The organism is Actinomadura sp. NTSP31 (assembly GCF_041951385.1).
Lineage (GTDB): Bacteria > Actinomycetota > Actinomycetes > Streptosporangiales > Streptosporangiaceae > Spirillospora > Spirillospora napierensis.
In genome coordinates, this window is the sequence record NZ_JBGNUT010000002.1 from 111364 (window position 1) to 168260 (window position 56897).

The window sequence follows — 56897 nt, forward strand, 5'->3', positions numbered from 1 at the left end:
CGTCGCGGACGGCCGCGTCGCCGAGGACCTCGCCCCGACCGGCCGCTGAGGACGGTCAGAGGGCGTCGACGGCGTCGGGGGACAGGATGTTGGCCAGGACCATGGCGGCGCAGCCGGTGAGACCGGCGGTCTCACCGAGGCGGCTCGGCTCGATCCGCAGGCTGCGGGTCGCGAGGACGGTCGAGCGCTGGTAGACGGCCTCGCGCAGGCCGGCGATGAGGGGCTCGTCGGCGCCGACGAGGTCGCCGCCGAGGACGACGACGGCGGGGTTCAGCAGGTTGACGGCGGTGGCGACGACCTCGCCGATGCGGCGGCCCGCCTCGCGCAGCAGCGCGACGGTGGCGGGGTCGCCGGAGCGGGCGAGGGCGGCCAGGGCGGGCAGGTCGGCCGCGGCGGAGCGGGCGAGCAGGGCGGTGCCGCCCGCGACGGCCTCGACGCAGCCGGTGTTGCCGCAGCGGCACGGCGCGCCGGCGCCGGACGGGACGGGCACGTGGCCGATCTCGCCCGCGGCGCCGAGCGCGCCGCGCTGGATGGCGCCGCCCGCGATCACGCCCGCGCCGATCCCGGTGGACACCTTGACGAACAGCAGGTCGCGGACGCCGGGGTGGGCCTGGTGCTCGCCGAGCGCGGCGGTGTTGACCTCGTTGTCGAGGTAGGCGGGGACGCCGAAGCGGTCCCGGACCGGGGGGCCGACCTCGACGCCGTCCCAGCGTCCGGGAAGGTGCTCGACGGCGTCGGGGACGCCGAGGCCGACGCCGCGCACCGCGGCCGGGTCGACGCCGGACCCGGCGAGCAGGTCGGCCCAGTGGTCGAGGAGGCGGGGCAGGGTCTTGCCCGCGGTGGTGTCGGCGGGCGGCGCGTCGACCTGGGCGAGGATGCGGCCGCCGAGGTCGCAGACGGCGAGCTGGCCGCGGGACTGGCCGAGGTTGGCGACCAGCACGGCGCCGCCGGCGGCGTTGAACTCCAGCCGGGCCGGGGGCCGCCCGCCGGTGGACGGCCCGTCGGCGCGCTCGACGACCAGGCCGCGGCCGACCAGGTCGGCGACCCGGGACGCCACGGCGGGGCGGGACAGGCCGGTGACGCGGCCCAGCTCGGCGCGGGTGGCGACGCCGTCCTCGCGGATGAGGCGCAGCACGTCGCCGCTCGTGGACGGGCGAGTGGCGGGACGCGGCATCCGGTCAGTCAAGCACGCGCCTGTTCGGTACGTCCAGTTAGACGAACAGACGGGCTTTTGTCAGTTGAAGTTCATAAGTCGGCTTGTATGCGTGACCTATGTCTCGATAGTTTGTCGATCAACTGATCCCCCTGGTCTGGAGCTTGCGATGGCCCTGCAACCCGCCCGCCGACCCGTGTTGCACCCCGCGCTGGAACGCGTCACCCAGCGCATCGCCGAGCGGAGCGCCGCCCGGCGCACCGCCTACCTCGACCGCATCGCCGCCGCCCGCACGCAGGGCCCGGCGCGCGGCGGCATGGGGTGCGCGAACCTCGCGCACGGGTTCGCGGCCTGCGGCGTCCAGGACAAGCTGTGGCTGCGCGGGAACGTGACACCGAACATCGCGATCGTTTCCGCCTACAACGACATGCTCTCCGCGCACCAGCCGTTGAAGGACTACCCGGACATCCTGAAGGCCGCGATCCGCCAGGCCGGCGGCACCGCGCAGTTCGCGGGCGGCGTCCCGGCGATGTGCGACGGCATCACGCAGGGCCGTGCCGGCATGGAGCTGTCGCTGTTCAGCCGGGACGTGGTGGCGATGGCGACGGCGGTGGCGCTGTCGCACGACATGTTCGACGGCGCGCTGCTGCTCGGGGTGTGCGACAAGATCGTCCCCGGGCTGGTGATCGGTGCGCTGGCGTTCGGGCACCTGCCGGTGATCCTCGTGCCGGCCGGGCCGATGGCGTCCGGGCTGCCGAACGCGCAGAAGGCGAAGGTCCGCAAGCGGTACGCGGCGGGCGAGATCGGGCGGGACGAGCTGCTCGCCGCCGAGTCCGCGTCCTACCACTCGCCCGGCACCTGCACCTTCTACGGGACGGCCAACTCCAACCAGCTGCTGATGGAGGTCATGGGCCTGCACCTGCCGGGCGCCAGCTTCATCCCGCCGGGCACCCCGCTGCGCGACGGCCTGACCGAGGCGGCCGGGCGCCGGGTCCTGAAGATCACCGACCTCGCCGACGAGTACACCCCGATCGGCGAGCTGCTGGACGAGCGGGCGTTCGCCAACGCGATCGTCGCGCTGCTGGCGACCGGCGGCTCCACCAACCACACGCTGCACCTGGTCGCGATGGCCGCCGCCGCGGGCATCGAGCTGACCTGGGACGACTTCGACGAGCTGTCCAAGGTGACGCCGCTGCTCACCCGGCTCTACCCGAACGGGACCGCCGATGTGAACCACTTCCACGCGGCGGGCGGCACCGCGTTCCTGATCGGCGAGCTGATCGACGCCGGGCTGCTGCACGAGGACGCCCGGACCGTCGGCGGCGCCACCCTCGCCGCGTACCGCAGGACGCCGCAGTTGGAAGGCGGCAAGGTGGTGTGGCGCGACGCGCCCGCCGAGTCCGGGGACACCGGCGTCCTGCGCCCCGCGGCCGAGCCGTTCGACACCCACGGCGGCCTGCACACCGTGTCCGGCAACCTCGGCCGCGCGGTGATCAAGGTGTCGGCGGTGCGGCCCGAGCACCGCACCGTCGAGGCGCCCGCCCGGGTGTTCGAGTCGCAGGAGGCGATGCAGGAGGCGTTCGCCGCCGGCGAGCTGGACCGGGACGTCGTCGCGGTCGTCCGGCACCAGGGCCCGCGCGCCAACGGCATGCCGGAGCTGCACCGCCTCACCCCGCCGCTGTCGGTGCTCCAGGACCGCGGGTTCCGCGTCGCGCTGGTCACCGACGGACGCATGTCGGGCGCCTCGGGGGCGGTGCCCGCCGCGATCCACGTGTCGCCGGAGGCGGCGGCGGGCGGGCCGCTCGCCCGCGTCCGCGACGGCGACATCGTCCGGCTGGACGCCGACAAGGGACTGCTCGAAGTGCTCGTCCCGGACGAGGAGTTCGACGCGCGCATCCCGGCCGGGGCGGCGCCGTCCGCTGAGGAGTGGACGGGCACCGGACGCGAGCTGTTCAACACGTTCCGCCGCTCCGTCGGCGCCGCCGAGCTGGGCGCCGGAGTGTTCGCATGAGCGGAGCGAACCGGGGGGCGTGGGGGGTCGCCCCCTCACACGAGGCACGCGTGAGCGGGGTGTGGCTGGTCGCGGACGTCGGCGGCACCAACGCCCGCTTCGCCCTGGTGGACGGCCCCGACGGCGCCCCCTACCGGGTCGAGTCGCTGCCGACCCGCGAGCACGCCGGGCTGGCGGAGGCGGCGGCCGCCTACCTCGACCGGTACGCCCCTGGCGTCCGCCCGTCGGCGGCGTGCCTGGCCGTGGCGGGTCCCGTCGCGAACGGGACCTACCACCTGACCAACGCCGGCTGGCCGAAGGGCACCCCGCGGGAGGTGGGGGACCGCCTCGGCATCCCGCACCTGGAGATCATCAACGACTTCGAGGCGCTCGCGCTGGCGCTGCCGCGCCTCGGCCCGGACGACGTGGTCCCCATCGGCCCGGCGTCGCCGCGCACGGAGGCGGCCCCGCTCGCCGTGGTCGGCCCGGGGACCGGGCTCGGCGTCGCCGGGCTCGTCCCGACGCCCGCCGGCTGGGTGCCGCTGCCCGGCGAGGGCGGCCAGGTCGACGTACCCGCCGCGACCGACCGGGAATTGGAGGTCGTCCGGCTGCTGCGCGCCGAGTACGGCGCGTCCCGCGCCGAGTCGCTGCTGTCGGGCAGCGGTCTCGCCGCGATCCACCGCTACCTGGCGCTCCTCGACGGCGTGCGGGCCGAGCCCCTCGACCCCGCGCGGATCTGCGCGCACGACGGCGACCCGCGCTGCGCGGAGACCCTCGGGATGTTCTGCGCGCTCCTCGGCTCCCTCGCCGGGAACGTCGCCCTGACGCTCGGCGCGCGCGGCGGCGTCTACCTCGGCGGCGGTATCCTCCCGCGCATCGCCGGCGCCCTCGCGGCCAGCGACTTCCGCGCCCGGTTCGAGGCGAAGCCGCCCGTCGAGGACTACATGCGGCCCATCCCGACCGCGCTGATCGTCCACCCCCGCCCGGCGCTCGCCGGCGCGGCCGCCCGGCTGGCGCAGAACCCCGCCGTCCCGGAGATGCTGGAGACCTCATGAACACCGAAGAGCTGCTCGGGCTGGCGCCCGTCGTCCCGGTCGTCGTCCTGGAGGACGCCGGCGCCGCGGTGCCACTGGCCCGCGCCCTGGTCGAGGGCGGGCTGCCCGCCATCGAGGTGACGCTGCGCACGCCCGCCGCCGTCGAGTCGATCGAGCGGATCGCCGCCGAGGTGCCCGGCGCCGTCGTCGGCGCCGGGACGGTCGTCACCGCGCAGGACGCCGAGCGGTCGCTGAAGGCGGGCGCGCGGTTCCTCGTCAGCCCCGGCTGCACGCCCCGGCTGCGCGCCGCGATGGCGGACACGGGCCTGCCGTTCCTGCCGGGCGTCTCCAGCGCGTCCGAGGCGATCGCGCTGCTGGAGGAGGGCGTCACCGCGATGAAGTTCTTCCCCGCCGAGGCGGCGGGCGGCGTCCCCTACCTGAAGGCGCTCGGCGGGCCGCTGCCGCAGATCCGGTTCTGCCCCACCGGCGGGATCCGGCCCGGCACCGCCGCCGACTACCTCGCGCTGCCGAACGTCGGCTGCGTCGGCGGCACCTGGCTCACCCCGTCCGACGCCGTCGGCGCCGGCGACTGGGACCGCGTCCGCGCCCTCGCCGCCGAGGCCGCGGGCCTGCGCCGGAGCTGATGTCACATCCGCGGGTCTCCCTCCCGTCTCCTGGGCAGGAGCAAGAACAAGGGAGGCCCGCAATGCAGAGCGCGAAGATCCGCGAGATCCTGGACGGCCTGGCCGGGCAGCGCACCGTCCTGCTGACCACCTACCGCAAGGACGGCACGCCGGTCGGGACGCCGGTGAACATCGTCGTCCGCGGCGACCACGCCTACTTCCGTACCTACGACAAGGCGTACAAGGCCAAGCGGCTGGCCCGCAACCCCGAGGTCGAGGTCGCCCCGAGCACCTACAGCGGCAAGGTCACCGGCCCCGCGGTGCACGGCCGCGTGCGGCTGCTCACCGAGGAGGAGGCGAAGCCGATCCGCCGGATGCTGGCGCGCAAGCACCGCCTCCAGCAGGGCATCGCGGTGCCGCTGCTTCACCGGATGAAGCACTACAGGACGCTGCACTACGAACTGACCCTCGACGCCTGACCCCGCCCGGCGGTCCCCGCCCGTGGTCAGGCGGCGGGGTCAGGCGCCCGGGGTGAGGTGGCGGCGGGCGCGGCGGGCGCCGGTGAGCAGCATGGCCGCGCGGACCAGCCAGATCACCAGCGCGACGTGCAGGACCGCCAGCGCCGCCGTGCCCACGCCCACGCTGAACGTGACCACGAAGAACACGGCGATCAACAGCGGGAACACCTTGAAGTGCGGACCGTGCCGGTGAGCCATGTGCCGGTGGTGCCGCCGCATCGGATGTCCCGGGCCGCCGAACATGAGCGCGGGGCCGAGGTCCCAGGGGACCTCGGCGAAGGCCGCCGCGGGCCGTTCCGGTTCGGGCAGGCCGGTCGGCGCGGGCAGGTCGCGGACGAGGGTGCGCAGGTCGCCGTGCGTCCTGGCGGACAGCGCGGCGTCCAGGCGCTCGTCGAGTTCACCGCGGTCGAGCCGCCCCGCCGCGAAGTGGTCGTGCAGGGCGACCATCACGGCGTCCCGCTCGGCGTCGCCGACGCGGATGTCGTCCGGGCGAGTCATCGGTCTACTCCTCGTCGTCGGTGGCGGTCGGGCCCGCGTCGGCGCCGGGCGCGTCGTCGGCCAGGATGCGGTACAGGTTCCGGCGGGCCTCCGACAGGACGTCCGTGGCCCGGCCGACCTGCTCGGGCGTGCCGGAGTGGACGATCTGCATCACCGCGGCCCCCGTCTGCGCGGCCTGCTTGAACAGCTCGGGGACGCCCTCGCCGAACTCGGGCGTCATCTCCGCCCACGGCTCGGCGAGCCGCTCGGCGTTCTCCTCGACGTGGGCGCGGCCCTCGTCGGTGAGGTGGAAGGTGCGGCGGCCGCCGCCCTCCTCGCCCGCGATCAGGCCCTCGTCGGCGAGCTGCTGCAGCGCCGGGTAGACCGCGCCGGGGCTCGGCTTCCAGGCGCCTTCGCTGCGCTCGTTGATCTCCTGGATGATCTGGTAGCCGTTGCGGGGCTCCTCGGCGAGCAGGACGAGGATCGCCGCGCGGACGTTGCCCTTGCGGGCCTTCGGTCCCCGGCCCCACGGGCCGCGCCCGCGCGCCCAGGGCGCCCGGCCGGGGCCGAACCCGCCGGGCGGCCCGAAGGGGGCGCCGGGCCCGCCGCCGAACATCGGGCCGAAGCCGGGGAACTCGCCGCGGGGCCCGGGGCCGTGGTGTCCGGGGCCGTGGTGCCGGGACGCCGCGTGCGCGGCCTTCGCCCCGAGCGCCGCCGCCGCGAACGCCCAGCGCCAGTCGGGTCCGCCGTGCGCGTGTGCCGTTCCCATGTTCTGCACCTTCCTTCTGAGATCTCTCTTTGATCCTTCGCGATACGACAACGATATATCGAAGACGGGTCGGAGCGCCAGATGGTTCCCGGACCGGCCGCGGCCCGCGCCGACATCCCGGACAAGATCCTTTATTCCGGTCATGGCCGTCTGACCGGCGGAAATGCTGGGTAAACAGCCGTGCGGGGGGACCATGGGGACTCAGGAAGCGGTGACCGCGCAGGACGCCGTCCTCGCCCGGGACGGCTCCGGGACGCGCGGGCGGGCGAGCGGCGAGGTTCTGCTCGGGCTGGCGCTGTTCGGGCTGTACTCCCTGGTGGCGATGCTGCCGGAGCAGGTCAGGGAGCACGCGGCCCGCCGGCACGGCGAGCTGGTGTACGGCCTGGAGCGCGCCCTGCGCGCCGACGTGGAACCGGCGCTCAACGGCTGGCTGGCCGGACGGCCCGTCTGGCGGCTGCTCGCCGACTACGAGTACGCCACCACCTACGCCGTGGCGACGCTCGCGCTGCTGGTCTGGCTGTACGTGCGGCATCCCGAGCGGTACCGGACGGCGCGCAACGCGTTCGTCATCCTCAACGTCGTCGCGATCGCGTGCTTCGCGCTGTTCCCGGTCATGCCGCCCCGGCTGCTGGGCGATCCCGGCTTCGTCGACACGGTCCGGGGCGGCCGGACCTGGGGGTCGTGGGGGTCGCCGCTGATCGACCGCGCGGACCGGCTCGCGGCCGTCCCGTCCCTGCACATGGCCTGGACGCTGTGGGCCGGCGTCGAGCTGGCCCGCGTGCAGGCGCTGCGCTGGGTCCGGGCCCTGAACGGCGCGCACATCGCGGTGACCGCGTACGTCATCGTCGCCACGGCCAACCACTACGTCCTGGACGCGGTCGCGGCGGTCCCGCTGGTGGCGCTGTCGGTGCTCACCGCCGAACGGCTGGCGGCCCGGCCGCCCGCGGCCGAACGCGTCCCGGCGCAGGACGCGTTCTTCCTGGCGGTGGAGACCGGCGCCGCCCCGCAGCACACGGGCGGCGTCATCATGCTCGACACCTCGCGCCGCGCGCTCGGCCGCTACGACCTGGTCCGGCTGATCGGCGACCGGCTCGACCGGCTGCCGCGGTTCCGGCAGCGGCTCGCCGACCGGGGCCGGTGGCGCCGCCCGGTCTGGCTCGACCACCCCGCCGTCGACTGGTCCTGGCACGTCACCGAGCGCGACGTGGACGGCATGGGCGGCCTGCGCGCGATGATCGCCGAGATCCAGGCCGAGCCGCTGCCCCGCGACCGGCCGCTGTGGCGGATGATCCTGGTCAACGGGGCCGCGCCCGGCCGCACCACGCTGGTGTTCCTGATGCACCATGTCGTCGCGGACGGCGTCGGCGTGGTCGCGCAGGCCATCTCGCTGATGGAGCCGGCCGCGCCCGCCGCGTCCGGCGGCGGGGCGACGGCGCCGCCGCGCCGCCGCGTCCGGGAGGCGCTCGCCGGCGCCGTCGGGCTGGCGCAGCTCGCCGCGGACAGCGGGGTCGGCGCGGCGCCACCCGCGCGGCTGCCCGCCGCCGGGACGGCCGAGCGCCGCTTCGGCACCCTGCGGATCCCGCTGGACGACCCGCGGCGGATCGCCAGGCGGCACGGCACCCGGGTCTCCGACGTGGTGATGTGCGCGGTCGCCGGCGGCCTCGCGCGGACCGTCCACCGTCCGGAGGCGGGCGCGGCGCCGCGGGAGTGCCGCGTCGCGGTGCCGCTGATGATGCGGGCGCCCGGCCAGGGCATGGAGGGCAACCACACCACCGCCGTCATGGTCGACCTGCCGATCGGCGCGATGCCGGAGACCGAGCGGCTCGCCGAGATCGCCCGGCGCAGCCGCGTCCTGCGGTCCGGCACCCGCGCGCTGGCGGCGTGGTTCGTGATGCGGCAGGTCGGGCGGCTCATGCCCGCGCCGCTGCACGCCCGGTTCGCGCGGGCCGTCTACGGCGGCCGGTTCCTGCAGGGGATCGTGTCGAGCCTGCCGGCCAGCGGCGAGCGGCTGCTGCTGACGGGTGTCCCGGTGACCGGGGTGTACCCGGTCGTCCCGCTCGCGCCCGGGGCGCCGCTCGCGGTCGCCGCGCTCGGCGTCGACCGCGAGCTGTGCTTCGGGATCTGCGCGGACACCGGGCTGGTGGACGACGCCGACGCGCTGGCCGGCGCCGTCCGCGACGTCGTCCGCGAACTGCGGGACGAGTGATCACACGCCGGTGATCACACGCCGGTGGTCACACGCCGGTGATCACACGCTCCGCACGGCGCGGAGCGACTCCTTCAGCGAGCCCATCGTGGCGAACACGGCGGTGGGCTCGTAGCCGCAGTGCGCCATGCAGTTGGCGCAGCGGTCGTCGCGCCCCCGGCCGTAGGAGTCCCAGTCGGTCTCCTCCAGCAGCTCCTTGTAGGACTCGGCGTAGCCGTCGTCCATCAGGTAGCAGGGGCGCTGCCAGCCCTTCAGCGAGTAGGACGGGATCGCCCACGCCGTGCACGGGAAGTCCGCCTTGCCTTCGAGGAAGTCCAGGAACAGCGGCGAGTGGTTGAACCGCCAGCGCTTGCGGTTGCCCGCGAACGCCTTCTGGAACAGCGCCCGCGTCTCCTGCACGCCCAGGAAGTGGTCCTGGTCGGGCGCCTTCTCGTAGGCGTACGCGGGGGAGATCATCATCTGGTCCACGCGCAGGTCGTCGTTGAGGTAGTCGAGCACGTCGATGACGGTCTGCGGAGTGTCGGTGTTGAACACGGTGGTGTTCGTGGTGACCCGGAACCCGCGCTCCTTGCACATCCGGATCGCCGCGACCGCCTCGTCGAACACGCCCTCCTTGCACACGGACGCGTCGTGCCGCTCACGCAGCCCGTCGACGTGCACCGCCCACGCGAAGTACCGCGACGGCTCGAAGTCGTCGATCTTCTTCGGGATCAGCGCGGCGTTCGTGCACAGGAACACGTACCGCTTCATCCGGACCAGCTCGCGGACCAGCTCGCCGATCTGCGGGTGCATCAGCGGCTCGCCGCCCGCGATCGACACCATCGGCGCCCCGCACTCGCGGATCGCGGCGACGGCCTGCTCGACCGGCATGCGCTGCTTGAGGACGCTCGCCGGATGCTGGATCTTCCCGCACCCGGCGCACGCCAGGTTGCAGGCGAACAGCGGCTCGAGCTCGACGATCAGCGGGAACTTCTTCCGCCCCGCCAGCTTGTTCCGCAGGACGTACCCGCCGACGCGCAGGCTCTGGCGCAGTGGCATGGCCATTCAGGATCCCGTCTCCTTCACATAGCGGCCCAGCGCCGACAGCGGGAACACCAGGCGGTACAGGTGGTAGTTGATGTAGAAGTCGCCGGGGAACCCGGTGCCGGTGAAGTGGTCCTCGTCCCACGTCCCGTCCGGGCGCTGGTGCTCGACGAGCCACCGCACGCCCCGTTCCACGGCCGGGCCGCGCTCCCCGGCCGCCAGCAGCGCCAGCAGCGCCCACGCGGTCTGCGACGCGGTGGAGACGCCGTGCCCGATCCATTCCGGGTCGCGGTAGGAGCGCAGGTCCTCGCCCCAGCCGCCGTCGTCGCGCTGGTGGCGCTCCAGCCACGTGACGGCCCGCCGGATCGCGGGCCCGTCCGGCCGGACGCCCGCCGCGATCAGCGCGGGCACCACGCTGCCCGTCCCGTAGACGTGGTTGGCGCCCCACCGGCCGAACCAGGACCCGTCGTCCTCCTGCGCCTTCAGCAGCCACACGACGGCCCGCTTCACCAGGGTCGAGTCGGCCATGCCGCGATGGCTGAGCGCCTCCACGACGTGCGCGGTGACGTCGGCGGACGGCGGGTCGATGACCTCGCCGAAGTCGCAGAACGGCAGCCGGCGGCACAGCGCGCGGGTGTTGTCGGCGTCGAACGCGCCGAACCCGCCGTCCCTGGACACCATCCCGGCCATCCACCGCACGCCGCGCTCGATCGCCGGCTCGGCCCTCGGATGGGCGACGCGGCTCAGCGCGAGGACGGCCTCCGCGGTGTCGTCGGTGTCGGGGTAGTAGTCGTTGTCGAACTCGAACGACCAGCCGCCCGGCGGCAGGTCGGGGCGGCGCACCGACCAGTCGCCCGGCCCCTGCACCTCCTCGCCGACCACCCACTCGGCCGCCGCCTCCAGGGCCTGGTGGTCCGCGGGCAGGCCCGCGTCGACCAGCGCGTTCATCGCCAGGACGGTGTCCCAGACGGGGGACTGGCAGGCCTCCAGCCGGCGCCCCTTCGCGTCCCGGACGGTGAAGCGCTCCAGCCCTTCGAGGCCGCGCCGCACCACCGGATGGTCCAGGCCGTGGCCGAGCAGGTGCAGCGCGAGCAGCGAGTACACCCACGGCGGCTGGATGCCGCCCCACGACCCGTCCGGCTCCTGCCGCGCGATGATCCACTCGCCGGCGCGGCGCAGCGCCGCCTTCCGCAGCCCGCGCAGCGGCCGCCGCTCGTAGGCGTGCAGCACCCGGTCGAGCGCGCCGAACGCCTCGTCCCAGCCCGGGACCACCCGCCGCCCGCGCCGCACGGCCCGCCCCGACCGCAGCTCCTCCAGCTCGAACGGCAGCGGCCGGACGGGGCGCTTCGCCGCGACCACCGTCAGCGGGACGATCGTCTGCCGCGCCCAGCACGCGAAGTCGTAGACGTTCAGCGGGAACCAGCGCGGCAGGAACACCATCTCCGGCGGCACCACCGGTAGGTCGTCCCACGGCCACTGCCCGAACATCGCCAGCCAGAACCGGGTGAAGACGCGGGTGGCCGGGATGCCGCCCTCGCCCCGGACGAACGCGGCGGCGCGGCGCATGTGCGGGGCGTCCGGCTCGTCGCCCGCCAGCCGCAGCGCCACGTACGCCTCGACGGTCGTGGACAGGTCCGGCGGCCCGTCGTGGAAGTTGGCCCAGGTGCCGTCCGGCGCCTGCTGCGAGCGGATCCAGCGGGCCGCCTCGCGGGTGTCGGCGTCGGTGCGGATGCCGAGGAACTCGCGCAGCAGCAGGTCCTCGGCGTCCATCGTCACGTTGGTCTGGAGCTCGCCCTTCCACCAGCCCTCCGGCGCCTGCAGGGCGAGCAGGTGGTCGCGGGCGGCCGCCATCGCCTCGGCGGGCGTGCGGGTCGCGGTGGTTCCGGTGGCGGGCCCGGCGGTGGGCCCGGCGGCGGGTTCGGTCGCTGTCATCAGTGGTCCCGGCGGGTGACGAAGTCGGCGATGTGCAGGAACTCGGCGCGGACCGGCTCGGGCAGCCCGGCGGACGCCAGCTGCGCGGTCGCGCTCGCGATGCGCCGGTCCGCCTCGTCCTCCGCCCACGCCCGGCCGCCCGCCGCCTCGACCAGCGCGGCCGCCTCGGCCGACTCTTCCTCGTCCGGCCCCTCGGGGTCCGGCGGCACCGCGTACAGCTCGGCGAGCCGCGCGCCCTCCGGCGTGCCGGAGTTCAGCGCGGCCACCACCGGCAGCGACATCTTCCGGGACCGCAGGTCCGACAGCGCCGGCTTGCCGGTCGTCGCCGGGTCGCCCCAGATGCCGAGCAGGTCGTCCACCAGCTGGAACGCCAGCCCGAGGTCCTCCCCGAACGCCTCCAGCGCGGCCGACAGCGGCTCCGGCGCGCCGTCCAGCACCGCCCCGATCGCGCAGGAGCAGGCCAGCAGCGCGGCGGTCTTGTCCGCCGCCATCGAGGCGCACTCCTCCAGCCCGACCTGCCGGCGGGTCTCGAACTCCAGGTCCAGCGACTGGCCCGCGATCAGCCGCCGCGTCGCGACCGTCAGCGAGCGCGCCGCCCGCGCCGACCCCTGCCCGGGCGCCTCCAGCAGCACCTCCAGCGCGAGGGCGAGCAGCGCGTCGCCCGCCAGGATCGCGGCGGGCTCCCCGAACACCGTCCACGCCGCCGGCCGGTGCCGGCGGGTCCGGTCGCCGTCCATGATGTCGTCGTGCAGCAGCGAGAACGCGTGCGTCAGCTCCACCGCGACCGCGCCGGGCAGCGCGCTCTCCGGCGGCGCCCCCGCCGCCCGCGCCGACAGCAGCGCCAGCGCCGGGCGCAGCGCCTTCCCGGCGGGCGCCGTCAGCGGGCGGCCCTCCTCGTCGGCCCAGCCGAGATGGTAGGCCGCGACCCGGTAGGTACGCGGATCGAGCCGGCCCACCGCGGCGCGCAGCGCCCCGTCGACCAGCCCGCGGACATCGGTCATCGAGACCGGTACGGCCGTCATCGATCACACCTCTCCGAATGGTTCGCCTCGGACTCCCGGGCCGGGCGGGCGGTGGCGGACGCGGCCGTCACCGGTCCCGCACCCCCTCCAGGTGGCGGCGGACCAGGCGGGCGGCGGTCAGGCCGCTGCGCACCGCGCCCTCCATCGTGTCCGGCCACCCCGTGTCGGTCCACGCGCCCGCCAGGAACAGGCCCCTGGCCCGGGTCGCCGCGCCCGGACGCGGCGACCGGCTGCCCGGCGCCTGCCGGAACGTCGCCCGCCGCTCCCGCGTCACGAACAGCTCCCGGACGTGCGCCCCGCGCGCCCCCGGCAGCAACCGCGCCAGCTCCGGCACGAACCGCTCGCGCAGCGCGGCGGTGGGCCGGTCGATCCAGCGGTCCGCCGCCGACAGGGAGATCGCCAGGTACTGGCCGTCGCGCAGCCCGCCCACCCCGGTCCGGTCGAAGATCCACTGGACGGGCGAGCCGACCGCCGCGGCGAACGGCTCGTCCAGCACCCGCCGGTCGTACACGACGTGCACGTTCACGATCGGGCTGGCGTCCAGCTCGTGCCAGCGCAGCGGCCGCGGCAGCGCCTCCGCGGGCAGCAGCCGCGCCGCCGCCTCGTGCGGGACGGCCAGCACCACCGCGTCCGCCGCGATCGGCATCCCGTCCACCACCACCTTCGGGTCGGTGGTCACCGCCTCGACCTTCGCCTTCAGCCGGACCGTCCCGCCCATCTCGGCGATCCGGCGCAGCGCCGGGCCGCCGTGCAGCTCCTCCAGCGGAACGATCGGGACGCCGATGTCGGCCGCGTCCGGGCGCCCGAACAGCGCCCGCCGGCACACCATCGCCGACAGGCCGAGCGCCGCGTCGTCCACCTCCGCGTTCAGCGCCGCGGTGATGAACAGCCCCCACAGCGCCTCCCGCGCCCACGGCCGCTGCCCGTGCTCGGCCAGCCACCGGCCCGCCGACCGCAGGTCCAGCGCCGGGTCGTCGGGGTCGAGCCGCTGCAGCGCCGCCGACGCGCGCACCGCCCGCAGCCGGTCGGCGACCGGCAGATGCGAGTACCGCGCCAGCGACGGCAGCATGTGCAGCGGGCTCGGCAGCGGCGACCTGCGCAACCGCGCCGGCCGCGCGCCCGGCCGCAGCACCGGGACGTCGAACCGGTCCTGCATCCGCACCAGGTGCTCGGCGCCGAGCCGCCGCAGCAGCCCCTGATAGGCGGTGCAGCACCGCAGATACACGTGCTGGCCGTTGTCGACGCTCAGCTCGTCGCGCCGGAACGAATGCGTCGCGCCGCCCAGCCACGGACGCGCCTCCAGCAGTGTGACCGCGATCCCCGACTCCTGCAGCGCGATCGCGGTGCTGATGCCGGCGAGCCCGCCGCCCACCACCACGACGCTCACCGCTCCACCCCCGTCAGCGCCCGCGCCGCCACCACGGCCTTCTGCCACGTCGGCAGCGACACCCGCGAGTTCAGCGCCGCCGCCGGGTCCGCCGCGATGCACTCCAGCAGCCGCCGGTAGATCCCCGCCATCGCCGCCGTGCACGCCGCGCTGCGCCGGTCCAGCAGCGGCAGCAGCCGCAGCCCCTCGGCGTACCAGGCGCGGGCCCGCTCGGCCTGGAAGACGACCAGCTTGTGCAGCCGCCACGGCGGGTCGATGAACACCCCCGACTCGTCCAGCTCCAGCGTGCAGCCGAACTGCTCCAGATCCTCGGCCGGCAGGTACACCCGCCCCGCCGCCCGGTCCTCCCGCAGGTCCCGCAGGATGTTGGTGAGCTGCAGCGCGACGCCGAGCGAGTCCGCGAGCCCCTCGGCGCGCTGCCGGCCGTCCGACCCGAACACCCCGAGCGACAGCCGGCCCACCGAGCCCGCGACCTGCTGGCAGTAGCGCAGCAGGTCGTCGAACGTCTCGTAGCGCGCCCCCCGCACGTCGCTCTCGCAGCCGTCGATCAGCTCGTCGAACGCGGCGAGCGGGATCGGGAAGCGGCCCGCCGCGTCCGCCAGCGCCGTCAGCACCGGATGGCCCTCCAGCGTCCGCACGTCGGCGCGCCGCCGCAGCACCTCCTGGACGGTCAGCAGCCGCTGCCGCGACCGGTCCAGCAGGTCCAGCCGCACGCACGCCGGCTCCGGCCCGTCCCCGATGTCGTCGATGCCGCGCGCGAACGCGTAGATCGCGCTCATCGCGCGGCGCTTCGGCGGCGGCATCAGCCGTATCCCGTAGGAGAAGTTGCGGGCCTCCTCGCGCACCACCCGCTCGCAGTGCCGGTACGCCCCGGCGACCTGGTCGGTGCGCTCGCACGCCTCTGAAACCGTCATCGCTCAGCCCCTTCCAAGTGCGCGCGCCCACCCGGCCAGCACGGCGGCCCGGCGGGGGCGCGGCGGATGCGCGAGCACGTCGTAACCGGCGCCGGCCAGCGCCGCCAGCGCCGCCCGCCCGCCGGCGACATAGCCGCCCACGGCGACCCGGGCCCAGCCGGTCAGCCCCTTCATCAGCGCCGCCGCGCCCTCGTCCAGCAGGCCGGCGGCGCGCCCGGCCTCCAGCGCCAGCACCCCGCGCAGCCGCGTCGGCGTCACCGCCCGGGTCAGGTCGCCGTCCGCGCAGCCGAACCGGCGCAGATCCTCGGCCGGCAGGTACACGCGCCCGTCGCGGTGGTCCTCCGCGACGTCCTGGCAGTGCTCGATGATCTGCAGCGCCGTGCAGACCTTGTCCGACGCCCGCTCCAGCCCGGCGTCGTGGGCGCCGAACACGTGCAGCACGATCCGGCCCACCGGGTCGGCCGACAGCGCGCAGTACTCCACCAGCTGGTCGAACGTCTCGTAGCGGTGGACGACCTGGTCCTGCCGGTTGGCCTCGACCAGCCGCCGGAACGGCTCGGCCGGGATCCGGTGCGCGTGCACCGTGCCGGCCAGCCGGCGCAGCTGCGGCAGCTTCGGCGTCCCGCCCTTGTAGACCCGGTCCAGGTCGTCGTCGACCAGGGCCAGCAGGTCCGCGCGCTGCGCGGGCGGCGCCTCGTCCCCGATGTCGTCGACGAGGCGCGCGTAACCGTAGACGGCCCGCAGGTCGTCGCGGTGCCGCGCGGGCAGCAGCCGGGCCGCGACGGGAAAGTTCTCCCGCGCCGCCAGCGCGTCCAGCATGCGATCGTGGTCGAACGCGCTCCAGGGTGAATCGGTGATCACCTTTGTGAGATTGGCCGGTCCGGCACTAAAGAAACTCTGGCCAAGGTATGGACTTATTGAAGCGCCGCGTGTCCCGGGCTGAACCGTTCCAGAGTTCCCGGCGTCTGGGCCATTGAACAGCCCATCATCCGCGTAAAGCCCCTTCCGGGAGGAAGTCCGGATATGCGGGGAACCGGCATGTGGTGGGGGTGATGGTCGGGCTCATGGCGATGACGGCTACGGGGGTGGGGGCTGCGGAGGATTTGGGATGCATGGGGGTATTTCGGTTGTTGTGGTTCTCGTATTGGGGAACGCGGCGGTCACCATGAACATGGGCTATCTCGCCGTGGAAAAGATGGCGCTGCTGAGGCGGGTTCAGGGCGCGTGCGGTGGCTGTGGCGCGATCATCAACGGGCCGCAGCGGCGAGGGCGAGGTGGCCGGGCGGGGCCGGGCAGGGCGGGGGGAGAGGCGAGCGGCATCCGGCAGCGCTGGTGGGCGTCCTCGGTGTCGGGTCGCGGCGGTGTGCCCTCTCGTCAGAGGCGTAGGCCCTCGAAGAGGATGCCCAGGTGGTGGTCGTACAGGGCTATCAGGTCTTCGGCGCCGCCGCCGTCCACCCAGTGCCGCATCACCGTCATCGAGACCGCGATGAGCGCCGCCGCCGCGCACCTCACCTCCAGGTCCGCGGCGTCGCGGCCGGTCCGCTCGGCGATCGCCGCCGCCACCGCGTCCTGGTTGCGCAGCTGCTCGTCCATCGCGCGCGCCCGGATGCCGGGATCGGTGAAGGTGAGCCGGATCCGGGTGAACAGCTCCTCGCGGTCGGCCTCCAGCACCCGGCCGAACGACTCGGTCATCGAGCGCCGGACGGCCTGCACGACCGGCTCGTCCGCCGGCCGCGCCGCGAGCGCCTCGGCGAGCGCCCCGTCGTACTCGTCCGAGAGGATCACGTCCTCCTTCGCCGGGAAGTAGCGGAAGAACGTGCTGGGGGAGACCTCGGCCGCCTCGGCGATCTGGTCGACGGTCGTCGCCTCGTAGCCCCGCTCGGCGAACAGCCGGTACGCGGCCTGGCGGATCGCCACCCGGGTCTTCGCCTTCTTGCGCTCGCGCAGCCCGCACGTGTTGGCCGGGGTCTCCCTGGTGCTCATGCCGGCAATTCTCCCGCGCGCGCGGGAGTCTCCGGTTGCGCGGTGGCGGTGCGGGCTTGCCGTGCGGTGTTCGGGGAGGCGGGCTGCGCGGTCTTCGAGCGGCCGGGCAGGAAGGCGAGCGCGAGACCGGCGGCGAGGACGGCCGCCGCGGCGCAGACCAGCAGGGTCAGGTCCATCCCGTGGACGAACGCGCCGTGCGCCGAGGCGAGCAGCGCACGGTCGTGGAGCCGCTCCGCCACCGCGTCCGCGCCGGTCACCGAGCCGCGCGCCGCCTTCGCCGCCGCGTCCGGGAGGCCCGGCAGGGACAGCCGTGCGAGGTAGCCGGCGTTGAGGACGCTGCCGAGCGCCGCGACGCCCAGCACCCCGCCGAGCTGCTGGATCGTCTCCAGCAGGCTCGTCCCGGTGCCGGGGCCGTCCTCCGGAAGCGACCCGATCACCATGCTCGTCGCCGGGACGACCGCCAGCCCGAACCCGAGGCCCGCCATCGAGAGCCACCCGGCGGCCAGGGCGTAACCGTCGCCGGGGCCCGTGGTGGCGCCGAGGAGGGCGCCGCCGGCCAGCAGCAGCAGTCCCGCCGGGATCACGACGCGGGCGCCGAGCCGCGGGACGAGCGGTTCCGCCAGCGTCGCCGCCGCCATCAGCCCGCCGATCAGCGGCAGCAGCCGCAGCCCGCTGCCGAACGCGTCGTTGCCCAGCACGGCCTGCAGGTACTGCGGGACGACGAACAGCAGCCCCATCACCGCGAAATTGACGAAGACGGTGATCACCGACCCCCAGCGGAACGTCCCGTCCGCGAACAGGCCGAGATCGACCAGCGGCGCGGGCGTCCGCCGCTGCCGCCGCACGAACAGCACGAGCAGGACGGTGCCGGCGGCGAGCGGTGCCAGCACGGACGGGCTGCCCCAGCCGTGCCCGGGCACCTGGATGGTCCCGTAGACGAGCACGGTGATGCCGAGCGTGCCGAGCAAGGTTCCGAGGTAGTCGAACCGCTTGGTGTTGCGGGCGCGCGGGCCGTCCGCCGGGAGCAGCCGCAGGCACGCGGCCGCGGCGAGCACCGTCACGGGGACGTTGAACAGGAACACCGAACCCCACCAGAAGTGGTCGAGCAGCCATCCGCCGACGAGGGGGCCGATCGGCATCCCGACCGCCGTCGCCGCCGTCCACACGCCGATCGCGCGCGGCAGCTCGTCCTTGCCGAACACGCGCGGCAGGATCGCCATCGACAGCGGAGTGATCATCGCCGCGCCGAGGCCGAGGACCGCGCGCGCCGCGATCACCTGCCCGGCCGTCCCCGCCAGCGCCCCGGCCGCCGACGCCAGCCCGAACAGCGCGATCCCGCCCAGCAGCAGGCGCCGGTGGCCGAACCGGTCGCCGAGCAGCCCCGCCGGGAGCATCCCGACGGACAGCGCCAGCAGGTAGCCGCCGCCGATCCATTGCAGCTGCGCGCTGGTCGCGCCCAGCTCGTCCGACAGCGTGGGCAGCGCGACGTTGATGATCGTCCCGTCCAGGCCCACGATCAGCACGCTCAGCGTGAGCGCCGCCAGCGCCCACCACCGGCGGGCGGAGCGGTCCGGTTCCCGGCTCGTCATGATGGCTTCTCCTCAAAGTGACAGTGGACTTGCAAGTGATAGTGCACTGTCAGATTCTGGTCGTCAAGGGGGCGAGGCCGTCGGAACGGGCGGTGCGGGTCCTCGCCGGTTGGCCAAGATCGGCGGTATGAGTGATGCTGTGCCGTCAGGGGCTTCGGGGTCCGGGGCGTCGCCTGTGGAACTGGTTCGTGCTGGTGAGGCGGCTCGGCGGGGGACGTTGCGGGGTTCGGGCATCTCTTCGCGTCCGGACGAGGGGTTCCGTGCTACCCGGGATCTCCGAGGTCGGCGCGCTGCGGGGCAACATGCTCACCGAGGTGGACCGAGATGAAGAGGGCATGGCGTGGTACGTCCATGCGGCCAAGGGCGGTCATGTGCCGGCCATGTTCGCCGTCGCGAACTGGTACCGGGATGGGCTGGGCGGACCCGTCGACCGCGGTCCAGGTCGTCCGGTGGTTCATCGCGATGCCGGCCATGGGCGACGGCGACGGCGTCTACGAGGCCGCGGACGCGTTGATCACTACGGTCCGGCCCAGCGGTGGGGGCTTCCATTCGGTGGACAGGGGACCGGGTGGTTGCGCACGCGTACGTGGGGGTTGTGTTGGTGGCCGCCGTTCCGTATCTCCGCTGCGTGGATCGTCCGTTTCGAGCGCGGTCTGCGAGTAGCGTGCGGATCTGCTCGCCCCTCGCTCTGGCTTCGTTTGTGGCGCGCCTTTTTTTATCGGATAAGTGTGGTTGCGGTGGTCGCGTGGCTGAGGTGGCTCCTGCGGGTTGGCTTGCTTGTTTCTGTTAGTTGGTGGTTGCTGGGCCCGGGGTTGCGGTGGTCGGCTTCGGGTTGGTGTTCACGCTCTGGTTGCTGCGGGGTGCGGCTTACTGCACGCGCAGCGCTTCGCGCTGCGCGAAAAAGACGGTCTACTGGGGGTGGGGCTGATCTTTTGTTGGGGCGGAATTGTTTTGGAAAAATGTTGTGGCTTTAATGTGGCTTGTCTGGATTGTCTGTCGCCTTGTTTTGAGGTGGGCATTATAATTTGAGGGAGCGTTGTGATGGGGGGTGAGTTGCCGTGGGGTTGCCTGTCGGAGTTGTGGGTGAAGTGCGTGAGTGGGAGGGGCGGAGTTGGTTTCCGCCGGGCCCGCAATTGGCCGTTTGCCTTTCGGGTGGCAAAGAGCGGCTGGCGGATCTGACCGACGGGGAGTTGTTGGAGGTCGCCGCCGCCGCGCGGCGTCAGACGTCGTGGGCGCAGGCTCGTGAGCTGGCCGCGATCGCCGAGTTGGCGGGACGGCGTGCCGATGGTGCTTCCGAGGACGATCCACGGGTTCTGTCGGCGCACGAATCGGTCACCGACGAGGTGGCGGCGGCGCTGGCCGTCACCGGTAACGCCGCCGCCGCACTCGTCCACCTGGCCGAGCGGCTCGCGGACGGGCTGCCCGGCACCCGGCAAGCGCTGGAGGCCGGGCGCATCGATCTCGCAAAGGCCCGGGTCATCTGCGATGTCACCGAGAGCCTTTCCGGGGACGTCGCCGGACGGCTCGAAGCCGTGGCCCTGGAGAAGGCGTCCGGTCAGACGTCGGGGCAGTTGCGTCGTCGCATCACCCGGATGGCCCGTCGGCTCGCTCCCGAAGCGGTTGAGGAGCGCAAGCGTGACGCGGTGCGGGGGCGGCGGCTGGAGGTGTGGGAGAACCCGTCCGGTACGGCGAACCTGGCCCTGTGCGACCTTCCGCCGGAAGAGGTCCACGCCATCTACAACAAGCTCAGCGCGGCGGCGCGCGGCCTCAAGGCGGACGGGGACGCGCGGTCTCTCGGTGTCCTGCGTGTCGATCTGGCCAAGCGGCTTCTCGGTGGCGCCGAGTTCTCGGATTCCGTTCGCGTATTACTTGCCGAGGCCGTCGAGGAGCCCCCGGAGTCGCAAGCGGCAGAGGATGTGGCGGTTCCCGCGTTGGCGGCCATGGTCGAGCGGCGGCTTGCTGAGGTGCGTGCCCACGTATCGCTGGAGGCACTGCCCGCTGCCGTCCGGCAGGCGGCGCAGCGGATCCATGACGACCTCGCGGAACGGCGGGACGCGGTCTGCCGGGGCGACGGGGAGGAGCACGGGCGGCCCGGTTACCGGCCCTCGGCGGCTCTGCGGCGTGAGATCGAGACCCGGCATGCCACGTGTGCGTTCCCGAGCTGCAACCGGTCTTCGCGCAGGTGCGACCTCGACCACACGATCCCGTGGCGGCCCGGATCGACCTGCCGGTGCAACCTCGCGCCGCTCTGCCGGAGGCATCACCGGCTCAAGCAGAGCCCGGGGTGGACGCTCCACCAGATCTGGCCCGGCCTCCTCGTCTGGACGACCCCCGCCGGTGCCTGGTACATCGTCCGCCCCGACCGGACCTGAAGAGCCTCGGAGGCGCCGGCCCGCCCGGGGGCGGGGCTGCCGTAGGGTGGTAAGTAGCTCGATGTCGAGATAAATTGGATGTATCTTGACATCAAGAAAAATCCTGCGAGAGTTAGGCGGACCCGGTTCCCGGTCAGGGGCTTGACTAGGGCAGGATCAAGGTAGACGAGCACACCCGCCTCGTCGCGCGCCGCGCCGCCCGACCCGCGCCGGCCGCGCGGGCGGGCGCACATTGAAGATCACGATGAGCGTGCGCCGCGCGGTCATGTCCCGGACCGGACGCGCGGCGTGTGACGGAGGAGGAGTCCGTGTCCGCGAACAGCTTCGGCAGCCTGAGCAGGCTTCAGGTGGGCGGCAAGTCGTACGACATCTACCGGCTGGACGCGGTCGAGGGCTCGGCCCGTCTCCCGTACAGCCTGAAGGTGCTGCTGGAGAACCTGCTGCGCACCGAGGACGGCGCGAACGTCACCGCCGAGCACATCCGCGCGCTGGCCCAGTGGGATGCCAAGGCGCAGCCCAGCAAGGAGATCCAGTTCACCCCGGCCCGGGTGATCATGCAGGACTTCACCGGCGTGCCGTGCGTGGTGGACCTGGCGACGATGCGCGAGGCCGTGCGGGACCTGGGCGGCGACCCGACGAAGATCAACCCGCTGGCGCCGGCCGAGATGGTCATCGACCACTCGGTCATCGTCGAGTACTTCGGCTCGCCGCAGGCCTTCGAGCGCAACGTGCAGGTCGAGTACGAGCGCAACAAGGAGCGCTACCAGTTCCTGCGCTGGGGGCAGACGGCGTTCGACGAGTTCAAGGTCGTCCCGCCGGGGACGGGCATCGTGCACCAGGTGAACATCGAGCACCTGGCCCGCGTGGTGTTCGACCGGGACGGCGTCGCCTACCCGGACACCTGTGTCGGCACCGACTCGCACACGACGATGGAGAACGGCATCGGCGTGCTCGGCTGGGGCGTCGGCGGCATCGAGGCGGAGGCCGCGATGCTCGGCCAGCCGATCTCCATGCTGATCCCGCGGGTGGTGGGCTTCAAGCTGACCGGTGAGCTGCCCGCCGGCACCACCGCGACGGACCTGGTGCTGACCATCACCGAGATGCTGCGCGAGCACGGCGTGGTGGGCAAGTTCGTGGAGTTCTACGGCGAGGGCGTGCACGCGCTGCCGCTGGCCAACCGCGCCACGATCGGCAACATGAGCCCCGAGTTCGGCTCCACCTGCGCGATCTTCCCGATCGACGACGAGACGCTGAAGTACCTGCGGCTCACCGGCCGCAGCGAGGAGCAGATCGCGCTCGTCGAGTCGTACGCCAAGGAGCAGGGCATGTGGCTCGACCCGTCGGTCGAGCCGGACTTCTCCGAGTACCTCGAGCTGGACCTCGGCACGGTCGTCCCGTCGCTGGCCGGCCCGAAGCGCCCGCAGGACCGCATCTCGCTGTCGGCCGCCAAGCAGACGTGGCGCCGCGACGTGCAGAACTACGTGAAGAGCGTGCTGGGCCCGGCGGACGAGGCGTCCGACGAGTCGTTCCCCGCGTCCGACTCCCCGGCCATCGAGCACGGCGGCAACGGCGACAAGCCGCGCCACGTCGACGCCGACGGCTCGGGCCGGCCGCACAACCGGGTGCCGGTCACGCTGGACGACGGCACGAGCTTCGAGCTCGACCACGGCCACGTCGCCGTCGCCGCCATCACGTCCTGCACCAACACCTCCAACCCGTACGTGATGATCGCCGCGGCGCTGCTGGCCAAGAACGCCGTCGAGCGGGGCCTGACCCGCAAGCCGTGGGTGAAGACCTCGCTGGCGCCGGGCTCCCAGGTCGTCACCGACTACTACGAGCGCGCCGGCCTCACCCCGTACCTCGACAAGATCGGCTTCAACCTGGTCGGGTACGGCTGCACCACCTGCATCGGCAACACCGGCCCGCTGCAGCCGGAGATCTCCAAGGCCGTCAACGACAACGACCTGGCGGTCACCGCGGTGCTGTCCGGCAACCGCAACTTCGAGGGCCGCATCAGCCCCGACGTGAAGATGAACTACCTGGCGTCCCCGCCGCTGGTCATCGCCTACGCGCTGGCCGGCACGATGGACATCGACATCCTCAACGACCCGATCGCCGAGGGCACCGACGGCCCGGTGTACCTGCGCGACCTCTGGCCCGCGCCGGAGGAGGTCGCCGAGATCGTCGAGTCGTCCATCGGCCAGGAGATGTTCACCAAGGACTACGCCGACGTCTTCAAGGGCGACGAGCGCTGGCGCGGCCTGGAGATCCCGACCGGCGACATCTTCGAGTGGGACGAGGCGTCCACCTACGTCCGCAAGGCGCCGTACTTCGACGGCATGGGCGCCGACCCGGAGCCGGTCACCGACATCCACGGCGCGCGGGTGCTCGCCAAGCTCGGCGACTCGGTCACCACCGACCACATCTCGCCCGCCGGGTCCATCAAGGTCGGCACGCCCGCCGCGCAGTACCTGCAGGACAACGGCGTCGCGGTGAAGGACTTCAACTCCTACGGCTCGCGCCGCGGCAACCACGAGGTGATGATCCGCGGCACGTTCGCCAACATCCGGCTGCGCAACCAGCTGCTGGACGACGTGGAGGGCGGCTACACCCGCGACTTCACCCAGGACGGCGCGCCGCAGTCGTTCATCTACGACGCCGCGCAGAACTACGCCGCGCAGGGCACCCCGCTGGTGGTCCTCGCCGGCAAGGAGTACGGCTCCGGCTCGTCCCGCGACTGGGCCGCCAAGGGCACCGCGCTGCTCGGCGTCCGCGCCGTCATCGCGCAGTCGTACGAGCGCATCCACCGCTCGAACCTGATCGGCCTCGGCGTCCTCCCGCTGCAGTTCAAGGAGGGCGACTCGGCGGAGTCCCTCGGCCTGACCGGCACCGAGACGTTCGACATCACCGGCGTCACGGCCCTCAACGAGGGCGGCATCCCGGACGAGGTGACGGTGAAGGCGGACGGCAAGGAGTTCAAGGCCGACGTCCGCATCGACACCCCCGGTGAGGCGGACTACTACCGCAACGGCGGCATCCTCCAGTACGTCCTGCGGAACCTGATCCGCAAGTAGGACCGGCGTGAAGGCGGGCCGCCTCCCCCGAGCGGGGAGGCGGCCCGTTCTCATTCGCCGGAGGCGGCGGGGATGCGGGTCGGGACGTACCGGCGAGCAGCGCGGCGTCCGGGACGCGGTCAGCGCCCGGTCGGCAGGCTGAGCCCCCCGTTGCACTCGATGACCTGGCCGGTGACGAAGCCGTTGGCCGCGGTGAGCAGGATCGCCTGCGCGACGTCCTCGGGACGCCCGACGCGACCGACCGGCAGCGCGGCGGCGTGGTCGGCGAACATCGCGTCCCGCTGCTCGGCGGGCATCGCGTCCCACCACGGCGTCTCGATGACGCCGGGGGAGACGGCGTTGATCCGCCGCGGCGCCAGCTCGGTCGCCAGCGGCCGCACCATCGCCTCCAGGGCGCCGTTGATCGCGGCGAGCCCGGACGTTCCGGGCAGTGCGGCGCGGGCCGACGAGGCGGTGATGAAGGTGACCGAGCCGTCCTCGGCGAGGCGGGGCAGCGCCGCCTGGACGATCCGCAGGTGCAGCCAGAACTTCGCCTCGAAGCCGTGCCGCAGGTCGGCCAGGTCCAGGGTGGCGAACGGGCCGGCGCCGGAGCCTCCGCTCAGCGCGAGGACGAGGTGGTCGTAGCGGGTGTCCTCGGCGAAGAACGCGGTCACCTCGTCCTGCGAGGAGGCGTCGACGCGGCGGGCGGTGAGGCCGCCGGCCGCGGCCTTGGCGAGCCGCTCCTCGTCCCGGCCGGTGATCACGACGTCGGCGCCCTGCGCGGCGAACAGCGCGGCGGTGGCCGCGCCGATGCCCGAGGTGCCGCCGAACACGAGCGTGCGCTTTCCGGTGAGCGACATGGCCGGCTCCTTATTGTCGAGACCTTGTGTCTCGACAAGTATTCATCGAGACTCGCGGTCTCGTCAAATGGGTAGGGTGGTGCCATGAGTGACAGGCGACGCCCGCACACCGGGCGGCGGCGCAACGAGGCGGCGCGGCGCGCGATCCTCGACGTCGCCGTCGACCTGCTGGCCCGCGACGACGGCGCCCCGGTCACGATCGACTCGCTCGCCGCCGCCGCCGGCGTCGGCAAGCAGACGATCTACCGCTGGTGGCCGTCCAAGGGCGCGGTGCTGCTGGAGGCGATGGCCGAGCGCGCGGGCGCCGACATCCCCGTGCCCGACACCGGAACGCTCCGCGGCGACCTCGAGGCGTTCCTGACCGCGACGTTCCGGGGCGCGGGCCAGCGGCTCACCGCGTCCGTGCTGCGCAACACGATGGCCGAGGCGCAGCGCGACCCGCACGCCCGCGAGCACATGCGGACGTTCGTCGAGTCGCGGCGCCGCGTCCTGTCCGGGCTGCTGGAACGGGCCCGCGACCGGGGCGAGATCGCGGACGGCGCCGACCTCGCCCTCATGGTCGACCAGGTCTACGGAGTGCTGTGGTACCGCGTCCTCGTCGGGCACGAACCGCTCGGTGACGCGCAGGCCGCCGACCTGGCCCGCGCCCTCTCCGACCAGGCGGCGGCCCGCCTTGGCGGCGGGGGCCGCTGACCCGCGTTCCCGATTCCCCTCTTGACAGAACGGGGCTCGGCCATCGAAGGTGTGTGAACGATCACGTGAACGTTAATGTGACTCAGCCGACACCGGAAGGCCCCCTCCAGCATGAGGACCCCCCGTCTCCCCGCCCGCCCGGCCGCGGCGCTCGCCGCGGCGGCCTGCGCGGCCGCGGTGCTCGTCCCCGCGTCCGCCGCGCAGGCCGCCGCGCCGGGCCGGCACGCCCGCGGCTTCGACCTGCGGATCGCCACCTACAACACGTGCGGGCACGGCTGCCTGCCGACCGAGCAGGCCTGCGTCGACACCATCGGCCGCGACTGCGCGACCAAGCTGGCCCCCTGGGCGGACGGCCGCGCCGCGAAGGTCGCCGACGACGTCGTCCGCGCCCGCGCCGGGGTCGTCGTCACCCAGGAGATCGGCAACAACCCCACGCCGACCCAGCCGGGCGTGGACGTCGAGTCGTTCCGCGCGCCGCTGACCGCGGCGATGCGGGCGCGCGGCTACGCCGAGGCGCCCGCGGACTACGCGGGAACCCGCAACCCCTGGTACGGCTACCCGCTCAAGTCGGGCGCCGGCCGGTTCACCTACTACGACGCCCGCCGGTTCTCCGCCGAGGACGAGCGCGGCAAGGCCCTCCCGCACGACCTGCTGTGGCTGCCGGACTCCACCGAGATCTACGGCAAGACGATGACGTGGAACGTCCTGCGCGAGCGCCGCACCGGCACCCGGTTCGTCGTCGTCGACATGCACCTGGAGTACCGCAAGAACGGGGCGACCGACCCCAACGGCTGGACGAAGAACTGGGACCAGGTCCGCTACGCCGACGCGACCCGCACCGTCGAGTACCTCACCCGCGACAACCCGTCCACGCGGCGGCTGCCGATCGTGTTCGCGGGCGACATGAACTCCGCGTCCAAGGAGGACGGCGCCAGCGCCTATGACGCGTTCGCCGACCTCGGCTACGCGGACTCCTTCGAGGCCGCCCCGGCGAACCGGCGCACCAACGCCGAGTACGCCTCGTTCAACGGCGGGAAGATCCCGCTGCCGAAGTCGGAGGACAAGATCGACCACATCTTCGTCAAGGCCGGCACGCCCGTCCGGCAGTGGACGCTCGTGCCGCAGACCACCGCGCAGGCGGGCGAGGCGCGCGACCTGCTGCGCTCGGACCACAACCTGGTGGACGCCACCGTGAGGATCGAGGGACCCGCCCGATGACCACCCCCGTGAGCGGACGCTCCCTGGCCGCCGAGCTCCGCAAGGCCGACCCCGCGCTGTCCCGGTTCGACCCGCTGGACCGGATCCTCGTCCACGACGACTTCAACACCGGCACGCACGGCTGGATCGAGCTGCTCGGCAACTACGACGGGCACGGGAACCTCGACACCGTCGACGACCACATGCGCGACTTCCGGCCCCCGCAGCTCAGCTCGTGCAACTTCTTCGACGTCGGCACGCACGGCGCGATGTCGGGGACCTACGCGCTGAAGGTCGCCACCCGGCCGGTCGCCGGCCACACCGGCGTCGCGATCCGCCGCCTGACGATGGCGGGACGCGGCCGCGTGCAGTTCGAGGCGTACCTGACCTTCAAGACCGAGGCGGCGTCGGAGGAGAACCAGGCGGCGACCAAGGCGGGCGCGGGGGAGTGGGACGCGAACCTGCACCCGTCCGAGCAGCAGTTCGGCGCGTTCACCATCGCGACCGACATCTGCGACGGCGTCCGCTACCACTGCGTCGCCCGGTACCTGAACACCGACCTGGACAACGACCTGCGCCGCGAGTGGGTCTACCCGACGGTGCCCGAGCCGACGCCGCGCGAGCACTTCGAGGGCAAGCTGAAGCTGCCGCCGACCGCGGACTTCACCGCCCCCGACCCGGACGACTGGAAGGCGTTCGGCGGGCCGCAGGAGCTCTGCTACAACGAGGTGCCGACCAAGGTCAACTGGCACTACGTGCGGTGGGTGATCGACACGAGCACCCGCTCGAACATCGAGCTGCAGGTCAACGACACCGTGTACGACATGCGCGACGTGCCCGTCCCGCCGTACGCCGAGGAGTACGGGTCGTTGCAGAATCTGCTCAACTTCTACGTCTCGGTCAGGACGCACACCGACGTGCGCAACTTCCTGTACCTGGACTCGGTACTGATCTCGGCGGACTGGTGAGGAGCCCCGGCAGCATGCGCGAGTCGTTCACGGCCGTCCTGGAGCGCAACCGCACTTTGGCGGGCGAGTTCGCGACGGAACCCTACGAGGCGGCCTGGGCCGCGGAGGCGCGCTGGTTCGTCCGGACGCTGAAGCGGACCGGCGCCGGCACCCGGCTGCGGGTGACGACCCAGATCTCGCCCGACGGCCTGCACTGGTGCGACCTCGACGCCGGACGCGAGATCACCGGCGACCTGGTCAGCTGGGAGTCGGCCGGCTTCGGCGGCTGGCTGCGGCTGAAGGGCACCGTCGTGGCCGACGGGCCCGAGGCGGACGGCCCCGTGCCGGAGACGGGCCCCGCCGCCACCGTGATGATCTATCTCGCGCTGAAGAGCTGAGGGAGCGCCGTCATGGACCTGCGAAGGCGCGAGTTCCTCGCGCTGGCCGGCCTCGGCGCCTCGGCCGTGGCGCTCGGCGGCTGCGGCGGCGCGGGCGCGGGCGCGGCCGCGCCGCGCGGGTCGCTGCGCGCCGCGTTCGGGCAGCCGGTCACCGACCTCGACCCGTACAACGCGGGCACCGCGGTGGACGAGGCGTCGCTGATCGTCAAGCGGCTGGTCTTCGACACCCTCGTCCGCCGCGACGCGGCCGGCCGGCTCGTGCCGGGCCTGGCCGCGTCGTGGCGGCGCGAGAACGACACCACCTGGGTGTTCCGGCTGCGGTCCGGGGTGCGGTTCCATGACGGCAGCCCGCTGACGGCCCGCGACGTCGTCGCCTGCCTCGAACGGACCAAGGCGGTCAAGTCGGCGCAGAGCGCGCTGTGGGCGACCGTGAAGTCCGCGCGGGCCGACGACGACACCACGGTCACGTTCGTCACGGACGGGCCGATGGGGACGCTGCCGGTGAACCTCACCCTGCTGTTCATCGTGCCGGCGAAGCTGGTCGCGGACCCGGCGCAGAAGCGCCGCCCCGTCGGCTCCGGGCCGTTCCGGGTCACCGGGTTCACCCCGTCCACCGAAGTCGAGCTGGCCCGCTTCGACGGGTACTGGGCGGGGGCCGCCGGGCTCCCGGGCATCTCGATGCCGTTCATCGCCGAGACGTCCAGCGCGATCACGGCGCTGCGCAACGGCGACGTCGACCTGCTGTGGCCCGTCCCGTCCGACCAGCTCGGCGAGGTGAAGGGCAAGCACGGCGTGCGGGTCGCGTCGGTGCCGAGCTGGACGTACTACCTGACCTGGTTCAACTGCGGGCGCAAGCCGTTCACCGACCCGCGCGTCCGGCGGGCCATGGTGCAGGCCCTCGACATGGACGAGATCGTCGGGAACCTGTTCGGGGCGGGCGCGCAGCGGATGGACGCGCCGATCCCGTCCACGGTGTTCGGCCACGCCGCGCAGCGGCCCTACGCCCACGACCCCGGTGCCGCCCGCAAGGCGCTGCGGGACGCGGGGCTCGGCGACGGGTTCGAGACCACGATGATGTGGTTCGACGCCACCGGCCCGCTCGCCCGCGAACTCGCCCAGTCGATGATCTCGGCGTGGAAGGACGTCGGGGTGACCGTCCGGCCGCAGAGCATCGAGAAGGCCCAGTGGCTGCAGCGCCTCAACACCCTCGACTGGGACATGGAGCTGCAGACCAACACCGTGACGACCGGGGACGCGGCCTTCACCCTCGGCCGGCTCTACACCTCCAAGGCGAACCGGATGGGCTACAAGAACCCCGGCCTCGACAAGATCCTCGCCGCGGCCGGGCAGGCCGCCGAATCCGACGACCGGGCCCGGCTGTACGCCGACGCGTGCCGGATCGTCTGGGACGACGCCGTCGGGATCTTCCCCGCCGCGCTCACCACCGCCTACGGCCTCGGCACCGGGATCACCGGGTTCACCCCGGCCGCGAACAACCAGCCCGACCTGTCCACGGTCACGAGGAGGACGCCATGACGCCGCGCCGCCGGGCCACCCTGCGCGACATCGCCGCCGCGCTCGACCTGTCGGTCAACACCGTCTCCCGCGCCCTCGCCGGCAAGGACGCGGTGAGCGCCGAGACCCGGGAACGGGTCCGGGCCGAGGCCGACCGGCTCGGCTACGTGCCGAACACGATGGCGCGATCGCTGGTGCTCCAGAACGCCATGACGATCGGCCTGGTCATCACCAACCCCTCCAACCCGTTCTACGCCCGGCTCATCAGCGCGATCGAGGAGCGCGGCCGGGTGCACGGCTACTCGCTGATGCTCATGGTCACCGAGGACAGCGCCGAGAACGAGCGGCGCGTCGCCGAGGAGCTGATGCGCTGGGGCGTCGACGGCGTCCTCGCCGTCCCCGTGCAGCACGGCATCGACCACTGGGAGCGGCTCGGCAAGTCCGGCACGCCCGTCCTGCTGCTGAACCGCGACCTGCCCGGCCTGGACGCCGACCTGGTCGGCGTCGACTACTACGACAGCGCCCGCCGCGCCACCGAGCACCTGGTGGACGGCGGCGCCCGCGAGTTGTACCTGGTCGAGGAGGACCTGGACATCTCCCCGGTCGCCGAGCGGATCCGCGGCTTCCGCGCCGTGCTGGACGAGCGCGGCATAACCGTCAGCGACGACCACGTCCTGCGGGTGCCGACCCGCCGCCGGGAGGCCAGCTCGCAGCCCTGGGACCCGATCGACTCCTACGCGATCGGCCGCCGGCTCGCCGCCCGGATCGAGCCCGGCTCCGCCGTGCTGGCCGGCAACGACTACTTCGCGCTCGGCCTGTACCGGGCGTTCACCGAGCACGGCCTGTCCATCCCCGGGGACGTCGCCGTCGCCGGGCACGGCGACCACCCGTTCGCCGCCTACCTCGCGCCGCCGCTGACCACCGTCCGGCTGCCCGCCGCGCGCGTCGGCACGACCGCCGTCGACCTGCTGCTGGAGCGGATGGCGGGCGCCCCTCCCGCGGGGGCGCCGCCCGCGGAGGCGCCGAGCCGCACGCTGCTGGAGGCCGACCTCGTCGTCCGCGCCTCGACCGCGGGGCCCGCGCCCTCCGGCGCCCGGACCGGGAGGACGTCCTGATGGGCCGCTTCCTGCTCCGCCGCGCCGGCCAGGCCGTCCTCGTCGCCTGGGGCGCCGTCACGCTGGTGTTCGTGGTCGTGCGGATCGTCCCCGGCGACCCCGCCACCCTCATCCTCGGTCCGGACGCGAGCGCCGACCAGCTCGCCTCCGTCCGCGCCGACTTCGGCCTCGACAAGCCCCTGTGGCGGCAGTACCTCACGCACATGGGCGAGGTGCTGCACGGCGACTTCGGTGACTCGTGGCGGCTCGGCGGCAGCGCCATGAGCGCCACCCTCGACCGCTTCCCCGCGACCCTCGCGCTCGCCGCGCTCGCCCTCGTCATCACCCTCGCGGTCGGCTTCCCGCTCGGCATGGCGTGCGCACGGCGGCCCGGCCGGATCCTCGACGCCCTCGTCTCCGCCGGGTCCCTCGTCGGGCAGGCGCTGCCGTCGTTCTGGCTCGGCATCGTGCTGATCCTGCTGTTCGCGCGGCAGCTGCACTGGCTGCCCAGCACCGCGGGCGGCGGCCCCGAGGCGGTGATCCTGCCGTCGGTGACGCTCGCGCTGCCGTTCGTCGGCTGGCTCGCCCGGCTCGTCCGCAACGGCGCCCTGGAGGAGATCGGCAAGGACTACGTCCGCACCGCGCGCGCCAAGGGCACCGGCGAGGGCGCCGTGCTGTACGTGCACGTCGCCCGCAACATCGCGCTGCCCGTCGTGACCGTCCTCGGCCTGCTGATGGGCAACTTCATCGCCAACGCCGTCATCGTCGAGGTGGTGTTCTCCTGGCCCGGCCTCGGCTCGCTGATGGTCGACGCCATCACCAACCGCGACTACGCCGTGGTCGAGGCCGCCATCGTGACGATCACGGTCTGCTACATCGCGCTGAACCTCGTCGTCGACGTCCTGTGCGTCGCCCTCGACCCGCGCCTCACCCCGCAGAACGCATGAACGGGAGCACACCATGAGCGCCATCGCCCCCGCGCCCGCGCCCGCCCCCGCGTCCGCGCCGGCCGCCGCCGAGCCCCGCCGGCGCAGGCTGCCGGCGCGGGCGTGGATCGGGCTCGCCGTCGTCGGGCTGTTCGTCCTGGCCGCGCTCCTCGGACCGGTCCTGATGCCCTACGACCCGGTCGCGACCGACCTGCCGCACCGGCTCCTGCCGCCCGGATCCCGGCTCGGGGACGGGTCGGTCGCCTGGCTCGGCACCGACCAGGTCGGGCGCGACATGCTCACCAGCCTGCTCGCCGGCAGCCGCGTGTCCCTGCTGGTCGGCGCCGCGACCGTGCTCGCCGGCGGCGCCGTCGGGCTCGTCGCCGGGCTCGTGTCCGGCTACTTCGGCGGCTGGGTCGACGCCGTCCTGTCCCGCGTCGGGGACGTCCAGCTGGCGTTCCCGTCGATCCTGCTGGCGATCCTCATCGCCGGGGTCCTCGGCCCGAGCGTCACCAACGTCGTCATCACCCTCGCCGTGACCCGGTGGGTCGTGTTCGCCCGGGTCGTGCGGGCCTCCGCGCTCGCGACGCGGGACCTGGAGTTCGTCGACTCCGCCCGCGTCCTCGGCGCCGGCCACCTGCGGATCCTCGTGCGGCACGTGCTGCCGTCGTGCTGGCAGCCGCTGCTGGTCGCCGCGACCGTCCAGATCGGCCTGGTGATGGTCGCGGAGGCGTCGCTGAGCTTCCTCGGCCTCGGCATCCCGCCCGACCAGGCCTCCTGGGGCGCCACCGTCTCGGCGGGCCGCGACTACCTCGGCTCCGCCTGGTGGATCTCCACCATGCCCGCGATCGCGCTGGCCGCCGTGGTCACCGGCGTCGGCCTCGTCGGCGACGCCTTCCGCGACCTGACGGACCCCCGGGCCCAGCTCTGAGAGGCGAGACCACCCCATGACCATGTCAGCCGTCCACCCCGTCCCCACCCCACCCGGCGAGGACGCCGCCGCGGAGATGCGCGACGTCCACATCGGGTTCCGTTCCGGCCGGCACGTCACCCCCGTCGTCCGGGGCGTCACGCTGCGGCTGCGCCCCGGACGGGTGCTGGCCCTCGTCGGCGAGTCCGGCAGCGGCAAGAGCCTCACGTCCCTCGCCCTCATCGGGCTCCTGCCGCCCGGCGCCGAGATCACCGCTGGAAGCGTCGTCCTCGGCGGCGACGACACCGCCGGCTTCTCCGCGCGGCAGTGGCGCGAGGCGCGCGGCAGCCGCATCGCCATGGTCTTCCAGGACCCGATGGCCGCGCTCAACCCCGGCTTCGCCGTCGGCCGCCAGATCGCCGAGCCGTTCCGCCGGCGCCTCGGCCTGGGCCGCCGGGAGGCGCGCGAGCGGGCCGTCGCGCTGATGCGCGAGGTCGGCATCGCCGACGCCGAGACGCGCTACGGCGACCATCCGCACGAGTTCTCCGGCGGCATGCGGCAGCGCGCCGTGATCGCGATGGCGCTGGCGCTCGGCCCGTCCGTGCTGCTCGCCGACGAGCCCACCACCGCCCTCGACGTGACCGTCCAGGCGCAGATCCTGCGCCTGCTGGCCCGCCGCCAGGAGGAGGCCGGGCTCGCCACGCTGCTGGTCTCGCACGACCTCGGCGTGGTGGCGCGGATGGCCCACGAGGTCGCGGTGATGTACGCGGGACGGATCGTGGAGCAGGGCCCGCTGGACGCCGTCTACACGCGGCCCGCCCACCCGTACACGCTGGGCCTGCTCCAGGCCATCCCGGACGGGGCGGACGGCGACCGGCTGACGCCCGTCCCCGGCCTGCCACCGGATCCGCGGCGCCCGCCCGGCGGCTGCGCCTTCCATCCCCGCTGCCCGTTCGCGACGGACGTGTGCCGGGACGAGGACCCGCCGCTCGCCGAAAGCGGCGGCCGGTCCGTCGCCTGCCACCACGCCGACGAGGTGAGCGCCGCCCACAGCGCCGCTCCCAATGCCGGCCACAGTGCCGCCCCCAGTGTCGAGGAGGACCGATGACGGCGACCGCGCACGACACCGCGGCACCGGCCGGGAACGCCGAGGTCGTCCTGCGGGTCGGCGGCCTGGAGGCCGGCTACCAGCGGCCCGGCCGGCACGGGTTCGGCCGGCGGCGGGTGCCCGTCGTCGCCGGGCTCGACCTGACCGTCCGGGCGGGCCGGACGCTCGGCGTCGTCGGCGAGTCCGGCTGCGGCAAGTCCACGCTCGCGCGCGCGATCGTGGGGCTGATCCCCGCGTTCGCCGGGACCATCGAGTTCGCGGGGACGGACCTCGCGTCGCTGTCGCCCCGGCGGCGCCGCCGCGTGGCCCGCGACGTCCAGATGGTGTTCCAGGACCCCTACACCTCGCTGAACCCCCGCATGACCGTCGCCGCGGTCATCGCGGAGGGGTGGCGGGTCCATTCCGGCATCGTGCCGCGCGACCGCGAGGACGCCGAGGTCGCCCGCCTGCTGGATCTGGTCGGCCTGCGGCCAGAGCACGCCGCGCGGCGGCTGCACGAACTGTCCGGCGGGCAGTGCCAGCGCGTCGCCATCGCCCGCGCGCTCGCGCTGCGGCCCCGGCTGATCGTGTGCGACGAGGCGGTGTCGGCGCTGGACGTGTCGGTCCGCGCGCAGATCCTGAACCTGCTGGCGGACCTTCAGGCCGAACTCGGCGTGGCGTACCTGTTCATCTCCCACGACCTGGACGTCGTCCGGCACATCGCGGACGAGGTCGCGGTGATGTACCTCGGCACCGTCGTCGAGCAGGGCACCGCCGCCCAGGTGTTCGGCGACCCCCGGCACCCGTACACGCGGGCGCTGCTGTCGGCGGTCCCGTCGGTGCGCGACCGGCCGGGCGACGCCGCCCGGGAGATCGTCCTGGAGGGTGAGGTGCCGTCGCCGGCGTCGCCGCCGACCGGATGCCGGTTCCGCACCCGCTGCCCCATGGCCGCCGAAACGTGCGCCGAGAACGTGCCGGAGCTGATCGTCCGCGCGGGGACGTCCCACCCGGCCGCCTGCCACTTCGCGGCCGCCGACACCGGAACGGCGGTCTAGCGCCCGGCGGCCGGGCGCGGGCCGGAGCCGAGACCGCGGACCCGTTTGATTGGATCGGAGCATGGCTGACACCAAGAAGATCGGCGACCTGGCCGTCCACCCGCTCTCGCTCGGCGGCAACGTGTTCGGCTGGACGGCGGACCGCGACATCTCCTTCGAGATCCTCGACGCCTACGCGGCGGCCGGCGGCAACTTCGTCGACACCGCCGACTCCTACATGGCCTCGGCGCCGGGCAACGTGGGCGGCGAGTCGGAGACGATCATCGGCGACTGGATGGCGGAGCGCCGCAACCGCGACGACATCGTGGTCGCCACGAAGGTCGGGCGGCATCCCGACCGGCGCGGCCTCGCGCCCGCGAACATCCGGGCCGCCGCCGACGACTCGCTGAGGCGGCTGCGCACCGACCGGATCGACCTCTACTACACCCACTTCGACGACCCGTCCGTCCCCGTCGAGGAGATCATGGGGACGCTGGACGAGCTGGTGCGCGCGGGCAAGGTCCGCCACATCGCGGTGTCCAACATCGAGCCGGACCGGCTCCAGGCGTCGCTGGAGTTCAGCGAGCGCGAGGGCACCGCCCGGTACGTGGCGATCCAGCCGCACTACAACCTGGTGTCCCGCGACACCTACGAGGGGCCGCGCCGCGACCTCGCCGAGCGGTACGGCCTGGCCTGCGTCCCGTACTACGGCCTGGCGTCGGGGTTCCTGACCGGCAAGTACCGCCCGGGGTCGGAGGTGGACAGCCCGCGCGCCGGCCGGGCGGGGGAGTACCTGGAGACCGAGCGCGGGCGCCGGGTGCTGGCCGCCCTCGACCTGGTCGCCGAGGAGCAGGGGGCGCCCGTCGCGACGGTGGCGCTCGCCTGGCTCGCCGCGCAGCCGACCGTGGCCGCGCCGATCGCGAGCGCCCGCACGCTGGAGCAGCTCCAGCCGCTGCTGCGGGTGGCGCGGACGGCCCTGACCGGCGACCAGCTGAAGGCCCTCACGGACGCCTCCGCCTGATACTCCATCGCAGGTCGGAAAAGTCGGGATGTACCGTTCCATCCCGTGCCCCCACCCGACTTCCTGCTGATCGGCGGCCTGGCCGCGCTGCTCGGCGCCATCGTGCAGGGCAGCGTCGGCCTCGGCGTCGGCCTGGTCGCCACCCCGATCGTGACGATGCTGTTCCCCGACCTCATGCCGGGCGCGATCCTCGTCACCGCGCTCGCCCTGCCGGTCGCGACGCTCGCCCAGGAGGTCCGGCACGCCGAACTGCGGGGGCTCGGCTGGGCGTTCGGCGGGCGCCTCGTCGGGACCCCGGCCGGCGTGTGGCTGGTGGCCGCCGCCCCGGACCGCGTCCTCGGCGTCGCGATCGGCGTCACCGTCCTCGCCGCGCTCGCCGTGACGACGTGGGCCCGCGAGGTGCCGCGCAACCGCCGCACCCTCGCCGTCGCCGGCGTCATCTCCGGCACCACCGGCACCGCCTCCGGCATCGGCGGCCCGCCGATCGCGCTGCTGTACCAGCGGGAGAGCGGCCCCCGCGTCCGCGCGACCCTGGCGGTCTTCTTCATCGCCGGCGCGCTGCTGTCCCTGGCCACCCTCGCCGCCGCCGGGCGGCTGCCCGCCCGGCAGGTCACGGCCGGGCTGGAGCTCCTGCCGTTCGTCCTCGCCGGGTTCCTCGCCGCCGGCCCGCTGCGCCGCTACCTCGACGCCGGCCGGCTCCGGCTCGCGCTGCTCATCGTCGTCGGCGCGTCCGCGACCGTCCTGATCGTCCGTAACCTGGTCTGATGCGCCCCACCAAGGCCGACCTGGAGGCCGCCCGCGACCGCCTGATCCCCGACGTCCTGCCCCCGGACGGCGAGCCGCTGAGCGTGCTGTTCAGCGGCATCAACCCCGGCCTGTACTCCGCCGCCACCGGCCACCACTTCGCCCGCCCGGGCAACCGCTTCTGGCCCGCGCTGCACCGCTCCGGCTTCACCGACCGGCTGCTCCACCCGTCCGAGCAGGACCTGCTGCCCGGCTACGGCCTCGGCATCACCAACCTCGCGCCGCGCGCCACCGCCCGCGCCGACGAGCTGACCGGCGAGGAGCTGCGCGACGGCGGGCGCCGCCTCACCGCCCTGGTCGAGCGGCACCGCCCCGCCTACCTCGCCGTCTGCGGCGTCACCGCCTACCGCACCGCGTTCGGCCGCGCCGACGCGCGGATCGGCCCGCAGGAGGAGGCCTTCGGCCCCGCGCGCCTGTGGATCCTGCCCAACCCGAGCGGCCTCAACGCGAGCTGGCAGCTCGACCGCCTCGCCGCCGAGTTCGCCCGCCTGAGGTCCGCGGCGACCGGGTGAGGCGGCCGACGGCTTCAGGACGAGTGGTCGAGTGCGGCGGTGGCCGCGAACATCGAGTTGATCTCGTTCACGAGCGTCGGCTTCGGCTCCCACAGGCCCGGGCTGCGGCCGAGGGCCACGATGGGCCGGGGGAGGGCGCGGACGCCGCCGAGATGCCAGTGGTGGGACCCCGGGTCGGCCCACGGGCCGCAGTCGCACGAGCCGCCCCGCACGGCGGCCGAGCAGACGCCGTCGAGTTCGGCGACGGCGATGACGGCGCCGATGGTGGCGAGCGGGTCGCGCGGGTCCCAGCCGGCGGCCTGGATCAGCGGCGAGTCGCACGCCTTGAGGTCGACCCGCATGGAGGCGTGCACGAGGAGCGGGCCGCGGTAGGCGGTCGGCGCGCTCTCGTTCGAGACGCTCTTCCCGCCACGCGCGATCGCGAACGCCCACGGCTGCTGAACGCTTAGCGCCTGCACGCGGTCACCTCCTGTCGGCCCGAAGCGTGATCGCGCGGGCCGGGCGGGACGGTCGCCGCCGGGATGCCGCGCGATGATGCCCGAGAGGCTAGGCGCATCGTCGCCCGATTGCCAATGCGGCAGGCGAGCGGCTCGTGCGAGGCCATCGGATCTCCTTTGATCACCCATGTGACGCGCGAGACCGGTGCGCGGTTGACGGGCGGCCGGGACGGGCGGGGCGCTCCGGCCCGCCCGTCCCGCCGGCCCATGTCAGCCCTTCAGGGCCCCCGCCATCAGCCCGCGCATGAAGAACCGCCCGAGCAGCAGGTAGACCAGCAGGGTCGGCAGCGACGCCAGCAGCGCCTCCGCCATCTGCTGGTTGTACTGGACGGCGGTCGCGCCGGACCCGGCGGTGTTGTTCAGCATCACCGTGACCGGCCAGCTGTCGGGCGCGCCGAGGAAGACGGCGAACAGGAAGTCGTTCCACATCGAGGTGAACTGCCAGATCACCGTCACCGCGAACGCGGGCCCGGACACCGGCACGATGATCGACCAGTACGTGCGGATGATGCCCGCGCCGTCGACCCGGGCCGCCTCGATCAGCTCGTCCGGGACCGTCACGTAGTAGTTCCGGAAGATCAGCGTGCAGATCGGGATGCCGTAGACGACGTGCGCGAGGACCAGCCCCCGGATCGTCCCGACGAGGCCCATGTTCGTCAGCAGCCCGGCCAGCGGGATCATCACCGCCTGGTACGGGATGAACATCCCGAACAGGAACAGCGTGAAGACGGCGTCGGAACCGGGGAAGCGCCACTTCGACAGCACGTAGCCGTTCAGCGAGCCGAGCGCCGCGGAGATCAGCGAGCCGGACACCGCGATCTTGACGCTGTTCTCCAGGCCCGGCTTGAGGGCGTCCCACGCCGAGCTCCAGCCGGTGGTGGACCAGTGGTGCGGCAGGTTCCACGCGCTGCTCGGGTCGGCCTCCTGCAGCGACTTGAAGCTGGTGACGAGCAGCACGTACACCGGGATGAGGAACAGGATCACGAACGCCAGCAGGACCGCCGGCCGGACGATCCGCAGCGTGCGGGCCGCCGCGCCGGCGCCCGCCTGTCGCCGCGCCGTGCTCGCCGCGGTCACCGGTTCCGCTCCGTCCGCACCGACCACACCAGGTACGGGATCACCAGCAGCGCCACCGCGAGGAGCAGGTAGGTGGCGATGGTGGCGCCGTTGGCCGGGTCGTGCCGGTCGAAGATCTCCACGTACGTCGCGATGGCGGGGACGTAGGTGATGATCTGCTTGCCGGCGATCGCCATGATCAGGTCGAACACCTTCAGCGAGATGTGCCCGAGGATGATCAGCGCCGACAGCGTCACCGGGCGCAGCTGCGGGAAGACCACGTACCGGTACACCTTCCATTCGGACGCGCCGTCGACGCGCGCGGCCTCGCGCAGCTCCTCCGGGACGCTGCGGAACCCGGCCAGGTACAGGGCCATGACGTAGCCGGACATCTGCCAGATCGCGGGGAGCGCCATCGCGGCCATGCCCCAGCTCGGGTCCTGCCACCAGTCGTTGGCCAGCCCGCTCAGATGGAGCTTGTCGAACAGCTGGTTGAACCCGACGGCGCGCTGCGCCGGCGCCGGGTTCATCAGCCACCGCCACACCACGCCGCTGGCGATGAACGACACCGCCATCGGGAACAGGTAGATGACCCGGAACGACGCCTCGCCCCGGATCCCCTTGTCCATCAGGAACGCCAGGAACGCGCCGAGGACGAGGGCGCCGAGCACGAACACCGCGGTGAACAGCAGCGCGTGCTTGACCGCGCCGGGCCAGCTCGGCTGGTGCCACAGGTCGACGAAGTTCTTGCCCTTGTCGAACCCGTACGGCGTCACCTCGTCGTGCTTGCCGCTCACCGCCACCCGCGTGTTCCAGAAGATCAGCCCGTAGACGAACAGGCCGATCGCCACGATGGACGGGGAGACCAGCAGCAGCCCCGGCAGCCATTTGCGGCTGCGCCGCAGGGCCGGGCGGCGGCCGCTGCGCGGCCCCCGCGCCGGGGACCCCGCGGCCGGCGTCTCGGCCGTCACTGACCGCTGTTCTTGGCCGCGGCGACGAGCTGCGACTGCAGCTTGCCGACGTCCTTGCTCTGCAGGAACAGGCCGACCGCCGTGTCGATGTCGGTGTGCTGCTTCTTGCTGGCGTTGACGCCGTGCCAGAAGGAGCCGGCGAGCTTGGTGGCCGGGTTGTTCCACTGCTCGAACGCGTACTTCAGGTAGCCGGAGCTGTAGAGGCTCTTGTCGGCGTCCTTACGGGCGGGCACGGAGCCCTTCTTCGGGTTGAACAGGTCCTGTCCCTCACGGCTGGACACCTCCTTCAGCCATGCCTCCGCGCCGGCGTGGTGCGGCGCGCCCTTCGGCAGGGTGAAGCTGTCAGACAGCCACAGGTAGGTGCCGTCGGTGCCGGGCGTCGGCGCGTACTTGAAGTCGGTGTCGAGCTTCTTGCTCAGGCCGTTCGGCGCCGGGTTGACGAAGTAGCCGTAGGCCCAGTCGCCCATGATGTTGAACGCGGCCTTGCCGTCCACCACGGCCTTCGCGGCGCCCTGCCAGTCGGTGGACGCGGCCTCGACCGTCGTGTACTTGATGATCTCGGCGTAGTCGTTCAGCGCCTTCGTCACCGCCGGGGTGCTCCAGTCGGCGCCCGGCTTCCACAGCGCGTTGTAGGCGTCGGTGCCGAGGTCGCCGAGCAGGACGTTCTCCAGCAGGTGGTCCGCCGTCCATTGCGCTCCGAGCGACAGCGGCACCTTCTTCGTCTTCTCCTTCACCGCCTTCAGGTCGGCGATGAACTCCGGGATCGATTTGGGCGCGTCCGCAATTCCGGCGTCCTTGAGGATGCCCGGGTTGTACCAGAGCATGTTCGACCGGTGGATGTTGACGGGGACCGAGTAGATGTGTCCCTTGTAGCTGATCTGCTGGAGGAGCTGCTGCGGGTAGACCGACTTCAGGTTGTTCTGGTCGTAGAAGGTGTCCAGCGGCTCGATCTGCCCGGCCTTGATGTAGTCGAGCAGTTCCGCGCCCGCGTGCCCCTGGAAGGAGTCCGGCGGCTTGCGGTTCTGCAGCCGGCTGGCCAGCACCGCCTGCGCCTGCGTGCCCGACCCGCCGGCGATCGCCGCGTTGACGAACTTGGTCCCGGGGTTCTTCTTCTCGAAGTCGGCCTTCAGCGCGGCGAGCCCGTCCGCCTCTCCTGGACCGGTCCACCAGGAAAAGACCTCGACCTGGGACTTGTCGTTGTTGCCCTTGCCTCCGCTGTTACCGCCGCACGCCGACAAGGCGAGAGCACCGGTCATCGCGACGGCCGCGAACGCCGTCCAGCGACGCCGGGGAGCACGTCCTAGCATCGTCCGTCCCTTCGGTTACCCCCGGGGTAAGCAAGCGTCCGTTCGGGACGTGACCGGGTCAACACCGGGGACGGAAAAGTGATCTCTCGGTTATCGGGCCGGGCCGGGCGCGCGGGCGCGCACCCGGCCCTTTGCGAACGGCTTTCCGGCGGTGCCCGCCGCGCCGGCCGGAGGCCCTACCAGGTGAGGGCGGGCGGGAGCGTCGCGGTGCCGGCGTCGGGCCAGTCGAGCGGCGCGCCCAGCGGGGCCAGCTCGGCCAGTTGCAGCCGGTACCAGGGCGAGGCCTCCGGGCGCGCGGCGAGGTCGAGGCACTGCCGCCACGTCCACCACTCGGCGTCCTCGACCTCGTCGGGGTTGCGCGCGACGGGCGTGCCCGCGGGGACGCCGGCGCGCACCACCGGGCAGCGCTCGTTCTCGAGGGTGCCGTCCTCGGCGACCGCCCGGTACTGGAACGCCGGGAGGACGGATGTCAGGGACACGCCCGAGATGCCGAGTTCGTCCCGCAATCGCCGCAGCACGGCGTCGCGCAGCCCCTCGCCCGGGCCCGGATGGCCGCAGCAGCTGCCCGTCCAGACACCGGGGAAGGTCCGCTTCGACAGGGCGCGGCGAGTGATCAGAACGCGACCCTCCGTGTCCACCACATAGCAGGAAAAGGCCAGGTGGTACGGCGTGTCTCTATGGTGGCTCGCGGCCTTGGGGGCGGTTCCGACCGCCTCGTCATCCGCGTTGAGCAGTACGATCTCTTCGACGGCCATGCTCTTTTCCTACCCCATCGGCCCCGCCGGGGTCAGTCGTTTCACACCCGGCGGGCAGGTCCCCTCCGGCGCGTCGCGGGCGAACCGGGATTAAACTCGGAACGGCCCGAGCCAGGGGAACCGGTCCCCGACGGAGGAGTTGACACGCGTGAGCCTGCTGGAGTCGATCAAGGGTCCCGACGACCTCAAACGACTGGACGCCGCGCACCTGCCGGGCCTCGCGGCGGAGATCCGCGACTTCCTGATCGACGCGGTCGCCAAGACCGGCGGCCACCTCGGCCCCAACCTCGGCGTGGTGGAGCTCACCATCGCGCTGCACCGGGTCTTCGACTCGCCCCGCGACAAGATCCTTTGGGACACCGGGCACCAGTCCTACGTGCACAAGCTGCTCACCGGCCGGCACGACTTCACCCTGCTCAAGCGGCGCGGCGGCATCTCCGGCTACCCGAGCCGGGCCGAGTCCGAGCACGACGTGATCGAGAACTCGCACGCCTCCACCGCGCTGTCCTACGCCGACGGGCTGGCCAAGGCGTTCGAACTGCGCGGCGAGGGCGACCGGGTGGTCGTGCCCGTCGTCGGCGACGGCGCGCTCACCGGCGGCATGTGCTGGGAGGCCCTCAACAACATCGCCGAGGGCAAGGACCGCAAGGTCATCATCGTCGTCAACGACAACGGCCGCTCCTACTCGCCGACGATCGGCGGGCTGGCGAGCCATCTGGCCGCCCTGCGCGTCACCCCGACCTACGAGCAGGCCCTCGATCTCGTCAAGCGGACCGTTCCGAGGGCGCCCGTCGTCGGGAACGTCGCCTACGAGGCGCTGCACGGGATCAAGAAGGGCCTCAAGGACATCCTGCAGCCGCAGGCCATGTTCGAGGACCTCGGCCTCAAGTACGTCGGCCCCATCGACGGCCACGACGAGCAGGCCGTCGAGCACGCGCTGCGCAAGGCGCGCGCGTTCGGCGGGCCGGTGATCGTGCACTGCATCACCCGCAAGGGCCACGGCTACTCGCCGGCGGAGAACGACGAGGAGGAGCAGTTCCACTCGCCGGGCCCCTACGACCGCGAGACCGGCGTCCAGAAGCCCAAGGGCCGCATCTGGACCAACGTGTTCAGCGAGGAGATGGTCGAGATCGGCCGGGAGCGCCGCGACGTGGTGGGGATCACCGCCGCGATGCTGCACCCGGTCGGCCTCGCCGACTTCGCCGCCGCCTACCCGGACCGGATCTACGACGTCGGCATCGCCGAGCAGCACGCGGTGACGTCCGCCGCCGGGCTCGCCCTGGGCGGCCTGCACCCGGTCGTCGCCGTCTACGCCACGTTCCTGAACCGGGCGTTCGACCAGGTGCTGATGGACGTCGCGCTGCACGGCCAGGCGGTCACGTTCGTCCTCGACCGGGCCGGCGTCACCGGCGACGACGGGCCGTCCCACAACGGCATGTGGGACCTGTCGCTGCTCCAGCTCGTGCCCGGCATGCGGATCGCGGTCCCGCGCGACGGCGCCCGCGTCGCCGAGCTGCTGCGCGAGTGCCTGGCGATCTCCGACGGCCCGACCGCGCTGCGCTTCCCCAAGGGCGCCGTGGCCGCCGACCTGGACGCCGTCGACCGCATCGGCTCGATGGACGTGCTGGCCCGCCACCCGGGCGCCAACGGCGCCGACGTGCTCATCGTCGCGGTCGGCGCGATGGCGACGCCCGCGGTCGAGGTCGGCGGGCGGCTGGCCGACCAGGGCATCGGCGCCACCGTCGTCGACCCGCGCTTCGTCAAGCCCCTCGACCCGGCCCTGTCGGCCGCGGCCGCCGCGCACAGCATGGTCGCCGTGGTCGAGGACAACGGCCGCGTGGGCGCCGTCGGCGACGCCGTGGCCCGCCTGCTGCGCGACGAGGGCGTCGACACCCCGGTCCGCACCTTCGGCATCCCGCAGGAGTTCCTGGACCACGCCAAGCGCGACCTGATCCTCGCCGACTGCGGCCTGACCTCGCAGGACCTGGCCCGCGACATCACCGAGGCCGTCGCCCGCGTCACCGCCTCGGACGCCCGCGAGCCCGCCACGTCCGACTGACCGGCCGGGCCCGGGTCAGATGCCCTCGGCCGACAGCAGCTGCCAGAAGTGCGTGATGGACGCGGCGCGGGTGCCGAGCTCGCGGCCGGAGTAGGTCCACCGGCCGCGCAGCCGCCAGGGCCTGCCGGCGCCGTCCTGGACGTAGACCTGGAGCGGGAAGCAGGCGTCGTGGGCGCGGATGACGCCGGCCGGGTCGACGGACGGGGCGAGCCGCGGCTCGCCCTCGCACCGCACGCCCATGACGGACGTGCGCGGGTCCTGGCGCAGCAGCCCCTGCGTCAGGTCGTGCACGAGCACGGAGACGTAGTCGGGACCGAGCCACCTGAGGTCGGGCACCGTCTCGGGTGGGGGGAACCCGTACAGTTCTGGACCGACGGTCACCCGCGCACGGTAGCGCTCCGTGCACGCATCCGTCACTAGTTTCCCGGCGGCTTCTTGCGGCCCGCCACCGCGTCGCGGCAGGCCGACGTCATGGCCTCCCACCGGGCCAGCTTCACGCGCTCGCCCCGGTCGAGGCTGCGGGCCAGGGCGATCTCGGCGGCGTCGAGGTTCAGCCAGTCGTCGTAGCTGACGACGGGCAGCCCCCGCGACTCCAGCACCTCCTCGATGGTGCGCTTGGGCGCCGCGTCGGTGCCCTCCAGGTCCGCCAGCAGGTTGCGGACGGTCTCGGCGGCGTCGGACTTGTTGGTGCCGACGACGCCGGACGGGCCGCGCTTGATCCAGCCGGCGACGTACTCGCGGGGCACCGGGGAGCCGTCCGCGCCGAGGATGCGGCCGCCCTCGTTCGGCACGATGGAGGACCGCTCGTCGAACGGGACGCCGTCCAGCGGGACGCTCTGGTACCCGACCGAGCGCAGCACCAGGCCGACCGGCAGGGTCTCGAACTCGCCGGTCCCGGTGACGCGGCCCGACGCGTCCAGCGCGGTCTTCTCCAGCCGCAGGCCCTCGACGCGGTCGGTGCCGAGGATCTCGGCGGGCGCGCGCCAGAACCGGACGTCGATGTGCCGGGCGCGGCCGGGGGCGGGCTCGCCGGTCCAGGCGTTCAGCACCTTGACGTTGCCGCGTACGTGCCGGTCGCTCTCGGCGAGTTCGGCGCTGGCGGGGTCGAGGTCCATGTCCTCGGGGCTGACGTGGATGCTGGCGCTCGGCAGCTCGCCGAGCTCGCGGGCCTCCTTGGTGGTGAACTTCGCCTGCGCGGGGCCGCGCCGCCCGATCATGTGGACGCGCCTGACCCGGCTCTTCGACAGCGCCTCGATGACCTGCTCGGGGACGTCGGTGGAGCGCAGCTCGTCCGCGGTCTTGGCCAGGATCCGCACCACGTCGACGGCGACGTTGCCGACGCCGATGACGGCGGCCTCCTCGACCGACAGGTCGAAGGAGTGGTCGGCGGCGTCGGGGTGCCCGCAGTACCAGTTGACGAAGTCGGTGGCGGCGATGCTGCCGGGCAGGTCCTCGCCGGGGATGCGCATCTGCCGGTCGACCATCGCGCCGGTCGAGTAGATGACGGCGTCGTAGCAGTCCAGCAGGTCGGCGCGGGTGAGGTCGCGGCCGAGTTCGACGCAGCCGAAGAAGCGGACGGCCGGGTTCTCCAGTACCCGCTGCAGGTACTTGGCGATCGACTTGATCGACGTGTGGTCGGGCGCGACGCCGTAGCGGACCAGCCCGTACGGCGTCGGCAGCCGGTCGAACACGTCCACCCGGACGTCTCCTCCGGTCTGCTTCACGAGGGCCTCGGCGGCGTAGATGCCGGCGGGCCCCGAGCCGATCACCGCGACGAGCACAGGAGAAGCCATGCGCGTATTGTGCCGACCCGCACGGCAAAAGGACACCGTGACACCGGTCACGAGATCGACTCGGGCGGCCCCGCCGCACCCGCCGCGGCGCGGACGGTCAGGGCTTGCGCGCGACCCCGGCCCACAGCGGCACCTCCGGGGCCGCGGGGTCGTCGTCCGGGCCCGGCCGCCAGCGGGTCGGGGACACCACGCCCGGTTCCACCAGCTCCAGGCCGTCGACGAGGGCGAGGACGTCGGCGCGGTCGCGGGGCTGCGCCTTCTGCACGGCGTTGGCGTTCCACATCTCGAACGCCTCCCGCACCTTCGGCCCGCCGAGTTCGGCGGTGGCGTGGGTGAAGGCGAGCCAGCTCCCGGACGGGACGGCGTCCAGCAGCCGCCACAGGATGGACCGGGCGTCGCCGAAGTCGGCGACGAAGTGCATGAGGCTCATCAGCGTGATCGCGACGGGCCGGTCCAGGTCCAGGGTGGCGGCCGCGTCGGCCAGGATCCGGCCGGGTTCGCGCAGGTCGGCGTCCAGGTAGGCGGTGGCGCCCGATGGGGAGTTCAGCAGCGCCCGCGCGTGCGCGAGGACCACCGGGTCGTTGTCGACGTACACCACGCGCGCGGCCGGGGCGACGCTCTGCGCGACCTGGTGGACGTTCGGCTCGGTCGGCAGCCCGGTGCCGATGTCGAGGAACTGGTCGACGCCCTGCTCGGCGAGGAACCGCACCGACCGCGCCATGAACGTCCGGTCGGCCCGGACCATGGTGACCACGTGCGGGAACGTGGCGGCGATCTGGTCGCCGAGCGCCCGGTCGACGTCGTAGTTGTCCTTGCCGCCGAGCCAGTGGTCCCAGACCCGGGCCGAGTGCGGCCGGGTGGAGTCGATCCGGTCGGAGGGGGAGGGGCCGCCGGCGGGCGGGGCCGAGGTGTCGCTCATGTGCCTGTCCACCGTTCGTGCGGGAGGGGGTCCGCGTCCGCATGATCGTATGACGGCCGTCAGGCGCGGTGTCAGGGTTTGCCGGAAACGGTCGCGGCGGCGAGCCCGACGCGGCTGTGCGTCCGGCCGTAGAGGGCGTAGATGACCGCGCCGATCGCCATCCAGGCCAGGAACCGGTACCAGGTCTCCAGCGGCAGGTTGATCATGACGAAGAGGCAGCCCAGCACCGACAGGACCGGGATCACCGGGACGAGCGGGGTGCGGAACGCGCGCGGCAGGTCGGGCCGGGTGCGGCGCAGGATCAGCACGCCGACCGACACCAGCAGGAACGCGAACAGCGTGCCGATGTTGACCAGCTCGGCGAGCTTGGCCAGCGGGATGAACCCGGCGAGCACGGCGACGACGCCGCCCATGATGACCGTCGACAGCCAGGGGGTGCCGAACCGCGGGTGGATGACCGACAGCCACGGCGGGAGCAGGCCGTCCCGGCTCATCGCGAAGAACACCCGGCTCTGCCCGAGCAGCAGGATGAGCACGACGGCGATGAGGCCGACGACGGCGCCGACGTCGATGATCGTGGCGAACGCGGAGTGCCCGACGGCCTTGAACGCGTCCGCGAGCGGCGCGGCGTCGGAGAGCTTCTTGTAGTTCTGCATCCCGGCGACGACGGTCGACACCGCCGCGTAGAGGATCGCGGTGATGACGAGGGAGCCGATCAGGCCGATCGGCAGGTCGCGCTGCGGCCGGCGGGCCTCCTCGGCGGCGGTGGCGACGATGTCGAAGCCGATGTAGGCGAAGAACACGATGGCGATGGCGGCGAAGATGCCGAGCCAGCCGTAGCTGACCGGGGTGATCCCGAAGATCACCTGCATCAGCGGCGCCGCCGCGCCCTTCACCGACGTGTTGGGCTCCGAGGGCGGGATGAACGGGTGGTAGTTCTCGCCCTTGACGAAGAAGAGGCCGGCCACGATGACCAGCAGGACGACGGCCACCTTCACCACGACGACGACCGCGTTCACCCGCGAGGAGATCTTCACGCCGAGGACGAGCAGCCCCGTCACCACCAGCACCAGCGCGATCGCGGGGACGTTGACGACGCCGCCGTTGCTGCCCGGCGGGTTGAGGATCGCGGCGGGCAGGTGCAGGCCCGCGCTGTCCAGCAGCGAGGCGAAGTAGCCCGACCAGCCGACCGACACCACCGCCGCGCCGAGCGCCAGCTCCAGGATGAGGTCCCAGCCGATGATCCAGGCCGGGAACTCGCCGAGGGTGGCGTAGGAGAAGGTGTAGGCCGACCCGGCGACCGGGACGGTGGAGGCGAACTCGGCGTAGCACAGCGCGGCCAGCGCGCAGACGACGGCGGCGAGGATGAACGAGATCGCCACGGCGGGCCCGGCCTTGTCCTTGGCGACCTGCCCGGTGAGGACGAAGATGCCGGTCCCGACGATGACCCCGATGCCGAACACGACCAGGTCGAGCGCGGACAGGTCGCGGCGCAGCCGGTGCCCGGGCTCCTCGGTGTCCTTGATGGACTGTTCGACCGACTTGGTGCGCAGCAGGTTCATCGTCGGCTCCTCGGCGTCACGTCGTTGTGACAGCCCTATGCCCGGATGCGCGCCGCTTATGATCGTCCACCGCCCGTGGCCCCCGGACGGTGGACGATCCGCTGGTCAGGCGGGAAGCGAGGCCACGCCGGGGGCGAGGAAGCGGCGGCCGGCCGCCTTCTCGGCGACGCCCGACCTGTCCAGGTACGGGGTGATGCCGCCGAGGTGGAACGGCCAGCCCGCGCCGAGGATCATGCACAGGTCGATGTCCTCGGGCGCCGCGACGACGCCCTCGTCCAGCATGATCCGGATCTCGTCGGCGAGCGCGGCGAGCGCCCGGTCGAGGACCTGCTGCTCGGTGGACGGGCTCGTCCCGCCGCCGAAGATCGCGACGACCTCCGGGTCGAGGGAGAAGTCGGGCAGGTAGACGCCCTTCTTGCCGGACGCGACCAGCTTGGCCAGGTTGTCCGACAGCGGGAACCGGTCCGGGAACGCGGCGTGCAGGGTCTCGTTGACGTGCAGCGCGATCGCCGGGCCGACCAGCCCCATCAGCACGAACGGCGGCATCGGCAGGCCGAGCGGCGCGGCGGCGCGCTCGGCGACCTCGATCGGGGTGCCCTCGTCGACCGTCTGGACGATCTCCGCGAGCAGCCGCAGCAGGACGCGGTTGACCACGAACGCCGGGGCGTCCTTGACCAGCACGCACGACTTCTTCAGGGCCCTGCCCGTCGCGAACGCGGTGGCGAGCGCGGCGTCGCCGGTCTGCTCGCCCCGGACGATCTCCAGCAGCGGCAGCACCGCGACGGGGTTGAAGAAGTGGAACCCGACGACCCGCTCGGGGTGCTCCAGCTTCGCGGCCATCTCGGTGACCGAGAGCGAGGAGGTGTTGGTGGCGAGGACGCAGTCGGCGGAGACGTGCTGCTCGACCTCGGCGAACACCTTCTGCTTGACCGACATCTCCTCGAACACCGCCTCGATGACGAAGTCGGCGTCGGCGAACGCGTCCTTGGTCAGCGAGCCGGTGATGAGCGCCTTCAGCCGGTTGGCCTTGTCGGGGGAGAGGCGGCCCTTGCCGAGCAGCTTGTCGATCTCGCCGTGCGCGTAGCCGACGCCCTTGTCCAGGCGCTCCTGGTCGAGGTCGGTCATGACGACCGGGACCTCCAGGCGGCGCGCGAACAGCAGCGCGAGCTGCGAGGCCATCAGGCCGGCGCCGACGACGCCGACCTTGGTGACCTTGCGCGCGAGGGACTTGTCGGGCGCGCCGGCGGGGCGCTTCGCGCGCTTCTGGGTGAGGTCGAACGCGTACAGCCCGGCGCGCAGCTCGTCGCTCATGATGAGGTCGGCCAGTGCCTCGTCCTCGGCGGCGAAGCCCTCGTCGCGGCTCCGGTCCTTCGCGGCGGCGACCAGGTCGAGCGCGCGCGTGAAGGACGGCGCCGCGCCGTGCAGCTTGCCTTCGAGGTTCCAGCGGGCCATCGCGACGGCGTCGTCCCACGCCTTGCCCTTGTCGACGGCGGGCCGGGTGACGGTGATCTCGCCGTTGAGGACGCGGGCCGTCCAGGCGAGCGACTCCTCCAGGAAGTCCGCCGAGTCGAAGATCGCGTCGGCGATGCCCAGCTCGTAGGCCTGCCGGCCCTTCAGCATCCGGTTCTGCGCGAGCGGGTTGTCGATGACGACCTTCAGCGCCTTCTCCGCGCCGATCAGGTTCGGCAGCAGGTACGTGCCGCCCCAGCCGGGCACCAGGCCGAGGAACGCCTCGGGCAGCGCGAACGCCGGGACGCTAGCGGAGATCGTCCGGTAGCTGCAGTGGAGCCCGATCTCGACGCCGCCGCCCATCGCCGCGCCGTTGTAGTAGGCGAACGACGGGACGCCCAGCTCGCCGAGCCGGCGGAACACGTCGTGGCCGAGCTTGCCGATGGCGCGCGCGTCCGCGTGGTTCGAGATCAGCGGGACGCCCTTGAGGTCGGCGCCGACCGCGAAGATGAACGGCTTGCCGGTGACGCCGACCGCGGCGATGTCGTCGCGTGCGGCGATCCGGTCGATCGCGGCGTCCAGCTCGGCCAGGCCGTTGGGGCCGAAGGTGTTCGGCTTGGTGTGGTCGTGGCCGTTGTCGAGCGTGATCAGCGCGAGGGTGCCGGCGCCGTGGGGGAGTTGGACGTCCCTGACGTACGCGTGCGTGACGACCTCGTCGGCGAATACTTCTCCCAGGCTGCTCACTGTGCTGTTCCCGGGGGCGGTCCCCCGGATCCCCCGAACGCCTGCGTCGCTCACTTTGCGCCTTCCCAGTTCACGTTCTCCCACAGGACGGTTCCGCCCATGCCCATGCCGACGCACATCGTCGTCAGCCCGTAGCGGACGTCGGTGCGCTCCTCGAAGAGGCGGGCCAGCTGGTTCATCAGCCGCACGCCGGACGAGGCGAGCGGGTGGCCGAGCGCGATCGCGCCGCCCCACGGGTTCACCCGCGCGTCGTCGTCGGCGATCTTGAAGTGCTCCAGGAACGCCAGCACCTGCACGGCGAACGCCTCGTTGATCTCGATGAGGCCGATGTCGTCCATGGTCAGGGAGTTGCGGGCGAGCAGCTTCTCGGTCGCGGGGACGGGCCCCACGCCCATCACCTCGGGCTCGACGCCGGCGAACGAGAAGTCGACGAGGCGCATCCTCGGCGCGAGGCCGAGGTCGCGGGCGACGTCCTCGGCGGCCAGCAGGCAGGCGGTGGCGCCGTCGTTGAGGCCCGCGGCGTTCCCGGCGGTGACGTTGCCGTGCACGCGGAACGGGGTCTTGAGCTTGGCGAGGTCGTCCAGCGTGGTGCCGGGGCGCGGCGGCTCGTCCTCGGTCGCGAGGCCCCAGCCCTGCTCGGCGGAGCGGATCGCGGTCGGGACCAGGTCGGGCTGGATCTTCCCGGCGGCGTAGGCGGCGGCGACCTTCTGCTGGCTGCGCACGGCGTAGGCGTCCGCGCGCTCCTTGGTGATCTGCGGGAACCGGTCATGCAGGTTCTCCGCGGTCGTCCCCATCACCAGCGCGGACGGGTCGACGAGCCGGTCGGCGAGGAACCGCGGGTTCGGGTCGACGCCCTCGCCCATCGGGTGCCGGCCCATGTGCTCGACGCCGCCGGCGATGACGACGTCGTAGGAGCCGAACGAGATGCCGGCGCCGGTGGTGGTGACGGCGGTCATCGCCCCCGCGCACATCCGGTCGACGGCGTAGCCGGGCACGCTCTTGGGCAGCCCGGCGAGGACGGCGGCGGACCGTCCGATGGTCAGGCCCTGGTCGCCGGTCTGGGTGGTGGCGGCGATCGCGACCTCGTCCACCCGCTCGGGCGGCAGGGACGGGTTGCGGCGCATCAGCTCGCGGATCGCGCGGACGACCAGGTCGTCGGCGCGGGTCTGCGCGTACAGGCCCTTGGGGCCGGCCTTGCCGAACGGCGTGCGGACGCCGTCGACGAACACGACGTCGCGTGCGGTGCGAGGCACGGGTCGTCCTCCCTGCGGGTGGGCTGTCGGTGGTGGACAGGGTGATGCTACTGGCTGGTAACCACAAAGGCTACTCGTCAGTAACCACTGACGCGCCGGTGCCCTTGTTCGGCCCGGGACTCGTGGGTAACGTGACTCGAAATCACCGGAGGAGGCGCGGTGACCCATGCGAGGCCCGTCTACCGGCCGGGGCTGCGCCGGCGGATCGGGCACGCCCGAGACCTCGCCGGCCTCCTGCTGCGCACGGGGCTGCTGCTGTCCGGCGGGCCCCGCCGCGTGTGGCGCCAGCTCGGCGCGCTGCGCCGCTGGGGCACCACCCTCGCCGGGGTCCTCGCCGCCGCGACCGCGCACTCGCCGTCCCGGCCGGCCCTCGTCGACGACGAGGGCGCCCTCACCTTCGCCGAGCTCGACGACCGGACCACCCGCCTCGCCATCGGGCTGCCGCTGCACGGCCCCGCCCCGCGCGTCGGCGTGCTGTGCCGCAACCACCGCGGCATGGTCGAGACGCTCGTCGCGTGCAGCAAGCGCGGCGCCGAGGTCGTGCTGCTCAACACCGGCTTCGGAACGGGCCAGATCCGCGCGGTGCTCGGCGAGCTGCGCCCCGCCCTGATCGTCGCCGACGCCGAGTTCGCGCCGCTGCTGGCCGGCGTGCCGATCGCGCTGCGCCGCACCGTGCTGTGGGCCGACCGCCGGCCCGGCCCGCCCGGCGGGGACCCGCCGCTGGGCGCGCCCGTCGCGGCGCCGCCCGCCCCCGCGCCGCCTCCTCCGCGCGCCGCGGACTCCGGCCCCGCCGAGACCGGGCCGAGCATCGACGAGGTGATCCGCTCGGTGCCCGCGCCCGCGACCCCGCCGGGCCCGCCGCAGATCCAGAGCCGGACGATCATGCTCAGCTCCGGCACCACCGGCCGCCCCAAGGGGGCCCGCCGGCCGCCCCGCCCCGGCCTGTGGCCGCTGGCCTCGATGACCTCCCGGATCCCGCTGCGCGCCCGGCAGACCATGATCATCGAGGCGCCGCTGTTCCACACCTGGGGCTACGCGGCACTGCAGATGGCCTGGGCGCTGCGCGCGCCGATCGTCCTGCACCGCAGGTTCGACCCCGAGCGGACGCTGCGCTCCATCGCCGCCCACCGCGACACGGTCGTGTTCGCCGTCCCGGTCATGCTCCAGCGCATCCTCGACCTGGCCCCGCAGGTGCGCGACGGCCACGACACCTCCTCGCTGCGGATCGTCGCGCTCAGCGGCGCCGCCCTGCCCGGCGACCTCGCCACCCGGTTCATGGACGCCTTCGGCGACCGGCTCTACAACGTCTACGGCTCCACCGAGGCGTCCTGGGTGTCCATCGCCACCCCGCGCGACCTGCGGACCGACCCGCGCACCGCGGGCCGCCCGCCGCGCAACACCTCGCTCGTCATCGTCGGCGCCGACGGCCGGCGCGCCGGCCGCTCCACCATCGGGCAGATCTTCGCCGCGAACGAGCTGCTGTTCGAGGGGTACACCGGCGGCGAGCCGATGCAGGTCCGCGACGGGCTGCTCGCCACCGGCGACCTCGGCCACATCGACCACCGCGGCCTGCTGTTCGTGGACGGGCGCGCCGACGGCATGGTCGTCTCCGGCGGCGAGAACATCGTGCCCGGCGACGTCGAGGACGCCCTGCTGCGGCTGCCCGAGGTCGGCGAGGCCGCGGTGATCGGCGTCCCGGACGACGACTGGGGCCAGCGGCTGGCCGCCTACATCGTGCTGCGGCCCGGCGCCCGGCTCAACGCCGAGGCCGTCCGCGCCTACGTGCACGCGCAGGTCGCCCGGTACGCGGTGCCGCGCGACGTGCACTTCATCCCCGAGCTGCCCCGCAACGCCACCGGCAAGGTCGTCTACCGCTGGCTGTCCGCCGGCGCCGACCGGCCGCGCCCCGAGGGACGCATCGACTGGCCGACGCCGCCGCCCTGGCCGCTCCCCGCCGAGAACGCCGGCTAGCCGCCCGCGGTCACGCCGGGACGAGGGCGTCGCGGGCCAGGGCGGGCAGCCGGACGGTGATCGACAGCCCGCCGCCCGGCCGCGGGACCGTCTCGATCGTCCCGCCGTGCGCGCCCACCACCGCCCGCACGATCGACAGGCCGAGGCCCGCGCCGTCCGCCGAGCCCACCCGGTCGGCCCGCAGCCGCCGGAACGGCTCGAAGATGCCCGCCACCTCGTACGGCTGGACGGGCCGCCCCGTGTTCACCACCTGCAGGAACGCCTCCCCGTCCCGGACCCCGGTGCGCACCCACACCCGCCCGTCTTGCACGTTGTACTTCACCGCGTTCTCCAGCAGGTTCATCGCGCAGCGCTCCAGCAGCACCGGATCGCCCGCCACCTCCGCCGGTGCCAGCCGAGCCTCCACGTCCACCGCCCGGGTCCGACCGTCCAGCTCGCCGAGCGCGCCGCGCACGACGTCCGGCAGCGCCGTCGGCGCGGGATCGGCCGGCTCCCGCTCGGACCTGGCGAGCAGCAGCAGCCCGTCGATCAGCCGCTCGTGCCGCTCGGTGTTGCCGAGCAGCACGTCCGCGAGCGCCTTGGTCTCCGGCGGGTTCTTCCGGCTGGCGAGTGCCACCTCCAGCACGGTCCGGTTGATGGTCAGCGGTGTGCGCAGCTCGTGCGAGGCGTTCGCGACGAACCGGCGCTGCGCGTCGAACGCCCGGTTCAGCCGGTCCAGCATCCGGTCGAACGTGTCGGCCAGGTCCTTGATCTCGTCCTGCGGGCCGTCCAGCGCGATCCGCTCGTGCAGGGTGCTCTCCGACAGCCGCCGCGCCGTCGCGGTCACCTTGTGCAGCGGGCGCAGCATCCGCCCCGCCACCAGATAACCGATCACGACCGCCAGCACGCCGAGCACCAGCATCGTCAGCAGCGAGCTCTGCAGCAGCTGTTCGAGCACGCTGTGCTTCTGCCGGGTCAGCTGCCGGTCCGCCTCGGCCTTCAGCGCCAGGATCTGGTTGAGATCCTGCGTCGTTGCCAGCGCCCGTAGCTTGGTCGCCGTCTGCGGGTCGACGGTGGTCCGCGGCGGCAGCCGCCGGTCCATCGTGTGCACCGTCATCAGGTACGTCACCGAGACCAGCACCGCCGACATCACCATGAACAGCGACCCGTACACCAGCGTCAGCCGCGTCCGGACGCTCAGCCTCGGCGTCCCCAGCATTCCCCGCACGTTCATCGCGCCTCCAAGCGGTAGCCCGACCCCGTCACCGTCTCGATCACCGCGGGCTCGCCGAGCTTGCGGCGCAGCGTCGCCATCGTCACCCGCACGATGTTGCTGAACGGGTCGATGTTCTCGTCCCAGGCCCGCTCCAGCAGCCGTTCGGCGCTCACCACCCCGCCCTCGGCGCGCAGCAGCTCCTCCAGCACCGCGAACTCCTTGTTCGTCAGCCGCAGCTCCCGGCCGTCGCGCGCGACCCGCCGCCGGTGCGGGTCGAGCCGGATCCCGCGGCTCTCCAGCACCGGCGGCACCGGCGTCCCCGACCGCCGCGCGAGGGCCCGCAGCCGCGCCACCAGCTCGCCGAACACGAACGGCTTGGGCAGGTAGTCGTCGGCGCCGAGGGTCAGCCCGTCCACCCGGTCCTCGACGTCCCCGGCCGCCGTCAGCATCAGGATCCGGGCCGGGCCGCGCCGACCCGCCAGCTCCCGGCACACGTCGTCGCCGTGCACCGTCGGAAGGTCGCGGTCGAGCACGACCACGTCGTACTCGTTGTAGGACGCCCGTTCCAGCGCGTCGTCGCCGTCGTACACCACGTCCACCGCCATGGCCTCTTCACGCAGCCCCTCGGCGATCGTGTCCGCGAGCACCCGCTCATCCTCAACGATCAGCACACGCATGCGCCGAGCATCCCCCAGGCGGGGTTAAACCCCGATAAGCCGCCTGCCCGTCCGGGCGCGCACCCGGCTCCCACTTGTGGGGCAGGCCAACACTCGTTATGTTGGGAGAACCAACACTTATCGCAGACCCGCGACCAAGGGAGATCCGACAGTGAACACCTCGCCGAGAAGCGAAACCGGACGCGTCCTCGTCGTCGGCCGCAGCCCCAGCGTGCTCGTTGCCGCCGTCGACATCCTGCGCGCCGAGGGCTACTCCGCGGACGCGACGAACCGGTTCGACCAGGTCTTCGACGACTACGACGTCACCGATCTCGACGTGCTGGTCTTCGGAGGCATGGTCCCCGCCGACACCAAGCAGCAACTGCGCGAGGGGATCTCCGGACGCAACCCGCGCGTGACGTTCGTCCAGGGGCTCGCCGGCATCCCCGGCCTCATCGCCGCGCAAGTGCGGGCCGCCACCTCGGCCGGAACCCTCGACGGCGGCGAAGTCGTCTACGACGCCGCACAGCGCTTAATCCGGCTCACGCTCGGCGATTCCGCCCCCGTCACGGTGGAGGCGTGGTGGGGCACGTCGTTCGTCCCCCCGGAGCCCAAGAGCGCATCGATGCTCGTATTCGACGGCCGGCTCGACGCGGGATCCCACGGGGTTCCGCTTCCAGAGCAGGTGCCGTCCGAAGCGTCGTTCGCCGGTGTCACCGTCGCCTCGTTCACCCAGGTGTTCACCGTCGGCCCGATGCCCGGTGCCGTGACGCGGTTGGCGCCGGCCTCGGCCGGTGACGATCGGCTTCCCGAGGTCGGCCGGATCGCGACGGGCACCGAGGACCGGTGAACGGGACGACGCCCGCGGCAGTCGTGCTCGCCGCGAGCGTCGTCCTCGGCCGATCGGCTTACCGGGGCGGGTCGACGCGCCAGGTCTGCCCGGCCGCCGCCGAATGGCGCCGGCCGTCCTGGCGGGTCTCCTCCTGGCGCTCCCATTCCGGAGCGGCGGTGGACCCTCGGTCCGTGCGCTCCCGCCCGTCCGCGCGCTCCCGCGCGGCGGGTGCGGTGCCGGCGGCACCGGCGGTGCCGGCGCCGGCGGTCGCCGCGGCGCGGTCGCGCTCCGCTCGTGCGAGGCCGGCGCGCCGTGCCTCGCGCACGCCGACCACCAGGAAGCGGCCGAGGGCCATCGACGCCAGGAAGATGGTGATGGCGCCGAGTCCGTGGAAGAACGAGAGCTGTTCGGCGATCCGGCGCGTCTGCCCGCCCATCGGCGCCCCCAGGCTGGCGTTCCACAGGGGTGCGATGGTGGTGCCCACGACGAACCACAGGCCGCCCAGGATGGCGAGCCAGGAACCGATGAGGGCGACGGGACGGTTGGCGCTGACCAGCAGGACGAGCCCGCCGAGGATCACGGCGACCGCCGGCAGGATGGACAGCACCAGCCGGTCGGTGTTGTAGACCCAGGCGCTGCCCGACCCGAACCCGAAGTCGAAGTAGGGGCCGATGAACGGGATGAGCCCGCCCCACAGTCCCAGCAGGACCAGCAGCAGTCCGCTGATCATGCCCCGGCTGCGGGGGGCCTTGAGCATTCCGGTCATCCGGGTGCGCGGAGTATCCGTCATCCCAGTCATGGGGATACCTCCCTGACCAGGTCGAAGTGGCGTATG

General features: G+C 73.2%; 50 protein-coding genes (1 of these 50 running past the window's edge). 24 read left to right on the plus strand and 26 right to left on the minus strand.

What is annotated here, in order from left to right; genetic code table 11:
• Positions 1 to 49, plus strand: the final stretch of a protein-coding gene (locus ACA514_RS03390; RefSeq protein ID WP_375039486.1) for an ABC-F family ATP-binding cassette domain-containing protein. Its footprint begins 1604 nt before the window's first position; only the last 49 of its 1653 coding nucleotides appear in the window; its start codon lies off the left edge, out of view; its stop codon occupies positions 47 to 49.
• Positions 50 to 55: 6 nt separating this feature from the next.
• Here the strand turns inward: ACA514_RS03390 and ACA514_RS03395 are convergent, their stop codons facing one another.
• Positions 56 to 1174 carry an ROK family protein gene (locus ACA514_RS03395; RefSeq protein WP_375039487.1) on the minus strand — a complete coding sequence of 373 codons (1119 nt, stop codon included), beginning with the start codon at positions 1172 to 1174 and terminating at the stop codon, positions 56 to 58.
• Between the two features lie 148 nt (positions 1175 to 1322).
• Here ACA514_RS03395 and edd point away from each other — a divergent pair, with 148 nt between their 5' ends.
• The 4 genes from edd to ACA514_RS03415 all read left to right on the plus strand — a co-directional run bounded on the left by edd (position 1323) and on the right by ACA514_RS03415 (position 5279).
• Positions 1323 to 3164, plus strand: coding sequence for a phosphogluconate dehydratase (gene edd / locus ACA514_RS03400; protein ID WP_375039488.1), 1842 nt, complete (start codon positions 1323 to 1325; stop codon positions 3162 to 3164).
• Positions 3165 to 3214: 50 nt separating this feature from the next.
• Positions 3215 to 4198 carry a glucokinase gene (glk, locus tag ACA514_RS03405; protein WP_375039489.1) on the plus strand — a complete coding sequence of 328 codons (984 nt, stop codon included), beginning with the start codon at positions 3215 to 3217 and terminating at the stop codon, positions 4196 to 4198.
• Complete coding sequence (eda, locus tag ACA514_RS03410; RefSeq protein WP_375039490.1) at positions 4195 to 4821, plus strand: bifunctional 4-hydroxy-2-oxoglutarate aldolase/2-dehydro-3-deoxy-phosphogluconate aldolase; 627 nt, start codon at positions 4195 to 4197, stop codon at positions 4819 to 4821. Before glk ends, eda begins: the two co-directional genes overlap by 4 nt.
• A gap of 62 nt (positions 4822 to 4883) precedes the next feature.
• Complete coding sequence (locus ACA514_RS03415) at positions 4884 to 5279, plus strand: PPOX class F420-dependent oxidoreductase (RefSeq protein WP_375039491.1); 396 nt, start codon at positions 4884 to 4886, stop codon at positions 5277 to 5279.
• A 39-nt stretch (positions 5280 to 5318) separates the two neighbouring features.
• Here ACA514_RS03415 and ACA514_RS03420 read toward each other — a convergent pair whose 3' ends face one another.
• Both ACA514_RS03420 and ACA514_RS03425 read right to left on the minus strand, forming a co-directional pair.
• Positions 5319 to 5816: a DUF1707 domain-containing protein gene (locus tag ACA514_RS03420; protein ID WP_375039492.1), complete on the minus strand. Its 498-nt coding sequence runs from the start codon at positions 5814 to 5816 to the stop codon at positions 5319 to 5321.
• 4 nt (positions 5817 to 5820) lie between these two features.
• A complete protein-coding gene (locus ACA514_RS03425; protein WP_375039493.1) occupies positions 5821 to 6564 on the minus strand; it encodes a PadR family transcriptional regulator in 744 nt (247 codons plus the stop codon).
• Positions 6565 to 6757: 193 nt separating this feature from the next.
• On the opposite strand from ACA514_RS03425, the gene ACA514_RS03430 reads away from it, so the two are divergent.
• On the plus strand, positions 6758 to 8770 hold the full coding sequence (locus ACA514_RS03430) for a phosphatase PAP2 family protein (protein ID WP_375039494.1): 2013 nt from the start codon (positions 6758 to 6760) through the stop codon (positions 8768 to 8770).
• Between the two features lie 42 nt (positions 8771 to 8812).
• On the opposite strand, the gene hpnH is transcribed toward ACA514_RS03430, so the two are convergent.
• The 8 genes from hpnH to ACA514_RS03470 all read right to left on the minus strand — a co-directional run bounded on the left by hpnH (position 8813) and on the right by ACA514_RS03470 (position 18620).
• Positions 8813 to 9814 carry an adenosyl-hopene transferase HpnH gene (hpnH, locus tag ACA514_RS03435; protein WP_375039495.1) on the minus strand — a complete coding sequence of 334 codons (1002 nt, stop codon included), beginning with the start codon at positions 9812 to 9814 and terminating at the stop codon, positions 8813 to 8815.
• Complete coding sequence (gene shc, locus ACA514_RS03440; protein ID WP_375039496.1) at positions 9815 to 11725, minus strand: squalene--hopene cyclase; 1911 nt, start codon at positions 11723 to 11725, stop codon at positions 9815 to 9817.
• Positions 11725 to 12747, minus strand: a complete 1023-nt coding sequence (locus ACA514_RS03445; protein ID WP_375039497.1) for a polyprenyl synthetase family protein — start codon at positions 12745 to 12747, stop codon at positions 11725 to 11727. Before ACA514_RS03445 ends, shc begins: the two co-directional genes overlap by 1 nt.
• Before the next feature lie 67 nt (positions 12748 to 12814).
• Entirely contained in the window at positions 12815 to 14134 is a 1320-nt protein-coding gene (hpnE, locus tag ACA514_RS03450) for a hydroxysqualene dehydroxylase HpnE (protein ID WP_375039498.1), read from the minus strand.
• Entirely contained in the window at positions 14131 to 15048 is a 918-nt protein-coding gene (gene hpnD / locus ACA514_RS03455) for a presqualene diphosphate synthase HpnD (RefSeq protein WP_375039499.1), read from the minus strand. Before hpnD ends, hpnE begins: the two co-directional genes overlap by 4 nt.
• A 3-nt stretch (positions 15049 to 15051) precedes the next feature.
• Entirely contained in the window at positions 15052 to 15909 is an 858-nt protein-coding gene (gene hpnC, locus ACA514_RS03460) for a squalene synthase HpnC (protein WP_375039500.1), read from the minus strand.
• Positions 15910 to 16422: 513 nt separating this feature from the next.
• Positions 16423 to 17031 carry a TetR family transcriptional regulator gene (locus ACA514_RS03465; protein WP_375039501.1) on the minus strand — a complete coding sequence of 203 codons (609 nt, stop codon included), beginning with the start codon at positions 17029 to 17031 and terminating at the stop codon, positions 16423 to 16425.
• Entirely contained in the window at positions 17028 to 18620 is a 1593-nt protein-coding gene (locus ACA514_RS03470; RefSeq protein WP_375039502.1) for an MFS transporter, read from the minus strand. Before ACA514_RS03470 ends, ACA514_RS03465 begins: the two co-directional genes overlap by 4 nt.
• Positions 18621 to 19708: 1088 nt before the next feature.
• Here ACA514_RS03470 and ACA514_RS03475 point away from each other — a divergent pair.
• Positions 19709 to 20992: a DUF222 domain-containing protein gene (locus tag ACA514_RS03475; RefSeq protein WP_375039503.1), complete on the plus strand. Its 1284-nt coding sequence runs from the start codon at positions 19709 to 19711 to the stop codon at positions 20990 to 20992.
• Between the two features lie 308 nt (positions 20993 to 21300).
• Positions 21301 to 24066, plus strand: coding sequence for an aconitate hydratase (locus tag ACA514_RS03480; RefSeq protein ID WP_375039504.1), 2766 nt, complete (start codon positions 21301 to 21303; stop codon positions 24064 to 24066).
• A 119-nt stretch (positions 24067 to 24185) separates the two neighbouring features.
• On the opposite strand, the gene ACA514_RS03485 is transcribed toward ACA514_RS03480, so the two are convergent.
• A complete protein-coding gene (locus ACA514_RS03485; protein ID WP_375039505.1) occupies positions 24186 to 24905 on the minus strand; it encodes an SDR family oxidoreductase in 720 nt (239 codons plus the stop codon).
• Between the two features lie 84 nt (positions 24906 to 24989).
• Here ACA514_RS03485 and ACA514_RS03490 point away from each other — a divergent pair, with 84 nt between their 5' ends.
• The 13 genes from ACA514_RS03490 to mug all read left to right on the plus strand — a co-directional run bounded on the left by ACA514_RS03490 (position 24990) and on the right by mug (position 37043).
• Positions 24990 to 25598 carry a TetR/AcrR family transcriptional regulator gene (locus ACA514_RS03490; protein ID WP_375039506.1) on the plus strand — a complete coding sequence of 203 codons (609 nt, stop codon included), beginning with the start codon at positions 24990 to 24992 and terminating at the stop codon, positions 25596 to 25598.
• A gap of 111 nt (positions 25599 to 25709) precedes the next feature.
• A complete protein-coding gene (locus ACA514_RS03495) occupies positions 25710 to 26816 on the plus strand; it encodes a hypothetical protein (RefSeq protein WP_375039507.1) in 1107 nt (368 codons plus the stop codon).
• Complete coding sequence (locus ACA514_RS03500; RefSeq protein ID WP_375039508.1) at positions 26813 to 27763, plus strand: DUF6772 family protein; 951 nt, start codon at positions 26813 to 26815, stop codon at positions 27761 to 27763. The genes ACA514_RS03495 and ACA514_RS03500 overlap by 4 nt, the downstream gene beginning before the upstream one ends.
• Positions 27764 to 27777: 14 nt before the next feature.
• Positions 27778 to 28140: a hypothetical protein gene (locus tag ACA514_RS03505; RefSeq protein WP_375039509.1), complete on the plus strand. Its 363-nt coding sequence runs from the start codon at positions 27778 to 27780 to the stop codon at positions 28138 to 28140.
• A 12-nt stretch (positions 28141 to 28152) separates the two neighbouring features.
• On the plus strand, positions 28153 to 29676 hold the full coding sequence (locus ACA514_RS03510) for an ABC transporter substrate-binding protein (protein ID WP_375039510.1): 1524 nt from the start codon (positions 28153 to 28155) through the stop codon (positions 29674 to 29676).
• Positions 29673 to 30770 (plus strand): LacI family DNA-binding transcriptional regulator, encoded by a 1098-nt coding sequence (locus tag ACA514_RS03515; RefSeq protein ID WP_375039511.1) that lies wholly within the window; start codon positions 29673 to 29675, stop codon positions 30768 to 30770. The genes ACA514_RS03510 and ACA514_RS03515 overlap by 4 nt, the downstream gene beginning before the upstream one ends.
• Positions 30770 to 31696, plus strand: a complete 927-nt coding sequence (locus ACA514_RS03520; protein WP_375039512.1) for an ABC transporter permease — start codon at positions 30770 to 30772, stop codon at positions 31694 to 31696. Before ACA514_RS03515 ends, ACA514_RS03520 begins: the two co-directional genes overlap by 1 nt.
• Positions 31697 to 31709: 13 nt before the next feature.
• Positions 31710 to 32606, plus strand: coding sequence for an ABC transporter permease (locus tag ACA514_RS03525; protein WP_375039513.1), 897 nt, complete (start codon positions 31710 to 31712; stop codon positions 32604 to 32606).
• A 16-nt stretch (positions 32607 to 32622) separates the two neighbouring features.
• Positions 32623 to 33693 (plus strand): ABC transporter ATP-binding protein, encoded by a 1071-nt coding sequence (locus ACA514_RS03530; protein WP_375039514.1) that lies wholly within the window; start codon positions 32623 to 32625, stop codon positions 33691 to 33693.
• Positions 33690 to 34727 carry an ABC transporter ATP-binding protein gene (locus ACA514_RS03535; protein ID WP_375039515.1) on the plus strand — a complete coding sequence of 346 codons (1038 nt, stop codon included), beginning with the start codon at positions 33690 to 33692 and terminating at the stop codon, positions 34725 to 34727. The genes ACA514_RS03530 and ACA514_RS03535 overlap by 4 nt, the downstream gene beginning before the upstream one ends.
• A 61-nt stretch (positions 34728 to 34788) precedes the next feature.
• Positions 34789 to 35727: an aldo/keto reductase gene (locus ACA514_RS03540; protein ID WP_375039516.1), complete on the plus strand. Its 939-nt coding sequence runs from the start codon at positions 34789 to 34791 to the stop codon at positions 35725 to 35727.
• 45 nt (positions 35728 to 35772) lie between these two features.
• Entirely contained in the window at positions 35773 to 36492 is a 720-nt protein-coding gene (locus tag ACA514_RS03545) for a sulfite exporter TauE/SafE family protein (RefSeq protein WP_375039517.1), read from the plus strand.
• Positions 36492 to 37043, plus strand: a complete 552-nt coding sequence (mug, locus tag ACA514_RS03550; RefSeq protein ID WP_375039518.1) for a G/U mismatch-specific DNA glycosylase — start codon at positions 36492 to 36494, stop codon at positions 37041 to 37043. Before ACA514_RS03545 ends, mug begins: the two co-directional genes overlap by 1 nt.
• 14 nt (positions 37044 to 37057) lie before the next feature.
• Here the strand turns inward: mug and ACA514_RS03555 are convergent, their stop codons facing one another.
• The 5 genes from ACA514_RS03555 to idi form a co-directional block, all read right to left on the minus strand.
• Complete coding sequence (locus ACA514_RS03555; protein ID WP_375039519.1) at positions 37058 to 37501, minus strand: hypothetical protein; 444 nt, start codon at positions 37499 to 37501, stop codon at positions 37058 to 37060.
• A 249-nt stretch (positions 37502 to 37750) separates the two neighbouring features.
• The gene (locus ACA514_RS03560; protein WP_375039520.1) at positions 37751 to 38617 is read right to left on the minus strand and encodes a carbohydrate ABC transporter permease; all 867 of its coding nucleotides are present in this window, start codon (positions 38615 to 38617) and stop codon (positions 37751 to 37753) included.
• Entirely contained in the window at positions 38614 to 39567 is a 954-nt protein-coding gene (locus tag ACA514_RS03565) for a carbohydrate ABC transporter permease (protein ID WP_375039521.1), read from the minus strand. The genes ACA514_RS03560 and ACA514_RS03565 overlap by 4 nt, the downstream gene beginning before the upstream one ends.
• Positions 39564 to 40874: an ABC transporter substrate-binding protein gene (locus tag ACA514_RS03570; RefSeq protein ID WP_375039522.1), complete on the minus strand. Its 1311-nt coding sequence runs from the start codon at positions 40872 to 40874 to the stop codon at positions 39564 to 39566. The genes ACA514_RS03565 and ACA514_RS03570 overlap by 4 nt, the downstream gene beginning before the upstream one ends.
• A gap of 176 nt (positions 40875 to 41050) precedes the next feature.
• A complete protein-coding gene (idi, locus tag ACA514_RS03575) occupies positions 41051 to 41629 on the minus strand; it encodes an isopentenyl-diphosphate Delta-isomerase (protein WP_375039523.1) in 579 nt (192 codons plus the stop codon).
• A 148-nt stretch (positions 41630 to 41777) separates the two neighbouring features.
• Between idi and dxs the strand changes: the two genes are divergently transcribed.
• Complete coding sequence (gene dxs / locus ACA514_RS03580; RefSeq protein ID WP_375039524.1) at positions 41778 to 43688, plus strand: 1-deoxy-D-xylulose-5-phosphate synthase; 1911 nt, start codon at positions 41778 to 41780, stop codon at positions 43686 to 43688.
• A gap of 15 nt (positions 43689 to 43703) precedes the next feature.
• Here the strand turns inward: dxs and ACA514_RS03585 are convergent, their stop codons facing one another.
• From ACA514_RS03585 to ACA514_RS03610, 6 genes are all read right to left on the minus strand, one after another.
• On the minus strand, positions 43704 to 44069 hold the full coding sequence (locus ACA514_RS03585) for a hypothetical protein (protein ID WP_344268219.1): 366 nt from the start codon (positions 44067 to 44069) through the stop codon (positions 43704 to 43706).
• Between the two features lie 35 nt (positions 44070 to 44104).
• On the minus strand, positions 44105 to 45481 hold the full coding sequence (locus tag ACA514_RS03590; protein ID WP_375039525.1) for an FAD-dependent oxidoreductase: 1377 nt from the start codon (positions 45479 to 45481) through the stop codon (positions 44105 to 44107).
• 97 nt (positions 45482 to 45578) lie between these two features.
• A complete protein-coding gene (locus ACA514_RS03595) occupies positions 45579 to 46400 on the minus strand; it encodes an SAM-dependent methyltransferase (RefSeq protein WP_375039526.1) in 822 nt (273 codons plus the stop codon).
• A gap of 71 nt (positions 46401 to 46471) precedes the next feature.
• A complete protein-coding gene (locus ACA514_RS03600) occupies positions 46472 to 47962 on the minus strand; it encodes an amino acid permease (protein ID WP_375039527.1) in 1491 nt (496 codons plus the stop codon).
• 105 nt (positions 47963 to 48067) lie between these two features.
• On the minus strand, positions 48068 to 50155 hold the full coding sequence (locus ACA514_RS03605; protein ID WP_375039528.1) for a 3-hydroxyacyl-CoA dehydrogenase NAD-binding domain-containing protein: 2088 nt from the start codon (positions 50153 to 50155) through the stop codon (positions 48068 to 48070).
• A gap of 50 nt (positions 50156 to 50205) precedes the next feature.
• Positions 50206 to 51408 (minus strand): thiolase family protein, encoded by a 1203-nt coding sequence (locus ACA514_RS03610; protein ID WP_375039529.1) that lies wholly within the window; start codon positions 51406 to 51408, stop codon positions 50206 to 50208.
• Positions 51409 to 51567: 159 nt separating this feature from the next.
• On the opposite strand from ACA514_RS03610, the gene ACA514_RS03615 reads away from it, so the two are divergent.
• Positions 51568 to 53379 (plus strand): AMP-binding protein, encoded by a 1812-nt coding sequence (locus tag ACA514_RS03615; protein WP_375039530.1) that lies wholly within the window; start codon positions 51568 to 51570, stop codon positions 53377 to 53379.
• Between the two features lie 10 nt (positions 53380 to 53389).
• On the opposite strand, the gene ACA514_RS03620 is transcribed toward ACA514_RS03615, so the two are convergent.
• A complete protein-coding gene (locus tag ACA514_RS03620) occupies positions 53390 to 54592 on the minus strand; it encodes a sensor histidine kinase (protein WP_375039531.1) in 1203 nt (400 codons plus the stop codon).
• Positions 54589 to 55251 carry a response regulator transcription factor gene (locus ACA514_RS03625; protein WP_375039532.1) on the minus strand — a complete coding sequence of 221 codons (663 nt, stop codon included), beginning with the start codon at positions 55249 to 55251 and terminating at the stop codon, positions 54589 to 54591. Before ACA514_RS03625 ends, ACA514_RS03620 begins: the two co-directional genes overlap by 4 nt.
• Before the next feature lie 151 nt (positions 55252 to 55402).
• On the opposite strand from ACA514_RS03625, the gene ACA514_RS03630 reads away from it, so the two are divergent.
• Positions 55403 to 56080, plus strand: coding sequence for a hypothetical protein (locus ACA514_RS03630; protein WP_375039533.1), 678 nt, complete (start codon positions 55403 to 55405; stop codon positions 56078 to 56080).
• Positions 56081 to 56138: 58 nt separating this feature from the next.
• Here the strand turns inward: ACA514_RS03630 and ACA514_RS03635 are convergent, their stop codons facing one another.
• Positions 56139 to 56852: a hypothetical protein gene (locus ACA514_RS03635; protein WP_375039534.1), complete on the minus strand. Its 714-nt coding sequence runs from the start codon at positions 56850 to 56852 to the stop codon at positions 56139 to 56141.
• Positions 56853 to 56897: the final 45 nt, after the last annotated feature.

What these genes read in the sequence shown, in the direction of transcription:
- ACA514_RS03395 (WP_375039487.1), bottom strand. Translation starts at nt 1,174, where the DNA reads ATGCCGCGTCCCGCCACTCGCCCGTCCACGAGCGGCGACGTGCTGCGC.
- edd (WP_375039488.1), top strand. Translation starts at nt 1,323, where the DNA reads ATGGCCCTGCAACCCGCCCGCCGACCCGTGTTGCACCCCGCGCTGGAA.
- eda (WP_375039490.1), top strand. Translation starts at nt 4,195, where the DNA reads ATGAACACCGAAGAGCTGCTCGGGCTGGCGCCCGTCGTCCCGGTCGTC.
- ACA514_RS03415 (WP_375039491.1), top strand. Translation starts at nt 4,884, where the DNA reads ATGCAGAGCGCGAAGATCCGCGAGATCCTGGACGGCCTGGCCGGGCAG.
- ACA514_RS03420 (WP_375039492.1), bottom strand. Translation starts at nt 5,816, where the DNA reads ATGACTCGCCCGGACGACATCCGCGTCGGCGACGCCGAGCGGGACGCC.
- ACA514_RS03425 (WP_375039493.1), bottom strand. Translation starts at nt 6,564, where the DNA reads ATGGGAACGGCACACGCGCACGGCGGACCCGACTGGCGCTGGGCGTTC.
- ACA514_RS03430 (WP_375039494.1), top strand. Translation starts at nt 6,758, where the DNA reads ATGGGGACTCAGGAAGCGGTGACCGCGCAGGACGCCGTCCTCGCCCGG.
- hpnH (WP_375039495.1), bottom strand. Translation starts at nt 9,814, where the DNA reads ATGGCCATGCCACTGCGCCAGAGCCTGCGCGTCGGCGGGTACGTCCTG.
- shc (WP_375039496.1), bottom strand. Translation starts at nt 11,725, where the DNA reads ATGACAGCGACCGAACCCGCCGCCGGGCCCACCGCCGGGCCCGCCACC.
- ACA514_RS03445 (WP_375039497.1), bottom strand. Translation starts at nt 12,747, where the DNA reads ATGACGGCCGTACCGGTCTCGATGACCGATGTCCGCGGGCTGGTCGAC.
- hpnD (WP_375039499.1), bottom strand. Translation starts at nt 15,048, where the DNA reads ATGACGGTTTCAGAGGCGTGCGAGCGCACCGACCAGGTCGCCGGGGCG.
- ACA514_RS03465 (WP_375039501.1), bottom strand. Translation starts at nt 17,031, where the DNA reads ATGAGCACCAGGGAGACCCCGGCCAACACGTGCGGGCTGCGCGAGCGC.
- ACA514_RS03470 (WP_375039502.1), bottom strand. Translation starts at nt 18,620, where the DNA reads ATGACGAGCCGGGAACCGGACCGCTCCGCCCGCCGGTGGTGGGCGCTG.
- ACA514_RS03485 (WP_375039505.1), bottom strand. Translation starts at nt 24,905, where the DNA reads ATGTCGCTCACCGGAAAGCGCACGCTCGTGTTCGGCGGCACCTCGGGC.
- ACA514_RS03490 (WP_375039506.1), top strand. Translation starts at nt 24,990, where the DNA reads ATGAGTGACAGGCGACGCCCGCACACCGGGCGGCGGCGCAACGAGGCG.
- ACA514_RS03495 (WP_375039507.1), top strand. Translation starts at nt 25,710, where the DNA reads ATGAGGACCCCCCGTCTCCCCGCCCGCCCGGCCGCGGCGCTCGCCGCG.
- ACA514_RS03500 (WP_375039508.1), top strand. Translation starts at nt 26,813, where the DNA reads ATGACCACCCCCGTGAGCGGACGCTCCCTGGCCGCCGAGCTCCGCAAG.
- ACA514_RS03505 (WP_375039509.1), top strand. Translation starts at nt 27,778, where the DNA reads ATGCGCGAGTCGTTCACGGCCGTCCTGGAGCGCAACCGCACTTTGGCG.
- ACA514_RS03510 (WP_375039510.1), top strand. Translation starts at nt 28,153, where the DNA reads ATGGACCTGCGAAGGCGCGAGTTCCTCGCGCTGGCCGGCCTCGGCGCC.
- ACA514_RS03515 (WP_375039511.1), top strand. Translation starts at nt 29,673, where the DNA reads ATGACGCCGCGCCGCCGGGCCACCCTGCGCGACATCGCCGCCGCGCTC.
- ACA514_RS03520 (WP_375039512.1), top strand. Translation starts at nt 30,770, where the DNA reads ATGGGCCGCTTCCTGCTCCGCCGCGCCGGCCAGGCCGTCCTCGTCGCC.
- ACA514_RS03525 (WP_375039513.1), top strand. Translation starts at nt 31,710, where the DNA reads ATGAGCGCCATCGCCCCCGCGCCCGCGCCCGCCCCCGCGTCCGCGCCG.
- ACA514_RS03530 (WP_375039514.1), top strand. Translation starts at nt 32,623, where the DNA reads ATGACCATGTCAGCCGTCCACCCCGTCCCCACCCCACCCGGCGAGGAC.
- ACA514_RS03535 (WP_375039515.1), top strand. Translation starts at nt 33,690, where the DNA reads ATGACGGCGACCGCGCACGACACCGCGGCACCGGCCGGGAACGCCGAG.
- ACA514_RS03540 (WP_375039516.1), top strand. Translation starts at nt 34,789, where the DNA reads ATGGCTGACACCAAGAAGATCGGCGACCTGGCCGTCCACCCGCTCTCG.
- mug (WP_375039518.1), top strand. Translation starts at nt 36,492, where the DNA reads ATGCGCCCCACCAAGGCCGACCTGGAGGCCGCCCGCGACCGCCTGATC.
- ACA514_RS03570 (WP_375039522.1), bottom strand. Translation starts at nt 40,874, where the DNA reads ATGCTAGGACGTGCTCCCCGGCGTCGCTGGACGGCGTTCGCGGCCGTC.
- idi (WP_375039523.1), bottom strand. Translation starts at nt 41,629, where the DNA reads ATGGCCGTCGAAGAGATCGTACTGCTCAACGCGGATGACGAGGCGGTC.
- ACA514_RS03590 (WP_375039525.1), bottom strand. Translation starts at nt 45,481, where the DNA reads ATGGCTTCTCCTGTGCTCGTCGCGGTGATCGGCTCGGGGCCCGCCGGC.
- ACA514_RS03595 (WP_375039526.1), bottom strand. Translation starts at nt 46,400, where the DNA reads ATGAGCGACACCTCGGCCCCGCCCGCCGGCGGCCCCTCCCCCTCCGAC.
- ACA514_RS03600 (WP_375039527.1), bottom strand. Translation starts at nt 47,962, where the DNA reads ATGAACCTGCTGCGCACCAAGTCGGTCGAACAGTCCATCAAGGACACC.
- ACA514_RS03620 (WP_375039531.1), bottom strand. Translation starts at nt 54,592, where the DNA reads ATGAACGTGCGGGGAATGCTGGGGACGCCGAGGCTGAGCGTCCGGACG.
- ACA514_RS03625 (WP_375039532.1), bottom strand. Translation starts at nt 55,251, where the DNA reads ATGCGTGTGCTGATCGTTGAGGATGAGCGGGTGCTCGCGGACACGATC.
- ACA514_RS03635 (WP_375039534.1), bottom strand. Translation starts at nt 56,852, where the DNA reads ATGACGGATACTCCGCGCACCCGGATGACCGGAATGCTCAAGGCCCCC.